Genomic DNA, 50,711 nt, shown 5'->3' with positions numbered 1-50,711 from the left:
TCTTCCTGCGAGTAGCCGAGCTCAATCCGTCTGGCCTTGATTTCCACGGCCATGGCGTCGATTAATTCCGGATTCCTGCTGGGTCGCATTGCGCGACGCAGTTTTCATGGATCGTAAACTGAAGACACGTGTCAACTGACAGCAAAGTGAGCGTTCCTCGCTCGCTGGCGGGACGTGACATCGCGGCCGTTTTCACGGCCGTACGGAGCAAGTGGAGCCCCGGTCCCCGGGGCTGCTCGACAACGTCAATCTCAGGGAAGCCATGTCTCTCGCATCCAGGTCACTCATCTCGATCCTCGCCAGCTTGGCGATGACCTCTCCGGCTCTGGCCGGGCTCACCCCCACCGAAGGCAACGTGGCGCAGAAGAAGTGCGGCGCCAGCCGCGCCGAGTCGTTGACTGCCATGGGCACCCTGGTGCGCGGCAGTACCAGTCTGAACGTCGCCAACAGGCGCCTGTCCATCGGCAAGGTTCTGGCTCCCGGCGAGGTCGTCTTCTACGCCAGCTTGGCTGAAAGCAAGAAGGTCTATCGGGCCAAGAAGCAGATCGAGGTCATCGATTCGAGCCCCATGACACCGGATGTGAAGATCACGCCCGAGATGCCATTACCCGTGCTCGGTACCTTCACGAGCAACAGCGGACGACGTTATGACGTGGTCGGCGTGGGCAGCGGCTATAGCGGTTTCCTGACCTTGGTCGACGACGCAGGGTTCCTCTGCTCGGATCGCCTGGATGACAAGCTGGTGGCCGTTGGCATGCCGACGGTCTACCAGCAGGAGCCCTTGATCAGCCAAACAGCGGATGCTGGTCTGACCAAGCCGCGCACCCAGGCGGTTGCCGTGACCTTCCTGGGCTTGGCCGGTGCCTCGGCTAGCTTCGAAGTTGCAGTAATGGTCAACGGTGCGGTGGAAGCGAAGAAGGTCTCGAGCTTCGACGCGTTCTCGCCAACCGTGCAGCTCGGCGACCTCGCTATGGCCATCAGGGTCGACGGGAGCGGACTGACGGTGACATCCCTGAACGAGCCCACCGACTACGTTCGCTGGCTCGGAGAACTCCGGGCGGGCATGCGTCGCTGATCCCCCGGCCAACTTCGACCATGCGGCTGTTGGTCGTCTGGACCCTCTGCTGCCCGGTGTGCAGGGGGCCAGGCGTTGCGACCTGTTGACGCAACGTCAGAGCCGCCCCGCTGTCACCGAACATGGAAGAAGGCCTAACGCCTCCTTGGGGTCTGGTTAAATGGCGCCGCGTCGCCACGAGCGACGACCATAGATCCAAAAGGAGAGAGTCATGCCGAAGTCCCTGCAACATGTTTTGAGCCAGATCGACAAACTGCAGAAGGAAGCGGACTCGCTTCGAGCCAAGGAGGTGTCGGGAGTCGTGGCGCGCATCCAAGAGGCGATCGCCCACTACAACCTGACGCCCGAGCAGCTGTTCGGGCGCGCTGGGCGCAAGGCGAAGGGTTCTGCTACTTCCTCGAGCACAGTGGCAAAGCGCGGCCGCGGCGTGCCGAAGTACCAGAGCGACGACGGGCGCACGTGGAGCGGTGTCGGCAAGCGTCCGGCCTGGTTCGTCGAGGCGCTGGCGAACGGGCGAGTGGCGGAAGACATGCTGGTCGCCAAGTCTGGCACTCGGACCACCACGACATCTCGCAAGCCTGGCAAGCGGGCGAAGGCAGCTCGCGCCGCCGGTGTCCCGAAGTACGCCAGCGCCGATGGTCGGACATGGACCGGCGTGGGCAAGCGTCCGAAGTGGTTCAACGAAGCGCTCGCGGCCGGCAGGACGCCGGAAGATCTTCTCGTCGCGAGGTCCTGAGGGGATCTCAGCGTTTCCGCATTTCAAGGAAGGCGCGCACCTCCCGGCCGGGCGCGTCATTCAGCCAGCATCAGCGCGGAAGCGACCTATGCCTAGACGGTTTGATATTCACAAGGCCATCAGCCTTGGCTTCTTTAACGGTCGCGAGCAGCACGAACAAATCGTCGAACCCGGGCAGGGCCATCTTGAGTTCGACGGGCACGACATATATTGGGTGTCTGGCGATCGACGGTTGATGTCGGACACGATCAACGAAGCCATCCTGATATGGCTCAGAAGCGGCGACATCGTAGAGCGCGATTGAGGCCCCGGCCGCGGCTCATCGAACAGCGCGCCGCATCCGTCATGAGCTTGATCCAGACGGCCAAGCTTGTCGGGCATGGCGCTTTCGCCTTGCCACCGGACACTAATGGAGCGAGATTTAACGCATGTGCGTCGCTCACTTGATTGGTAGGTTGCCAGCTTCGGTCTCACGCGTCATGTGCTTATTCTTAATGTCGTTCGCTGAACTCTCAATGTTCGGAAAGACTGTACTTTCAGTGATATTTAGAAGCTTCAGGTCTTGCAGGATTTCAGCTTTGTTCTTGACGGTAATCCGATGGACGCGGATGTCGGTCGATCCTTCCTCGTTGAAACTTGCTTCATCCCCAAATAGCAGGAACGCCCCGGACTGCGAGGTGATGCGATCATTACTATGCTTTCCTCTCACGCAGACCACCGAGTGAAGGTCCGCAGGTTTGATCCTCGGGGTGAAATATGGCTTCTCTGCTTTAATGAAATGAAGCAATCTTTCAACTTCCGTTGACCCATTGAAGGTTGTGTCGAACAGCGCGCGCTCGGACGGTGTTTGGAGCGTCTTGTATTGATTCAAGCTCTTGTCGATGTACCTGCGATCAGCGACGTTCAGCAGCGCTAGGTTAGCGATGCAGCTAGCAGTGTCGGAATCAAAGTACTTGATCTTGTCTCGTTGAAGTGTGAACAGGATCACCTCCCCATCCTTTGCGAGCTTGGTAGGACTTTGGTCTTTACTGAAGACGGCGAAGAACAGGGCAATTAATGGATTAGCCGTGATGTCCAGCAAGCGGGTTGGAAGGCCGTAGTGCTGCATGCGCACGAGGCGGTCCAGCGTTGAGCTGTCTCCAGTGAAATCAAAGAAATTTGATACCAATAGCTCCCGGAACATCTCGTGTTCGCGATCCTTATACAGCGGAACACCGTTCTTATTTGTTCGGAAAATGAAAGGCTCAAGTTTGTACGTTCTGTCGGTATGGCCGCGATAGAAGCACTGTTGGCTAGGGCTGATGAGCTCTTTAACCTTGTCAATGTACTGGGTGACGCTGCCCACCGAAGATTGCTGGTCTTCGTCACCTATGCTGAAACCGGGAAGGACGTCAGGAAGAACGGCTGCGAGTGGGAGCAGATTAGACTCTCTGAGCTTTTCAAAGAGGTCGCCGCTTTTAACCGCCCAATGGGTGCGCGAGAATTCCCACTCATGGACCCCAAATCGCTTTCTATGGGCGTTAAACCGTTCAAACGAAATTGGCGGAACGCTCGGATTGAAGGACACCTCAACCCTCATGTTAGACCGTTCCAAATCGATCCGCTCGATCTTGCCAATATGAATATCTTCCTCGCCTTCGTATGCGCAGAGGCAAGGCATAGACTTTAGAAGGTCAATCTTCTTCGGGGTGAGTTGCTCGAACTCCTTGACAATATGGTCGGGGCTGTATTCAAGAAAGCGACTTTTGGGATAGACTTCAACGCCACCGGCCCAAGCTTGGCGATCCGCGGTGACGATGAAGTGGAACATTTTCTCCGACATCTCCTTTTCTCCCTCTGTTCAAATTGTTTATTTAATCGCCAGTACCTGAATCGCGCCGGATTTCCGGGACACTCGTGAGCCGTTGAAGAAGGAGTCGTTCGAACTCCACCGGCGAAGTGTCACCCACCGGGCCGTAACGCCGCTTGGGGTTGTGCACAGTCTCGATGTGGGTGAAGACAGCGATTGGCGTGCCGCAAGCGGCGTTATAAGCGTTGCCCCCGGACACAAGGGCAATCCTTTCGGGTCGTACATTCACATAGCTGCGTTTCAGCCCCGTTAATCAAAGTCGGGCTCGACCCGTCTATCGACAGCCTTGATCGCCCGACCTCATCTCTGTTTTGGCGCCGTCGCGATCGCCTCGAAAGCTGCGTCAGCCAAACGTGCGTACCCTCCACCGTTCGGATGGAATGCGCCGGCCATGCTGTCTTGGACGCGCCGCTCGGTCTGCACGCGGACGCTGTCATTTGGGGTTCGGAACCAACGCACCGTCGCTGGGTTGTAGGCCTCATCGAAGTGGTGGGCTGGTCGCCACTCCTTATCGCTGCCGCTTGCCGCCGATACAGCGGGCAGGCCATAGACTTGAACGTTGGCGATATCGGCCATTTGAGCTTGATGGGCTTCGTCCCTCTCCGCAGCGGCAGCATCCGCACATAACCCGTGCTCGAGGAAGTCCGGCAGATGTTCATCCACCACCGTCCAGTGGCCCTTACTCGCCAGGACGATGTCGTGGAGCGGACGAATCACTTCGGAGCGAATGGCTCGAAATTCCGACTCCGTGCCCCACATGTGCCAATGGTCCCTCAAGGTACTGGACATGAATCGGGCGGCTTCGGTTCCCGAGCGAATCTCGAGGCCGCAAGTGTCACTGTCGGCGGTCTGCAAGAGCCGCCGAGGCCGCTGCAACGGGTCGGGATATTGCATGAAGAACACGGTGCCCGGCCGAACGCGAAGGCGCTCGTCCATCGCTGCGGACAAGAACGGCAGCTTCTCTTTTAGCTGGACCGCCCGCGCTGCAGACTCGCTGTTGTCCACGGTCCCGAGCACCTTCTTGAACGCCGCCAAGGCGACACTGCCAAGGGCGTTGTTCCCCAGCGATGGACCGGGAACGAGGGTATGCATGATGACCTTCGCGAATCCGGCGTCGTTGCCGCCGATAGACAGGAACACGAGGTCGGGCAACCGTTGCCGCCCGTCGCACTTGGCAAACCGTTGCTGCTTTAGGCTGCTTCCGACGACCCAGTCGCCAGAGGTTAGCTCGCATAGATCCTTCGAGGCGGCATGCAGTTGGCTGCGCTGAACGAAAACAGGGGCGCCATCCTGTGCTGGCCGCTTGGCGTGGCCGGGGGGATTTCCCTGCGGTTGCAGCATTCCGTCCCAGACCTCCGCACCCGAGCATGCGTAGGACGCGAAAGTGATAGCAACGAGCGGCTCATCCGGTGTCACCCCTGCCCGGTCCGCATACTGGGATGCCAGACGAAGGGCGGCCAGCGACTGCCAAGAGAGCAGCGAACGGTGGCATTCGTTGTCCCACCACTGAGCCGCGCGCCCGGAATTGACCTCGGGGACCAGGACCTGCACACTCACGCCGCCAAGAATGCTGCTTCGACTGAGTCGCGGGTCGCGGGCCGTTAATTGCGCCGGCTCGTCCGGCGCGCCTTCTCCCGCGGAGTACGAGTCACCCAGTCCGAGAATCAGGACGTCACGAACCTGCAGTTCTCGTTCGGCATGTCGTCCGCCCGCGGATGCCACCTTGATGATGAATGGCTGCCCCAAGCCGTTCGCGTCAGGCCGCTCGTAGGCGACGTCCAGCGTGGTGCCGTCACACGGCCCGACCGCAACGCGTTTCTGGCGCGGCACGGGCGGCAGGATGCTGTCCGGCTGCTTGACGGGCGCGCTGATCTTCGGGTCGATCGACTTTCGTTCAAGCACCCAATTGCAAAGGCTTCCAGGTAGCTCTCCGGGCAGGGAGAACGTGACGCGGTGACTACTTGGGTGCAGATACCCAGGCTGATACTGTCCATCTGCGTTCTGGCCGCCGACAGGATCCCACCAAGTGCGCCTCGTAGGGAGGTAGCCATCGCCGATCGACCCTGCATGTCGCAAGTACCAGGCTTGCGCGGTTTCGCCGGGGCGCATGCGCAGGCGCTCGAAATCCTTGGCGTCCCGGAACAGCCGAAAGGGGTTCTCGAGCTTAAGCTCGATCGAACTGGTCGAAGCTTCGCCAGAGCCAGAGCCAGAGCCAGAGCCAGAGCCAGAGCCAGAGCCAGAGCCACGGGCCAGTTCTGCCCCGCTTGCCGACCAACTCCCGACGAACAGGCTCGCGACCACGATGGTTGAACGGACCATGCTTCCTCCCTACCCTCTATTGTTGGGTCGTACGGTAGGTCCTCTGATCACCGACCACTAGTCGGGCTTCCCAGTAGGTGTTGAGTTCCGAGCGAGCGTTGCTGCGACCAGTACGAGGCTGCAGACCGCGGCATTGATCGCCTACGTATTGAGCGGCGTGGTGCTTCAACAGTCGTTATGGGCGCGTACGAAAGTTGCGGCGCTGACTGAACATCCGAGGTGGTCGAAAGGGAACCCGCATCAAAGTCCTAGGACGACTGCTCCAATCAAACACGCCGGCAGCTGAAGAGGCAGTTGCACGCGCTTGTGAGCAGGCGTTTGCCACCCTGACCAATGGAAACGTGTACGAGGCTCTCGAGTTCAGCCTCGAGGTCTTGCTTACCGTAGGATTTCGGCGCAGCCGTGAGGCAGTGTCCATCGTGGACGCATTCATTCGTTCCGTTGAGACCCGAGCGTTCGTTCACTCGGAGGAGTTCGGGGAACTCGTGGAGGCGTCACTATCGCGGTTCAGGAACGCGCACAGGCTGATGTCCAAAGGCGTGGACGTGCTCAATGCGTTGCGCTATCTGGAGACTCCCGCTGTCGTCGACAGTCTGCTCTGGGCATCAAATCACCAGGAGGAGCCCGTTCGCAAGGCCGCCACATCTGCTCTCAGCGGGCTTGCGAAGTACAACATCTCCGTGTACTTCGGGGATGGAAACCTACTGGCAGAGGGATTGGTGCGATGCCTCAGCTGCAGGTCATAGGAACGCTGGAGAAGAAGGGTGATGACGAGCTGCGGACCCATCTTCGAGGAGTGCTTACGCTGTTGGAGGGACTGCTGTCGACATCCATGGAAGCGGCGCGGTGGTCGTCGTCTGCAGTGACGCTTTCTCGGGCAGTCGCACCGGCCGACGAAGGTGTCATGGTCGTTCGCAAGAGAAGCATTGACTTCGTCAAAAGGCTGTATGCCCTCGCTGAGTCAAAGTCGCAGAAGCTATCCGTCATCAGGGCGATGAACGCGGCTGCGCGCGGGGATGGATGGGGAGCTGTCGACGAGGACTTCGCGGCCATGATCTCCGCGAATGCGCAGGAAGTACTGGCCTTCTTTGCTGGCATTGCCGAAGACGAAGAGGATCTCCAGATAGTCCAGAAGATTGAGCACGACAGCTACCGTGCGGCATCAACGCCAATCTGTTGCGGCGGTCGAGGCCTTCTGACAGAGTGACCGGTCCGCTCATGATTGACGGCCGCTATCCACTTGTCGGGAGGTCGCGGCGCATGCGTGAACGGGAGTTCCCGGTCACAAGGGGTTATCGACGAGCGACCGCTTTGCGGCACCTTAAATGATCGGATGCCATTCGGTGCTGCATTTCGAACCGGCACTGACGTAGGCCCGTCGACTTTGCCCGTCGCGCCTACGTCAATCGCAATTCGAACTTACCCTCGCCGGTAAATGAAGCGGTACCGGCGGCAAGGTGATACGTCACCTCCAGAAGGAAATCTCCTCTAAAGACATCATTGCTGAGATGCCCAGTCGCCGTGGCGCTTACTACCGCACGTACGGGGACCTCTGGCGGCGTGACCTCCAAAGTCGCCAGATCAATGGTTAGCGGCAACAGCTGATCGGCTACGAAGCGAAATGCGGTTGGCCTTTGCGGGTTCACCGACAGTTGCTCGTCTTCTGTGAAGTAGGTTTGCACCTGCAGGCCAAGCGCGTCGATCCTTTCCTGGAACTCTCGAAACGGAGCGCGCGTCACCACGGTCACTTCGATTTTGCCAGTAGTGTCGCGCCGCATCGAGCCATCGACGATTGCGACCTGCATCTGACTCAGTATGGGAAGTCCCGTTGTGGACTTGTGATAAGAGATCATTCCGCTGGCGATGCGCTCGAAAGCTTTCAGATTTGGTCCGAGAGGCTTGCCAGCTGATTGAAGATGGTTTGGGTGCTTCCGGGCGATCTGGGCCGGGCCAAGGAATGCTTCGATTTCGGCGTACCTCTTGCTCAGCTCTTCATACTTGCAAGAAATGATGGGCGCGCTCCCCCAGGCCGACGAGGTCGCGTACAGTTCGAAGAGCCTACCATTGCTGACTGCAAAGTAGCTGGACTGCACCTCCGGATGAATCGCGTAGCTCCAAGCCTGTTGGATGACCTCTTCGTCTAAGGCCTGATCTGGTGCCTTGGCTTCAAGGGTCCACCGCGCGTGCCCCGCAACCTGGAGCGTATAGTCAGCGTTCCCCTGAAGTTTGAGGTCCTTCCCCGGTTTCTTCCGGCCGAGGTAAAGGCCCGTGTATTTCAGCGCGTGTTCCCGGAGTATGGTGGCCGGACCATTCAGTGAATAGCCCAACCGACGCAGCAGCGGATCCAGGACGTGCGCGCGGACGTCGGCTTCCTTCATCCGGTCGAATGGCAAGTCTTCAGTTTCGTAAAGGTGCGCTGTCATGCACGTGATTGTGGGCTTCAAAAAACGAGGCTGCTACGGCCTGCACTTGCCACTAGTTCCAACCACGGAATCGCGCCGAACGCCCGGTTATCCAAGAAGCTGTCTAACCTATTGACTTACAGGGTTCTGAAAGACCTGCCAGATCGACAGGAAGTGACCACCGGTGACTAGCTACCCATGGCGAGCCTGCGATGGACATCTGCTGCCACTAACCTTGGATCCGTCCCCCCGGCTTTGGGCAACAGCTGCATTAGGGCGGGGAAAACAACAAGGCCGCCCTTTGGGGGCGGCCTTCGGTGGGAGGCGGTCCTGACGCGGACCGCCTGGGGGACGTCGGAAATCGTGTGGGATCGGGCGCGTCGGCCCTCAATCGGCGGCCTTCTTGAAGGTCGCCAGCAGCGCGCCGGCACCGACGAACAAGGAGCCGAAGATCCGGTTCATCGCCTTCAGGTGGGACTCCGAACGCAGCGCCCGCAGCACCCGCGCCGCCAGTAGCGTGTAGCCGGCCATCACGACGGCGTCGGTGAAGGCCAGCGTCGCGCCGATCACCGCGTACTGCTGCGTCAGGCTGTGATGCAGGTTCAGGAACTGCGGCACCACGGCCAGCAGGAAGACGGTGCCCTTGGGGTTCACCGCGTTGATGGCCCAGCCGCGCAGCACCAGGTCACGGCGCGAGACCTGCCTGGCCTCGGCCTGCTCCGCCACCAGCGGCCGGGCCGGCGAGCGCCATTGCTGGATGCCGAGGTAGACCAGGTAAGCCACGCCCGCCCACTTCACCACGGCGAAGGCCTGCTCGGAGGCCGCGATCAGCGCGCCCAGGCCGGCGCCCACCACCACGATCTGGGTCAGGATGCCCAGGATCAGCCCGATGGTCATGAAGTAGCCGCGCTGGAAGCCGTGATTCAGTCCGGCACTCATCGCCGCGATGGCGCCTGCGCCCGGGGACAGGCTGATGGCCCAGGAGGCCGCGAAGAACCCCAGCCAGACTGACAACTCCATGATCGACTCCTTCGAAGGACCCGAGGTTGTAGCACGCCGCCCGCCAGCGGACGAAGGTCAGGGTTAACGCCAGGCGCGTCCGGATCGCCCTCTCCGGCCGGTTATGTCCCCCGTCCGATTCGGAATGCGTCCGTGGCGGCGGCGCTCCAATAATCCCGCGCCATGTCCGCCACCGTGCTGCTCGTCGTCATCGCCGCCTACTTCGCGCTGCTGCTGGCCGTGGCGTGGTGGACCTCGCGCCGGGCCGACAACGACAGCTTCTTCATCGGCAACCGCAGCAGCCACTGGGGCCTGGTCGCCTTCGGCATGATCGGCACCTCCCTCTCCGGGGTGACCTTCATCAGCGTGCCGGGCTCGGTCGGCAGCGGCGCGTTCAGCTACTTCCAGATCATGCTGGGCCAGGTCGCCGGCTACGCGGTGGTGGCCTTCGTGCTGCTGCCGCTGTACTACCGGCTCCAGCTGAGCTCGATCTACCGCTACCTCGGTGCCCGGCTGGGCGTGGCGGCGCATCGCACCGGCGCGGGTTTCTTCATCCTGTCGCGCACGCTGGGCGCCACCGCGCGGCTCTACCTGGTCGTGCGCATCCTGCAGGACCTGGTGCTGGCCCAGTTCGGCATGCCGTTCTGGCTCAGCGCGCTGCTGGTGCTCGTGATGATCCTGCTCTACACGCTGGAGGGCGGCGTCAAGACCATCGTCTGGACCGACACGCTGCAGACCACCGGCATGCTCGGCGGCCTGGTGATCTGCGTGGTCTTCCTGCTGCACGCGCTGGACCTGGACCTGGCCGGCGGCTGGCAGGCGATGCGCGCCGCCGGGCTGGCCGAGGTCTTCGTCACCGACCCGATGAGCGCCGCCCACTGGGCCAAGCAGCTGCTGGCCGGCGCCGCGATCGCGGTGGCGATGACCGGCCTGGACCAGGAAATGATGCAGAAGAACATCTCGGTCCGGCGGCTGGCCGACGCCCAGAAGAACATGATGGTGATGGCGGCCATCATGACCGGCGTCGTGCTGCTGTTCCTGTTCCTGGGCGGGCTGCTGAGCCTGTACGCGCGCCAGCAGGGCCTCGCCGCGCAGGGCGACCGGCTGTTCCCCGCCGTGGTGATGGACCACCTGCCGGCGTGGGTGCAGCTGATCTTCGTCGTCGCGCTGATCTCCGCGCTGTTCCCCAGCGCCGACGGCGCCATCACCGCGCTGACCTCCAGCACCTGCATCGACCTGCTCGGCCTGCAGGAGCGGCGCGACTGGGACGAGGCCCGCAAGCGCCGCGTCCGCAAGGCCGTCCACCTCGGGTACGCGGCGGTCTTCCTGCTGCTGACGCTGGGCTTCCGCTGGCTCGACGACCCGAGCATGGTCAACCTGATCCTGAAGCTGGCCGGCTATACCTACGGCCCGCTGCTGGGCCTGTTCGCCTTCGGCATCCTGAGCTCGCGCACCCTGCGTCCCGGGGTCCTCCCCTGGATCGCCCTGGCGGCCCCGGCCCTGTGCTGGATCGTCGACACCCATCAGGCCACCCTCTTCGGGGACTACCGCATGGGGCTGGAATTGCTGCTGGTCAACGCCGCCCTGACCTTCGGGGGGCTGTGGCTCGGCTCGCGCCCCGCTGCTTATCCCCAGCCGAAGGCCGCTTGAGCACAGGCTGGCCCCAGCCTGTCCACAGCTCCTCCCCCGCGGCGACGCCGCTTGCCCACCGCTTGCCCACAGGCGGGGGCCTGGTTGTCCCCCGCTCGCCCACATCCCGCCCACAAGCAGGTCACAGGCGGATCACAGCCGCCGCACAGCGAATTCACAGGCTTCTCAACAGGGTTGTCCACAGCGCGGGCGGCGACAATCGCGCCCCATGGCTGCTCCGAAATCCCATTACGTCTGCTCCGAATGCGGCGCCACCAGCGCCAAGTGGCTGGGCCGCTGCCCGTCCTGCAGCGCCTGGAACACCCTGGTCGAGACCGCCGCCGAGCCCACCGGCGGCAAGAACCGCTACCAGGCGCTGGCCCGCAGCCAGCCCGTGGCCACGCTGTCCGAGATCGAGGCCCGCGACTTCGACCGCACGCCGACCTCGCTCGAGGAGCTGGACCGGGTGCTGGGCGGCGGCATCGTGACCGGCGGCGTCGTGCTGATCGGCGGCGACCCGGGCATCGGCAAATCGACGCTGCTGCTGCAGGCGGTCGAGGCGCTGTCCAAGCAGATGAAGGTGCTGTACGTCACCGGCGAGGAGTCCGGCGCGCAGGTCGCCATGCGCGCGCGCCGGCTGGGGCTGGACGGCTCGCAGGTGCGCGTGCTGGCCGAGATCGGCCTGGAGAAGATCCTCGCCACGCTCGAGGCCGAGCGCCCCGACTTCTGCGTCATCGATTCCATCCAGACGCTTTATTCCGAACAGCTGTCCTCGGCGCCCGGCTCGGTGGCGCAGGTGCGCGAATGCGCCGCGCAGCTGACCCGCACCGCCAAGGCCACCGGCTGCGCGATGGTGCTGGTCGGCCACGTGACCAAGGAAGGCGCGCTGGCCGGGCCGCGGGTGCTGGAGCACATCGTCGACACCGTCCTGTACTTCGAGGGCGACACCCACAGCAGCTACCGCCTGGTGCGCGCGATCAAGAACCGCTTCGGCGCGGTCAACGAGATCGGCGTCTTCGCGATGACCGAGAAGGGCCTGAAGGGCGTGACCAACCCCAGCGCCATCTTCCTGTCCACCCATGGCGATCCGGTGCCGGGCTCCTGCGTGCTGGTCACGCTGGAGGGCACCCGGCCGATGCTGGTCGAGCTGCAGGCGCTGGTGGACGGCGGCGGGCCCAACCCGCGGCGGCTCTCGGTGGGCCTGGAGCGTGACCGGCTGGCGATGCTGCTGGCGGTGCTGCACCGCCATGCCGGCGTGGCCACGATGGACCAGGATGTGTTCGTCAACGCGGTCGGCGGCGTGCGCATCAGCGAACCCGCGGCCGACCTGGCGGTGCTGCTGGCGATCCAGAGCTCGCTGCGCGGCAAGCCGCTGCCCAAGGGCTTCATCGCCTTCGGCGAGGTCGGGCTCGCCGGCGAGGTGCGGCCCGCGCCCCGCGGCCAGGAACGCCTGAAGGAGGCGGCCAAGCTGGGCTTCTCGATCGCGGTCGTGCCGCAGGCCAACGCACCCAAGAAGCCGATCGACGGGCTGACGGTGCACGCGGTCGCGCGCATCGAGGACGCGATCGAGATCCTGCGCGGGATGTGACGCCGCATGGGGCGACGACAATGCGCGCTCCGCCTGACGCCCACCGCCACGGACCTCCCCATGAGCGCCACCGACCTCCTGCCGCCCGCCTCGCCGTCGATCCAGCCGCCGTACTACGCGGTGATCTTCTGCAGCCAGCGCACCGACGCCACGCCCGACGACGGCTACGGCGCGATGGCCGAACGCATGGCGGCGCTGGCCGCAGCGCAACCGGGCTACCTCGGCGTGGAGAGCGCCCGCGACGCGGACGGCCTGGGCATCACCGTCTCCTACTGGCGCAGCCTGGAGGACATCCGGGCCTGGCGCGCGGTCACCGAGCACACCGCCGCCCGCGACCGGGGCCGGCGCGATTGGTATCGCCATTACGAGCGGCGCATCGCCAAGGTCGAGCGCCATTACCACTGGGACGAATCCGCCGGGACCGACGATCCGGTGCCCGTCGCCCAGCGCTGAGGCGACACCGCGCCGCTCCTCCCGCTGCCCCCCCGCTGTTCCCAACTTTCACCCCTTTCTTCCCCCTTCGGAGTTCCCTCGCATGAACCGCCTCGCCGGCATCCTCCTCGCCCTGGCCGCCATCGTCGCGGGCAGCGTCTTCTTCGGCTGGAAGGGCGCGATCCTGGGCCTGTCCTGCGTCGTCTTCTTCCTGCTGCTGCAGTTCTCGCAGCTGATGCGCGTCATGCGCACCGCCCAGAATGCGCCGCTGGGCCATGTCGCCAGCGCGGTGATGCTCCATTCGAAGCTGCATGCCGGCATGAAGCTGCTGGACCTGATCCGCATGTGCGGCTCGCTCGGCGTCAAGGTCGACCCGAACACCTACCGCTGGACCGACGCCGGCGGCGACGCGGTGGACGTGGTGCTGGAGCGGAGCCTGGTCACCCGCTGGACGCTGATCCGCGCGGCGGACGCGCAGGCGCACACGGGCGCCCCTTCCGACACCCCGGCCGCATAAAATCCACGACTTTTGCAGCACCCGGCCGATTCGCGGCCGAAAAGGAAGACCCATGTCTCTGGACGATCGCGACGGCAAGATCTGGATGGACGGCGAGCTGGTGGACTGGCGCGACGCCAAGATCCATGTCCTGACGCACACGCTGCACTACGGCTGCGGCGCCTTCGAGGGCGTGCGGGCTTACCAGACCGACAAGGGCACCGCGATATTCCGGCTGCGCGAGCACACCGAGCGCCTGTTCAACAGCGCCAAGATCCTCCGCATGAAGCTGCCGTTCTCGATCGAGCAGGTCGAGGAAGCGCAGAAGGCGGTCGTCCGCGAAAACAAGCTGGCCAGCTGCTACCTGCGCCCGCTGACCTGGATCGGCAGCGAGAAGCTGGGCGTCAGCCCCAAGGGCAACAAGGTCCACCTGATGGTCGCGGCCTGGGCCTGGGGTGCCTACCTGGGCGAGGAAGGCCTCAAGCGCGGCATCCGCGTCAAGACCTCGAGCTACACCCGCCACCACGTCAACATCACGATGACGCAGGCCAAGACGGTGTCCAACTACACCAACTCGATCCTGGCCAACATGGAAGCGACCGAGGACGGCTACGACGAGGCGCTGCTGCTGGACGCCTCCGGCTTCGTCTCCGAGGGCGCGGGCGAGAACCTCTTCATCATCAAGAACGGCGTCGTCTACACGCCGGACCTGTCGGCGGGCGCGCTCAACGGCATCACCCGCAACACCATCTTCGCGATCTGCCAGGACCTGGGCCTGAAGCTCGTGGAGAAGCGCATCACCCGCGACGAGGTCTACATCAGCGACGAGGCCTTCTTCACCGGCACCGCCGCCGAGGTCACGCCGATCCGCGAACTGGACCGCATCGAGATCGGCATCGGCAGCCGCGGCCCGATCACCGAGAAGATCCAGGCGGCCTTCTTCGATATCGTCAATGGCCGCAATCCCAAGTACGCCCACTGGCTGACGCTGGTCTGATCGGGATCCCCCGTCCGGACGCGCCCGCCCTCGCCAGCCCGCAAGAACAAGATCATGAGCACCACCACCACGCCCAAGGCCACCGTCGAAGTCACCGCGCAGGACCTGCAAGGTCCGGGTGTCGTCTTCTGCCCGAATCCCAAGATGCCGCTGTGGAGCAACCACCCTCGCGTCTACATCGACCTGAGCCACGGCGGCGAAGGCACCTGCGCCTACTGCGGCACGCTCTACAAGCTCAAGGCCGGCGAGCACCTGCCCTCCGGCCACTGATCCCCCGGCCGTCCCCCGACGTGGGGATCCGGTCATTGCCCCGCTCCCTTGAACAAGGAACGAGATCCATGGTGCGCAAGCCTCAGACCGCCCTGCTGCTGGCCTCTCCCGAGGACACCGAAGCGCAGTTCTACGAGGCCTTGCAGGCCGGCGACCTGGAACGCCTGATGGCCGTCTGGGGCGATGAGGACGAGGTCTGCTGCGTGCATCCGGGCGGACCGCGCGTCGTCGGCGCGGCGGCGATCCGGGCGAGCTTCGAGCAGATCTTCGCGCGCGGCGCGATCCCGGTGCATCCCGAGTGCCAGCGCCGGCTGGTCAACGGCGACACGGCGATCCACCAGGTGCTGGAGCGCGTCGAGATCACCGACGAGGACGGCACGCAGAGCGCCTGGGTCGTCGCCACGAATGTCTACCTGAAGACGGCGCTGGGCTGGCGCCTGGTGGCGCACCACGCCAGCCCCGGCACCTCGCAGGACGTGAAGCAGGAACTGTCGATCGTGTCCGTGGGCGCGCCGACCACCCTGCATTGAGAGAGGCCCGCTGATGCAGTACCAGGCGCCTCCCTGGTTGCCCGGAGGCCATGCCCAGACGATCTGGCCCGTGCTGTTCGCGCGGCGCTACGACGGCCCCGCGCCGCGCTTCCGACGCGAGCGGTGGCACACGCCGGATGGCGACTTCATCGACGTCGAGTGGCTGGTCGATCCGGCCGCCCCCACCGATGCCACCCCTTCCGCCGCCACGGCTGCCGCGGGCACGACCACTCCGCATGCCGCGGGACCGGAGCGGCCCTTGCTGGTGCTCTTCCACGGGCTGGAGGGCTCGGTCGACAGCCAGTACGTGCAGGCCTTCGCCGCGGTCGCGCAGCGCCGCGGCTGGGCCTTCGCGATGCCCTACTTCCGAGGGTGCTCGGGGGAACTCAACCTCGCCCCGCGGGCCTACCACTCGGGGGACTACGTCGAGATCGGCTGGATGCTGTCCCAGTTCCGCGCGGCCCACCGCGGGCCGATGATCGCGGCCGGCGTCTCGCTGGGCGGCAATGCGCTGCTGCGCTGGGCGCAGGAGGCCGGCGACACGGCCGCGGACACCGTCAAGGCGGTCAGCTCGATCTGCTCGCCGCTGGACCTGACCGCCGCCGGCCATGCGATCGGCAAGGGCTTCAACAAGCTGGTCTACACCCGCATGTTCCTGCGCACGATGATGCCCAAGGCCATGAGCAAGCTGAAGCAGCATCCGGGGCTGTTCGATGCGGAGCGGATGCGGCGGGTGCGCAACCTCTACGAGTTCGACAACCTCTTCACCGGGCCGCTGCACGGCTTCCGGGATGTCGACGATTACTGGCTGCGCGCCTCCGCCAAGCCGCACCTGGCGCGCATCCGCGTGCCGGCGCTGGTGCTGAACGCGCGCAACGACCCGTTCGTGCCGGCCCACAGCCTGCCGGCGCAGAGCCATGTGGGTGCGCACGTGACGCTGTGGCAACCCCGCGAGGGGGGGCATGTCGGATTCCCGTCAGGCCGCCCGCCGGGCCACGTGCGCACGATGCCCGAACGGGTCACCGACTGGCTGGCGATGCGGCTCTGAGCTGCCCCGTACAAGGACCGAAGGAGCGCCCATGGATGCGATCGTCGAGGCCGCGCTGAAGAAGTGGCCCAACGTGCCGCACTGCTACGGCTGGCTGGCGCTGGATGCGCGCGGCGACTGGTACATGCGCGACGAGCGCATCCAGGCGGCGGGCCCCTTCCCGGCCGTCAAGGGCAGCCGCATCGTGCATGACAAGCTGATCGGCTTCATCGACCGCAACTACGGCGTCGACGACACGGGGGCATGGTTCTTCCAGAACGGACCACAGCGGGTCTACGTGCAGCTGGAGGCGGCGCCCTGGATCTGGCGGCTGCAGCCCGACGGCCGCGTGCTGAGCCACACCGGCCGCGAGGCGCAGGTCACCGGCGCGGTGCTGGACGATGCGGACCGCCTGTTCCTCGAGACCGACCTCGGCCTGGGACTGGTCCACACGCAGGACATGGGGCCGGCGGCGGACGCGATCGAAGCCGGTCGCTGGTCGATGACGAACGCGACGCACGCCGAGCTCGTCGCCCGTCATGGGGTGGTGCTGTCCCCCCTCGACCCGAAGGGGGCCGTCGCCCGGGGGTGAGGCTGGCGCCACGCGTGAAAAAGCCGACCCGCGGGTCGGCTTTCCTGTTGGCGCGCGCAGGGCTTACTGCGAGGCCGCGTTCGCCGGCGCCGAGGCGCCTGCATCGGCGCCGGAAGCGGCCGCGGCGGGCAGCTTGGGGTCGTCGAACTTGGCGCCGCCCTGGTTGGCCATGTAGACCACCGCGCGGGAAATCTCGAAGTCGCTGAAGTCGCCGCCGCCTTGCGGGCCCATGTTGCCCTTGCCCTTCAGGGCGGAGTGCACCAGGGTGTCGAAACCGGTCTTCACGCGCGGGCCCCAGGCGTCATGGTCGCCGAGCTTGGGCGCGCCGGCGGCGCCGGTGGCGTGGCAGGCGGCGCATTGCGCCTGGAAGACCTGCTCGCCGGACTTCATCGCGGCGGGGTTGGCCAGGTCCTTGAGCTCGATCGAGCCGACCGGCTGGATGCGGGCAGCGACGGCCTGCTCCTCGAGTCCGCTGCCGCCGGCGCCGGGCTTGATCTCGCTGGACACGTAGTTCGCGAGCATCACGATGATCACGATCGGGATCACGAACGCGAAGAAGACCGCGACGATCAACTGCTTGGGTGTCTTGATGGGCCCCTCGTGGGCGTCGTGACCGTCGGCGTGCGTGTCCTGGGCGTTGGCGTGGTCCTGGGTTCCGCTCATGAATTCCTCGTGAATCGAATCGACTACGGCAGAAGCGCGTCCGTGTTTCGCAGGGGGTTTCGCGGCTTGATCGGCCCTCGGGAAACCGGACGGGGGAACAGCAAATCGGCGCAGTATAGCCAGCCCCCTGGCGCCCCACCCTGGGGCTTTCGTCAAGGTCGGCACGAGGGCGGGCCAGGTGTTGCGCGAGGGTCGCGCAGCGGGTTCGCCCTGGTGCCGTTTCAACGAGTTGAATCGGCTTGGGTCGAGCAGGGCCAGAACGAGGCTAGAATGCGCGCTTCCCATGGCGACCGTGGTGAAGTGGATATCATTGGGCCCTCCGAAGGCCTAGTCGCAAGTTCGATTCTTGCCGGTCGCACCAGAACACCGAGAAGCCGGTTGTCACACGCGTGGCAACCGGCTTTTTCATTACCGCTCGTCGTTGCGAAGGCGTGCCGCCGGCGGCGGATACTGCGCCCTGTCCCATCGCGACGCGAGCTCCCCATGCGACTGCTCATCCTCGGCGGCACCGTCTTCCTCGGGCGCCACGTCATCGACGCCGCGCTTGCGCGAGGCCATGCGGTCACGATGCTGAACCGCGGCCGCCACGGCCGCGGGCTGTTCCCCGAAGTGGAGCGCCTCGTCGGCGATCGCGACGGCGACATGAGCGCCCTGCGTGGCCGCGCGTTCGACGCCGTCATCGACTGCACCGCCTTCACTCCCGCGCAGGTCGAGCGCAGCCTCGCCGCGCTCGACACCGGCGCACCGCATGTGGTCCTGGTTTCGTCGATCTCGGCCTACGGCGTGTTCCCGCCGCACCGGGTCTTCGACGAATCGGCGCCGCTCGCGCCGGGCCACGAGGGCTACGGCCCGCTCAAGGCCCGCGCGGAAGAGGCGCTCGCGCGCGCCCTGCCCGATCGTCACGCCATCGTCCGTCCCGGGCTGATCGTCGGCCCGCACGACCCGACCGGCCGCTTCACCTACTGGCCGACACGCGTCGCGCGCGGCGGCGAGATCCTCGCGCCCGGTCGGCCGGAACGTCCGGTCCAGGTCATCGATGTCCGCGATCTCGCGGCGTTCTGTCTGGCCCTCGCCGAATCGCGCGTCACCGGCAGCTTCAACGCCGTCGGACCGCGGATGCCGATGCAGGCGCTGCTCGACGCCTGCGTCCAGGCCGCGCCGGAGGCCGGCGCGCGCTTCACCTGGCTGCCGGATGACCTGCTGCTGGTGCTGGGCATGACGCCCTGGACGCAACTCCCGCTCTGGCTGCCGGAGAACGATCCGACCCATGGCGGCATGCTGCTCGGCGACGCCACGCGCGCGGCGGCCGCGGGCCTGACCTGCCGCGCCATCGAGGACACCACCGCCGACACGCTGGCCTGGGCGCTGGCACCGCGCGAGCCGGACTGGGATGCCAGCAAGCTCGTCGCCACGCTGACCCCGGCGCGCGAGGCCGAGTGCCTCGGCGCCCGGCCGGTCACGCCAGCCTGAACACCGCGATCGCGGCCGACAGCCGCTTCGACTGGTCCTTGAGGCTCTCCGCCGCCGAGGCGGCCTGCTCCACCAGCGCCGCGTTCTGCTGCGTCATCTGGTCCAGGTGGCCCACCGCGGCGTTCACCTGGTTGATGCCGTCGCTCTGCTCCTGCGAGGCCGCGCGGATCTCCGCAATGATGTCGGTCACGCGCTGCACGCTGGTCACGATGTCGGTCATCGTCGTGCCCGCGTCGGTCACCAGGCGCGAGCCCGATTCCACGCGGTCCACGCTGGTCGCGATCAGCGACTTGATCTCCTTGGCCGCTTCCGCGCTGCGCTGCGCGAGCGAGCGCACCTCGCCCGCCACCACCGCGAAGCCGCGCCCCTGTTCACCCGCGCGGGCCGCCTCCACTGCCGCGTTCAGCGCCAGGATGTTGGTCTGGAAGGCGATCCCGTCGATCACGCCGATGATGTCGGCGATGCGCCGCGAGCTGTCGCTGATCTCGCCCATCGTCGTGACCACCTGCCCCATCACCGAGCCGCCGCGCTGCGCCGTCTCCGCGGCCGAGCTCGCCAGCTGGTTGGCCGTCAGCGCCGCATCCGCCGTCTGCCGCACCGTGCCCGTCAGCTGCGTCAGCGAGGCCGCCGCCTGCTGCAGGTTGGACGCAGTCTGCTCGGTGCGCGCCGACAGGTCCATGTTGCCGCTGGCGATCTCGGCGCTGGCAGTGCCGATGCTGTCCGTCGAGCCGCGCACCTCGCCGATCAGCCGCAGCAGCGATCCCTGCATCGCGTCCAGCGCGCGCAGCAGCTGCGCGGTCTCGTCGCTACCGCGGGTCTCGATGCGGCCGGTCAGGTCGAAGCGCGCGATCGCGTCGGCCACTTCCGCCGCCTGGCCAAGCGGCCGGGTGATCGAACGCGTCAGCCACACCGCGAGCGCGCCGCCCGCCGCGAGCGCCACCAGCCCGAACACCACCAGCGCGATCCGGGCGCGTTCGTTGGTCGCGGCCAGCGCCTGGATCGCCTGGTCCAGCTGGTCGCGCTGCTGCTGCGCCACGGCGCGGATGCCGTCCAGGTAGGCGCTCGACGCCTTCTGAAACTGCTCGTCGAAGATCTGCTTGGCCTGCGCCATGTCGCCCTGCTTCTTCGCCGCGGTGATGGCGTCCCGCACCGTCAGGTAGGTCTTGCGCAGCTCGGCCACCTTGTCGAAGGTGGCGCGTTCCTCGGGCTTCGTCAGCAGCTTGTCGAGCCGCTGCTGCAGTTCGGTCGAGACCTTGGTCGCCTCCGCGGCGGCCTGGGTGAAGAAGGTCGCCAGGCCCGGGTCCGCGCTGACCGCGATCGCCGTGGTGCGCGTCGTGCCGTTGAACACGTTGCGGTACCAGTCGGACGCGGCGCGCTCGGTGACGATCGCGTCGGTGTACATCGCGGCGGTCTGCTCCGCGACGCGGTTCAAGCCCCAGTACCCCAGCGCCGATCCGATCAGCGCGATCACCAGGACGCCGGTCTGGACCATTCCCAGACGACGACCGATGGACCCCCGGGCGTTCGTGTTGGACAGCATGTGGTTCTCCTCGGACGCGGGCCCGAAGGGAGATCGGACCTCGACGCGGCACGATGTGGCACGCGCAACCGTACTCCGATCTCCGGCCGGCGTTAAGGGGCCGGCCCCCCGCCCCCGGCGAACCGGGGCGGCTGTCACTCAGACGCGTGGCACGAGGCGCACCTGCGGGATCGGCTTGAGCGAGCCGACCTCCAGCGTGCGCGGCTGTCCCGACTGCTTCAGCGGCACGGCCGCGCCCAGGCCCTGCAGCCCGGTGAGGAACCGGGTCGCCTCCGCCCGCATCGCCGACGAGCGCCGATAACGCGGATCGTCCTTGAGCAGCGCCAGCCAGTCCGCCGGCGCGCCGGCCACCACCACCTCGAGCGTGGCCGGCTGCATCACGCCCAGGAAGGTCGTGAGCCGCGCGCGGCGATGGTCGTCCCAGCCCGCGCCGCCTTCCGCGCCCAGCGGATGGAAACGCGCGATCAGGCGCTGCGCCGCCAGGCCGCCCGCATCCGCCAGGGCCGCGATCGTGCCGGAGGCCATGGTCAGGTTGAGCCCGCCCTCGTCGGGCTTCTGGCTGATCTGCACGATGCGGTCGCGGAAGCCGGGCGTCGGGAACAGGATCTCGTCGCGCCAGTTCTGCATCGTCCCGACGATGCTCCAGAGGAAACCCGCCAGCCCCGCCAGCGGCGTCTTCTCGCGCGCGACCGCCTCGCGCTCCTCCCAGTCGGGGACCAGGTCGGGCTCCGGCCAATAGCGCAGCCGGCCGCCGCGATCGTCCTCGGGCAGGTAGACGCGGCCCCCCTCGTTGTCCGCGACAGCGGGCCGGATGCCATGGTCCGGATGCGGCGGCTTCAGGCTGACCGCGAAGGTCGGATGCCGCGGCAGCATCGCGTCGAAGAGGTGCAGCGGCATGTTGCTGCCGATGCCGCCGTCGGAGAACCAGATCCGCGTGGCCCGCAGGCGCAGTTGGCGCCGGGCCTCGGCCGTCTCCGCCGCGCGCACCTCGGCCTGCGCGCGCTGGTTCGCGGTGCGCGACCAGTCCACCGCGTACAGCGGCACTGCCGACAGCAGCAGCGGGAAGCTCAGGCTCATTCGGACCGCGACGACGACCGGCAACTCGCCATGCCGCGGCAGCGGTCTCAACTCGCGCCCCTGCGCGTTCTCGATCACCGGCCCGTCGTTGCCGCCGGCGAAAGGCGCCGCCAGCGCGGCCATCACCGCGGGCGGGAACAGCCTCGACCACTCCTGCGGGTCGTAATAGAACATCGGCGTCCCCGGACGGAACGGGATGCTGTAGACCATCTGCTGGCTCACCGCGCTGGTGATCACCTCCAGATGGATGCCTCGCGTCGTGGGGTCGGGTCCCCACAGATCGCCGAAGCTCAAGGGCGGCCCATCGATGCTCTTGCCCGCCAGCTGGTTGAAGTAGCCGTGCAGCCAGTCGGTGAGCGCGGTCCGGCCGCCCTGGTCCGGCTGCGTCAGGCCGCTGCACAGGCCGTAGCCGTTGTCGCGCAGGCCATGCGCCAGCCCACGGACGAACAGCGCGGCCGTCACCCCGATCGCCGCCGCGCCGGTCAACGCCGCAATGCCCACCACAGCCACCGCGGCCAGCCAGCGCAGGCCCGGCGATGCACCAGTCCCGTCGATGAACAGATGCAGCGCCGGCCAGGCCAGCAGCAGCCCGCCCGCGGCGACCCCCAACGCGGCCCCCGCATGGACGGTGAGCATGCCGCCCACCACCGCGGCGACGGTCTGGCCACGCGACTTGCCCAGCGCGCGCGCCAGCACGTCGAAATGGCGACGCAGCGCGGGCACCGGCTGGAACAGCGTGAACAAGCGGCTGCGGCCGGGCTGGCGCCGATCCCCGGCGACCTCCGCGCCCAGTTCCTCGGGCAGCTTCGCGAGCTGGTCGAAGGCGCCGACATGGCCGCGCTGGCGGCCGAGCTCCGCGGCCGCGCTCGCCCCGGCCGCGATTGCGCCGGCCGAGGTGCCGCCGATGTTCTTGAACCGGTACCGGTCGGCCAGCGCCGCCACCAGTCGCGGATAGATCACGCCACTGGTCACGCCGCCCTTCATGACGAGGTCGCAATGGCTGACGTCGTCCGCCTCCGGCTGCCGCTGGTCGTCGCTGTGCATGACGCCGATTCTCGGCGCCCTGGCGACCATCGGTGTCAGGAGCGCTCCGATCCGTCCCCGGACGTCGCCAGCACCTGGACGACGCCTTCGCGCAGCATCACGCGCCGGTCGCCGAAGCGGGCCACGTCCTCCGGATCGTGCGTGATCATCAGCATCGGCATGCCGATGCGCGCCAGCAGCGTGTCCAGCTCCGCACGCATCCGGCCGCGCAGCTCCGGATCGAGCGCCGAGAACGGCTCGTCCAGCAGCAGCGCGCGCGGCTCGTTGACCAGCGCTCGGGCCAGCGCGGTGCGCTGCCGCTGACCGCCGGACAGCTGGTGCGGCCGCTGCTGCGCGACGCGTTCCAGCTCGAAGGCCTGGATCCAGCGGTCCACCGCCTCGCCGCCCTCACGGCGCGACGGATTCAGCCAGCCCCGCTTGAGCGCGAACGCGATGTTCTGCCGCACGGTCAGCTGCGGGAACAGCGCGTAGTCCTGGAAAAGGAAACCGAGGCGGCGCTCGCGGGCGGGCACGTCGATGCCCGACGCGCTGTCGAAGACCGGTTGGCCGTCGACGCGGATCGACCCCTCGTCCGGCTTGAGCAGCCCGGCGATCGCCAGCAGCGTCAGGCTCTTGCCAGCGCCCGACGGCCCGTGGATCACCGTGCGGCGAGCGTCGGTGGTGAAGGCGACATCGAGCTCGAAGCGGCGGCCGCCGCCCTCCACGCGCTTGCGGATGCGCAGCTCGAAACTCATGCGCCGCTCCTTGGACCCGCCAGCCGGCCCGCCACCAGCAGCACCGCGACGCAGGTCAGCGACACGATCAGCACCAGCAGGTTGGCGGTGTCGTCCTGCCCGGCCTGCACCGCCTCATACACCGCCACGGACAGCGTCTGCGTCTTGCCCGGGATGCTGCCCGCGACCATCAGCGTCGCGCCGAACTCGCCCAGCGCGCGGGCGAAGGCCAGCAGCACGCCGGCGAGCACGCCGCGCCAGGCCATCGGCAGCGTCACGCGGAAGAACAACGCCCACTCGCCCAGGCCGAGCACGCGGGCCGCGCGCTCGAGCTGCGGATCCACGCCCTCGAAGGCCGCGCGGGCCGACTTCATCACCAGCGGGAACGCCACGATCGTCGCCGCGATCACCGCGCCCTGCCAGGTGAAGATCAGGTTGATGCCGAAGCTCTCCCACAGCCAGGCGCCCAGCCAGCCGCGCTTGCCGATGATCACCAACAGGTAGTAGCCCAGCACCGTCGGCGGCAGCACCATCGGCAGCGTCAGCACCGCGTCCAGCAGTTCCCGTCCGGGGAAGCGGAAGCGCGCCAGCGCAAAGCCGGCCGCCACGCCCAGCAGCAGGTTGAGCGCCGTCGCCCAGCCAGCGACCTTCAGCGACAGCGCGAGCGCGATCCAGGCGGGTTCCACGTGCGCTGCGCTCCCTGGCGATCAGGGCTTCCGGAAGCCGTGCCGGGCGAGCACCGCTTGGCCGGCCGCCGAGGTGACGAAGTCCAGGAAGCGCTTGCCGCCTTCGGCATTCGCGCCGCCGGTCGTCACGGCGATGGGGTAGGAGATGGGCGCCGGCGTCGGCACGCTGAACAGGATGCGCACCTTGTCCTTGAACACCAGCGCGTCGGTCATGTAGACGAAGCCGGCCTCGGTTTCGCCGCGCGACACGTAGTCCAGCGCCTGCCGCACGTTCTGCGCGAAGACCGCCTTGGGCTCGATGGCCGACCACAGCCCGGCCTGCTCGAGGGCGGCCTTGGCGTAGCGGCCGGCGGGCACGCCCTCGGGCCGCCCGATCGCGACGCGCTTCACGACGGGCTGCTGCAGGTCGGACAGGGTCTTCAACGTCGCGCCGCCTTCGGCGGGCGTGATCACCACGAGTGCGTTGCTGACGAAGTTGCGCCGCGTGCCTTCGACCAGCAGCTTCTGTTGCTGGGCCTTGTCCATCGTCTCCTGGTCGGCGGAGGCGAAGACGTCGACTGGCGCGCCCTTGGCGATCTGGGCGAGGAGTGCGTCCGATGCGGCGAAGTTGAACTGGAGCTTCGTGCCCGGATGCGCGGCCTCGAAGGCTGGTGCCAGTTCCCTGAACGCGTTGGTCAGGCTGGCGGCTGCGGAGACGGTGATCTCGGCCGCCTGCGCCAGGCCCGCGGCCATCAGCGCGAGGGCCAGCGCGGCGACGCGTCGGGTGATCGAAAGGGAGGTCGAGCGCATGGCGATTCCTCGTAGGAGCCGTCGACGAAACGAAGCCCCGCAATATATCCCAGGATATTGCGCACCCCTTCGCCGACCGCCCCCTCCCCCGCACTGCGCCTCGTTGAAGTACTCCCCCACCGCACTGCGCCTCGCTGAAGTGCTCGGTGTGTCGACGCTGGCGGCGCCGGTGCCCCTCCGAGCGATTGCCGAGCGTGCGGAGGCGCTTGAGCGAGGAGGGGCACCGGCGCTGCCGGCGTCCGCTCGGTCTGAGCCTAGTCGCCTCACGCCGCGCCGTGGCCGTGCCTCAAGTCGCCAGCAGTTTCATCAACTGCCGGATTTCCGGCTTGGCAGCTTGAAGTGCGGTGTCCTCGATCTGTCGATAGAGCGTGATCAGCGCGCGTCCCGAGTCGGTCAGCGCGCTGCCACCGCCTTTGGCGCCACCGGCTGCGGTGGCGACGGCGGGCGTCTTCAGTGCGCGGTTGAGTTCATCGATCAGCAGCCAGGCGCGTCGGTAGGACATGTCCAGCGACTTGGCGGCTGCCGTGATGGAGCCGGTTTCGTCGAGCGCCTGGAGCAAGGCGATTTTTCCGGGCCCGATGGCGATGATGTCGCCGACGGTCACGCGCATGCGGAGTTTGAGGCTTGGCTTGGGCTTCACGGGAGGAGGAGTCGGGCGGGCCACCATGCGGCGCATTAAACCTGATGCCGGCGCGCTCAGTCGGCCAGCCGCCAGCAGCCGCGGCCGGCCGCCTTCGCCGCATAGAGCGCATCGTCGGCGCGGCCGAGCAGCGCCACTTCGCCTTCCTGGCCGCCGTCGTGGCAGGCGATGCCGATGCTGGTGGACAGCTGCAGCTGCTGCCCCTGCAGCGTCAGCGGCGCCTTCACCGCGTCCAGCACCTTGCGCGCGACACCGGTGGCTTCGTCCGGCGCGTTCAGGTTCTCGAGGATCAGCACGAACTCGTCGCCGGCCAGGCGGCAGAGCTGGTCGGTCTCGCGGATCGCGCCGCGCACCCGGTCGGCGAAGGCCCGCAGCACCGCGTCGCCGGCCGCATGCCCCAGCGAATCGTTCACCTGCTTGAAGTGGTCCAGGTCCAGGAACATCAGCGCCAGCGTCCGGCCGCTGCGGCGGTTGCGCGCCAGCGATTCCGACAGGCGGGACTCGAACTGGCGCCGGTTCGGCAGCCCCGTCAGCGGATCGACGCGGCTGAGCTGGTCCAGCTCCCGCTCGACCTGCTTGAACGCGGTGATGTCGGTGGCCAGCGTGTAGACGCCGGCCACGCGGCCATCGGGCTGCACGTCGGGCACGTATTCGGCCAGCAGGTCCCGCACCACGCCGTTGGCTTCGGAGCGCGTCTCGAAGCGCTGCCGCGCACCGGCCAGCGCCGCCTTCAGGAAGGGCAGCCGCTGCTCGTGCAGCACCGGCCCGATGACGTCGGCCAGCGGCCGGTCCAGGGCCTCCTCCGGCGCCATGCCCATCCAGGCGCGGAAGGTCGCGTTGAGGAACCGGATCCGGTGCTCCGCGTCGATGTAGGAGATCAGCACCGGCAGGTTGTCGGCGATGGTGCGCAGCCGGCGCTCGATGGATTCCTGGCGCAGCAGCGCGTCGTGCAGCTCCAGCGTGCGCGCCTGCACCCGCAGCTCCAGCGAGGCGTTCAGCTCGGCCAGCGAGCGGTCCTGGTCGGCCTGGCGGTGCGCCAGGTCGTTCAGCGCCTGCGACAGCACCGCCGCCTCGCGGTAGCCGCCGACGGCGGGCAGATTCTCCTCGCTGAGATGACGGCGCTGCGCGATCGCGGCGGCCAGCTCGCGCAGCGGCCGGCTGATGCGCCGGGCCAGCCACCAGCTCAGCGGCACCGCCAGCGCCAGCATCAGGATCGCGCTCAGCGCGATCTGGCGTCGCAGGCCGTAGTAGTCGGCCAGCGCCACGGCCACCGGCTGGCGCACCAGCACCGTCCAGCCCAGTCCCGGATAAGGCCCGTAGCCCTGGCTGGGCACGCCGACCGCGAAGTATTCGACACCGCCGGCCTCATGGTGGCGCAGCCCCTGTCCGCTCTCCACGCCGATCGGCAGCTTCTTGCCCTCCTGGTCCGAGGGTCCCAGGATCACCACCCCGTCCTTGCCCAGCACCAGCGCGTCGGCCTGGTGGGAGGCCATGGTCGCGTCGATCAGTTCGCTCTTGATCTGGCGCGCCCAGCCCCAGCTCAGGTGGACGCCGAACACGCCCTGCAACTGCCCGCGCCCATCCAGCAGCGGCACCGCGAAGTCGACGAAGCGCCAGGGCTCGTTCTGGCGCGGCAGCAGTTTTTCCAGCAGCAGCGCCGCATGCACGTCGCCGACGAAGGGCTGGCCGCCCCGCGCGCCCTGCCACCACGGTCGCTTGGAGACGTCCACCCCGTCCAGCAGGCCGCCAGCGGCCGCCAGCACCTTGCCCTGCGCGTCGGTCACGCCCAGCCACGCGAAGTGGTCGAAGCCGACCTGGACCTGATCCAGCGCGCGACGCATCCCCTCGGGCTCGTCGAAGCGGCGGAAGGGCTCCAGCTGCGCCAGCACCCGCACTTCCTTGAACTGCTGCGCCATGCCGCGGTCGAGCGCGTCGCGGAAGTCCACGGCCACCTGCCGCAGCGACTCCACCGCGCGCCGCTCGGCGTGGGCGCGGGCGAAGTTCTCGATCAGCAGCGCGGTGATCAGCAGCGCCGTCGCCACCGCGGCCAGCACCATCGCGGTGAGCCAGCGGCCGAGCGAGGCCCGCGAGCCGCGCGGCGGAATGAAACCGTCCTGGCCGCCGGCGGCGGCGGAGCCGCCCGGTCGTCCGGGCGTGGGAGGAGGCGGGAGCGCCTGGGAGTGATCGTGCATCACGGAGTTGTATCGAGAGCGGCGACCGGCCGCAACGCGGGATAGTGCCACTGCACCAGCGGTGGGCGATGACGGAACCTGCCGAGGCACCGTCACGGGGCAGGCTTTGCAGGCGCACCAAAACCGGTCAAGCTCGGGCCCGTGCCGGCCCCACCAGGGCGTCGGGCTGGGCACGGGCCTTGCAACCTGCCCCGCCGGGCCGCCGCCCGGAGGCGGTCCGTCCCTGGAGACCCCATGCATGCGCTGACTTTGCCGGCCGCCGGCCATTACGACGAGATGCTGCTGCAAAGCGGCGCGATCCGGCCCAGCTACCAGGCCTTCGCGGACTGGCTGCACGCACAGACGCCGGAGGCGCTCGCGAAGAAGCGGGCCGAGGCCGATCTGCTGTTCCACAAGGTGGGCATCACCTTCGCCGTCTACGGCGACGAGGCTGGCGCGGAGCGCCTCATCCCCTTCGACACCGTCCCCCGGATCGTCCCGGCCGACGAGTGGCGGATGCTCGAACGCGGCCTGCGCCAGCGCGTCACCGCGCTCAACCGCTTCCTGTGGGACATCTATCACGAGCATGAGATCGTGAAGGCCGGCCTGATCCCGGCCGAGCAGGTCTTCGCGAATGCGCAGTATCAGCCGGCGATGCAGGGGCTGGACCTGCCGCTGGGCGTCTACGCCCACATCACCGGCGTCGACCTGATCCGGCATGCCGACGGCGGTTATTACGTGCTCGAGGACAACCTGCGCGTCCCCTCCGGCGTCAGCTACATGCTGGAGAACCGCAAGATGATGATGCGGCTCTTCCCCGAGCTGTTCGCCAAGTACGCGATCGCGCCGGTCGCGCACTATCCGGCGCTGCTGCTCAACACGCTGCGCCAGGCCAGCCCGGCGGACAACCCGACCGTCGTCGTGCTGACGCCGGGACCGTTCAACTCGGCCTACTTCGAGCATGCCTTCCTCGCGCAGCAGATGGGCGTCGAGCTGGTCGAGGGCCAGGACCTGTTCGTCAAGGACGGCTTCGTGTTCATGCGCACCACCGTCGGCCCCAAGCGTGTGGACGTGATCTATCGCCGCATCGACGACGCGTTCCTCGACCCGCTGGCCTTCCGCGCGGATTCGATGCTGGGCGTGCCGGGGCTGCTGTCGGTCTACAAGCAGGGGCACGTGGTGCTGGCCAATGCGATCGGGACCGGCGTCGCGGACGACAAGTCCATCTACCCCTACGTGCCGGACATGATCCGGTTCTACCTCGGCGAGGAGCCCATCCTGCACAACGTGCCGACCTGGCAATGCCGCAAGCCCGAGGACCTCGACCATGTGCTGAACCACATGGCGGACCTGGTGGTGAAGGAGGTCCACGGCGCCGGCGGCTACGGGATGCTGGTCGGGCCGGCGTCGACGGCGGCCGAGGTCGCCGACTTCAAGGAGCGGGTCAAGGCCAACCCGGCCAACTACATCGCGCAGCCGACGCTGTGCCTGTCGAGCTGCCCGACCTTCGTCGAGCGCGGCATCGCGCCCCGCCACATCGACCTGCGGCCCTTCGTGCTCTCGGGCCGCGAGGTCAACATGGTGGCCGGCGGCCTGACGCGCGTCGCGCTGAAGGCCGGCTCGCTGGTCGTCAATTCGTCGCAGGGCGGCGGGACGAAAGACACCTGGATCCTGGAGAGAACATGATGCGCGCACGCCCACTTCCTTCGCTGGCCGTCGACGCGGCGCCAGCATCCCTGGAGCGCGGCCCGGCGGGAGGCTCGACATGCTGAGCCGCACCGCCGCCCAGCTCTACTGGATGAGCCGCTACCTGGAGCGCGCCGAGAACCTCGTGCGGATGCTCGACGTGACGCATTCGCTGTCGCTGCTGCCGCAGTCGCGCGGCGCCGCGACGGAGCTGGCCGCGCCGCTCGCGGTGACCGGCACGCTCGAGGCCTACCAGGCGCGTCATCCCGGCCTGAGCGCCGAGCAGCTGTTCCGCTTCATGGGGCTGGACCTGGACAACCCGGCCTCGGTGCTGTCCTGCATCCGTCAGGCGCGGGAGAACGCGCATGCGGTGCGCGGCCAGATCACCGCCGAGATGTGGGAAGCCATCAACACCAGTTGGCTGGAGGCGCGAGGACTCGCGCGCAAGGGCTTCGCCGAGCCGTCGTCCTTCTTCGACTGGGTGAAGGAACGCTCTCACCTCTTCCGCGGCGCCACCTACGGCACGCTGCAGCGCAACGACGCCTACTGCTTCATCCGGCTCGGCACCTTCGTCGAGCGCGCCGACAACACCGCGCGCTTGCTGGACGTGAAGTCCCAGCTGATCGCGCCGGCGGTGGACACGCTGGCGCCGGTCGACGCGCCCAGCGAGAGCGCGCCCGACTTCTACGCCTGGAACGCGCTGCTGCGCTCGCTCTCGGCCTTCGAGGCGTATCACGCCGCCTACCGCGACAGCCTCAACGGCCGCCGCGTGACGGAGCTGCTGATCCTGCGCCCGGACGTGCCGCGCTCGCTGCGCGCCTGCTGCGACGAGATCCGGTCCATCCTGCCGCAGATCGAGGCCCGCGGCGGCGCCGAGGACGCCGGCCGCACCGCCAAGCAGAGCGCCAGCCGGCTCGCGCTACGGCTGGAGTACGGTGCGGTGGACGAGATCCTCGAGCAGGGCCTGCATCCGTGGCTGACGGGCTTCCTGGAAGACTCGGCGCGCCTGAGCCTGGACATCCAGCAGGCCTACTTCGAAGCGCAATGACCTCGGCGCCGACCGCGTCGTTCCGACGCGGCGGACGCCACCCGGAGACAAGGCCATGCACCTGCACATCTCGCACGAGACGGTCTACGACTACGACGCGCCGGTGGCGCGCAGCACGCAGTATCTGCGCCTCACGCCGCGCGCGGGCCGTGGCCTGCGCGTGCTGCACTGGCATCTGGAACTGCCGGCACCGGCGAGCGCCTGCAAGGACGCGTTCGGCAACACCATGCATGTGCTGAGCCTGGACGGTCCGCGGCGCGACATCGTCCTGCGCGCGGTCGGCGAGGTCGACACCAGCGATGCGCCCCCCACGCCCGATCCCGAGGATGAACTGCCCGCGCCGCTGTTCCTGCGCGACAGCCCACTGACGCGCGCGGACGAGCCGCTGCGGCAGTTCGCCGCGAGCTTCGCCGACGCCGCGACCGCCGATGCCCACGGCGCGCTGCTGGCGCTGATGGCGGCGCTGGGCGAGCGCATGCCCTACGTGCGGGGCTACACCGACGCGGCCACGCCGGCGGCGCAGGCCTTCGCCACCGGTCACGGCGTCTGCCAGGACCACGCGCAGGTCTTCGTCTGCTGCGCGCGGCTGCTGGGGCTGCCGGCGCGATATGTGTCGGGCTACCTGGCCACCGACTTCGAACATGTGGCCAGCCATGCCTGGGCCGAGGTGCGCCTGCCCGACGCCACGCCGACAGCGACGACGGCGACGGACGGTCGTGACGCATCGCACGGCATGGCGGGCGGCTGGCTGGGTTACGACATCAGCAACCAGTGCCTGGCCGATGGTCGCTACGTGAAGCTGGCGATCGGCGCCGACTATCTGGACGCCTGTCCCGTGCGCGGCGTACGAACAGGCGGCGGGCTCGAAACCATGCGGGCCGAAGTGCTCGTGAAGCCCGGCACGGCCGATCAGCAATGACGAAGGGCGCCTCGCCCACAAGCGCGAATTGATCGGCTACGCTCGCGCCCCATGACTTACTGTGTTGCCATGCGGCTGCGTGCCGGCCTGCTGTTCGCGTCGGATTCCCGCACCAACGCGGGCGTGGATCACATCGCGACCTTCCGCAAGATGAATGTGTTCGAGCAGCCTGGCGAACGCCTGATCACGCTGCTCAACGCCGGCAACCTGGCGACGACGCAGAGCGTGGTGAGTTTGCTGCGCCAGCGCGCGGTCGGCCAGGGCGCGCACCTGATGAACCTGACCTCGATGTACGACGTCGCGGAGCTGGTGGGCAAGACCCTCAAGGAAGTGGTCGCGCGCGACAGCGATGGTCCCGGCCAGCTCAACCAGGGCGTGGACTTCGGCGCCAACTTCATCGTCGGCGGCCAGATCCGGGGCGAGGTGCCGCGGATTTTCCATGTCTATCCGCAGGGCAACTTCATCGAGGCCACGGAAGACACGCCCTACCTGCAGATCGGCGAATCCAAGTACGGCAAGCCCATCATCGACCGCGTGATCGATTTCGACAGCTCGCTGGCCGAGGCCACCAAGTGCGCGCTGATCTCGTTCGACTCGACGATCCGCAGCAACCTGTCGGTGGGCCTGCCCATCGACATGCTGCTCTACAAGACCGACAGCTTCGCGCCGGCGCAGCCCCACCGCATCACGCGGGAGGATCCCTACTTCATGAAGGTGAGCCAGGGCTGGGGCGGCGGCCTCAAGCGCGTCTTCGAGCAGCTGCCGGACGAGGACTGGTTCGCGTGAGCGAGCCCCGCTGACGCTCAGCGCTTGCAGTCGCAGACGTCGCTGCCGTTGTCGAAGACGACGCGCCAGCGGCCATCGGGATCGAGTCGCCAGGTCGACGCGAAGCGCGCGACCAGCTTGCCCTTCGCATGCACCGGTCTGGTCGAATAGGCGAGCTTGCCGTCCGGCAGTGCCTCGACAAGATCGGGCGCCCATGAGAACGGCGCCTCGGCGCCTTCGAAGAAGCGCTTCCATTCCGCGAGCACGGCTGCCCGGCCGCGCAGCGGCTTGCTGCCGTTGATGAAGATCGCGTCCTCCGCGACGAATTCGGCGAATGCCTTGAAGTCGCGTTTGGCCATGGTCGCGGCGAAGGCGATCTCGGCCTCGCGCACCGCGGACGCGCCACTCGGCGCCACCGCCTGCGCCTGCAACGGCGCCATGAACGAAACCGCCAGCATGCCGGCGGTCAATGCCAAGGGGGATCGAAGGATCGAGCGGCGGTCGGGCATGGCGAGGCTCCTGGTGACGATCTGCGATGGTCGACTGGCCAACGAGTCTAGCCAGTGGCGCAAACCTAGAAGGAAGTCAGCCGGCGCGCGGTGCCCGTCTTCCAAGGCACGCGGTAGACGCCGGTGCGAGCCGTCTTCACGTGCTCCAGGATGATCGGCCACCATTCGACCAGGCGTTCCGCGATCGGCCAGAAGCCTTGATGGTTCCACTGCGGATCGAGGACATAGCCGACGAGTTGGTTCTGCCGAAACGCCTCGCGTTCGGCACCTGCACGCTTCTTCAGCTTGTCGTGCGTCACCACGATCCAATGCGACCCGTGTTCCTTGAGACCGTGCAGCCAGACGATGTCGTCGGTGTTCCCGGGGAAGAGGTCCTTGATGTGGAGGACGCGATCCACCGCGCGTTCCTGCCGACAGAGCGCGTTGACCGCGGCCGCCAGATGGATCGACAGGTTGTTGTCGAACATGAACTTCATGCCTGCATCCTCTTCTCGAAGCGGACGGCCGCCATGACCTCTTCCTCGGTCACCTGCCAGATCCCGGCGACGAACTCACGATCGCCTTTCTCCGCGACGAACGAGTCATGCAGGGTCGTCGTCGTCACGTTGGAGGACAGCAGCACGGACTGGCCGAACTGGCGCGCCGGATCGACCACAATCAATCGCTTCTTCGGCACGGGGAACCATCGCACCGAGTGGCCCAGCGCATCGAACTCGACATCGTCAAACAGCGATGGACGAATCACGCTGCCGAACACGAATTGGCGCCCCCGCACGTCCAGCAGCTTGCCGCGCTGGCCGGACCCCTCGACGGCGTCCATGAAGATGCGCCTGCCATCGCTGAGGAAGCGCTTGGACTGCAGCGGATAGGGTCCGATCACCTCCCGGGCGATATCGATCGTCGCCCGGACCGTTTGCAGCGGAACCCCTTGCTCGATGAACCGCGTGACCACGCGCAGCTCCATCAGGTCCTTGAAGCCCAGCAGATAGTCGCTGCCGATCCGCTCGTCGTCCCAGTACTGCAGCTGCCAGAGCGGCGGCGACGTCGTGATGCCGCGCTTCGTCTTGCGCGAGTACCCCTTCAACCAGCGTCGCACGCTGCGCAGGTCGGCGCCCACCAGTTGAGCGGCGCGCTCGATGTCGTAGAGGCCGGTTCCGATCAGGGTGTGACGTTGGCTCATGACGGGGCAGTCTAAGCACGCCCCGACGACACGAAATCAAGCCACCGGCCAGCCGTTGGCGCCGCGACACGCCCCTTTCGACGGCCCCCTCCCGAGCGACTCACTCATCCAGCGACTTCAGGAACTGCCTCAGCTCCGGCGTCCTCGGCGCGCCGAAGATCTCGGCCGGCGGTCCGATCTCGTGCACGCGGCCCTGGTGCATGAAGATCACCCGGTCCGCCACCTTGCGCGCGAAGCTCATCTCGTGCGTGACCATCAGCAGGGTCATGCCCTCCTCGGCCAGCGACTCCACCACCCGCAGCACCTCGCCCACCAGTTCGGGGTCCAGCGCCGAGGTGATCTCATCGCACAGCAGCACCTGCGGCTCCATCGCCAGCGCCCGCGCGATCGCCACGCGCTGCTGCTGACCGCCGGACAGCTGGTCCGGCATCGCGTCGAACTTCTCCGCCAGCCCCACCCGCGCCAGCAGCGTCCGCGCCTGCTCGGCGGCGTCCTGGTCGGAGCGCTTCTTCACCAGCGTCGGCGCCAGCATCACGTTGCGCCCCACGCTCAGGTGTGGGAACAGGTTGAAGCCCTGGAAGATCATGCCCACCTGCTGCCGCAGCGCGCGCATCGCCATCGCGCTGTCGTGCAGCAGCGGCTTGTCGGCCACGCGCAGGGAGCCGTCCTGGAACTGCTCCAGGCCGTTGATGCAACGCAGCAGCGTGCTCTTGCCCGAGCCGCTCTTGCCGATCAGCGCGATCACCTCGCCGCGCATCACGTCCAGGTCGATGCCCTTGAGCACCTCGTTGGTCCCGTAGGACTTGCGCAGCGCGGTGATGCGCACGATGGGCACGCCCGGCACGGGCGCGGAAGCGGCGGTCGCGACGTCGGCGGTATCGGCGCTCACGGTCTCAGGCAGCACGGCCATGTTGCTTCCTCTCCAGATGTTGGGCAGCCAGGCTCACGGGGAAGCACAGCGCGAAATAGAACAGCGCCACGCAGCCGAAGACCAGGAAGGGCTTGAAGCTCGCGTTGGCGATCATCCCGCCCGCCTTGGTCAGCTCGACGAAGCCGATCACCGAGGCCAGCGCGGTTCCCTTGATCACCTGCACCAGGAACCCGACCGTCGGCGCGATTGCCAGGCGCGCGGCCTGCGGCAGGATCACGTGCCGCAGCTGCTCGCCGAAGCTCATGGCCAGGCTGCGCGCGGCCTCCCACTGGCCGCGCGGCACGGCCTCGACGCAGCCGCGCCAGATCTCGACCAGGTAGGCGCTCGTGTAGAGCGTCAGCGCCAGCGACGCCGCCGTCCACGCCGACACCTCGATGCCCAGCAGCGCCAGCCCGAAGTAGGCGAGGAACAGCTGCATCAGCAGCGGCGTGCCCTGGAACAGCGCGACGTAGGCGCCGATCAGGCGCTGCGTCTTGCGGCCCAGGCCGATGCGCAGGCACAGCAGGGTGCCGCCGACCAGGCCACCGCCGATGAAGGCGATCAGCGACAGCGCCACCGTCCAGCGCAGCGCGAGCGCCAGGTTGCGCAGGATGTCCCAGAGGGTGAACTCGATCATGGACGGCTCCCCGTGCCGGTGCCGGCCAGGCGTCGCCACAGCGGCGGGCGTGTCGGTGCCGGCGCGCCGCCGAAGAACCAGCGCGGCCCGGCCCACAGCAGCAGGCGCCGCACCAGCACGGACAGCGCCAGGTAGATCAGCGTCGCGACGATGAAGGCCTCGAACGCGCGGAAGTTGCGGCTCTGGATCAGGTTGGCGGCGTAGCTGAGCTCCTCGGTGGAGATCTGCCCGCACACCGCCGAGCCCAGCATCACGATCACGATCTGGCTCGTCATCGCCGGCCACACCCGCTTGAACGCCGGCGGCAGGATCACGCGCGTGAAGACCTGCGTCGGCCCGAGCGCCAGGCTCTGCGCCGCCTCCCACTGGCCCTTGGGCGCGGCCTGGATGCCGGCGCGCAGGATCTCGGTGCCGTAGGCGCCCAGGTTCAGCGTCATCGCGATCAGCGAGGCGCTGGTCGGCGACAGCTTCACGCCCAGCGACGGCAGGCCGAAAAACACGAAGAACAGCTGCACGATGAACGGCGTGTTCCGCAGCAGCTCGACGTAGACGCCGACCAGGCGCCGCGCCCAGGCCGGCCCGCAGGCGCGCGTCCAGGCGCCCAGCGTCGCGATCGCCAGACCCAGCGGCACCGCGATCACGGTCAGGCCCACGGTCCACGCCAGGCCTCGCAGCAGCAGCGGCCATTCGGCAAGGACGGCGCCGAAGTCGAACTCGATCATGGGCGGCTCCCGCTGGGACCTGCGAAGGGCGCGGTCGGTCTCACGTCAGGCACGGTGGCGATCCGCGTCCGCTCAGAGCGGCAGCTCGCCGGCGCCGCGGCCCAGCCACTTCTTGGACAGCGCCTCGAGCTCGCCCGCCTGCTTGGCCGCCGCGATGATCGCGTTGACCTTGGCCAGCAGCGCGTCCTCGCCCTTGGCGACGCCGATGAAGCACGGGCTGTCCTTGAGCAGCAGCTTGTATTCGACATTCAGGCCGGGCTGGCGCTGCATCAGGTTGCCGGCGACGGCGGCGCTGGTGGCCAGCACCTGCGTCTGGCCGGCGGCGAATGCGGCGATGGTCGCGTTGTTGTCCTCGAAGCGCTTGAACTCCAGCGTCGGCGGCGCGACCTTGGCCAGCTCCTGGTCCTCCATCGCGCCGCGCGTGACCGCGACGCTCTTGCCGGCGAGGTCGGCGAAGCTCTTGATCGCCAGGCTCTTGGGCGCGAAGACCGCCTGATAGAAGGGCGCGTAGGCCGAGCTGAAGGCGATGACCTTCTCGCGCTCCGGGTTCTTGCCGAGCGTGGAGATGACCAGGTCGGCCTTCTTCGTCTGCAGATAGGGAATGCGGTTGGCGCTGGTCACCGGCACCAGCTCGACCTTCACGCCGAGCTTGGCGGCGATCAGCTCGGCCATCGCGACGTCCAGGCCCTGCGGCTTCATGTCGGGACCGACGAAGCCGTAGGGCGGGTAGTCGGTCGGGATGGCGATCTTGATGGTCTTGGCCTTGGTGATCGTGTCCAGCGCGGTCTGCGCCTGGGCGCCCAGCGCGAGCAGGCCCAGGCCCGCGGCCAGCAGCAGGCGGCGCGGCAGCGCGCGGACGGAGGAACGGACGGCGTGGCTCATAACAAGGCTCCTAGGTAGGCGGGGGCGGGATCGGCGGGGTCGGACCCGTCGCGGCGCGCGGCGCGCGGGCGGCGGGAGGTCGAGGGAGCGACGGACGCGGCGGTGGCGGACGGCGACGCGAGCGGCGTCAGCGCCTGCCGCAGCTGGTGCAGCGGGTCGTCGGTCTGCGTGTCGAGTTGAAGGCCCGACTGCACGCTGGCCAGGTGGGCGGCCATCAGCGCTTCGGCGCCCGCGGCGTCGCCGCGCTCGAGCGCCGCGACGATGGCGACATGCTCCTGGCAGGACTGCGCCGCCTCGTGCGACGACTGGTAGAGCATCGCGATCAGCGTGGTGCGCGCGGTGTAGTCGCGCAGCGTGTCGGCGAGCAGGCTGTTGCCCAGGCACTCGGCCAGGCAGACATGGAAGTCGCCGAGCAGGAAGCTGCGCGCGCCGACGTCGTCGCCGCGCAGCGCGGCCTTCTCCTGCGCCAGGTGTTTCTTCAGCCGCGTCAGCGCCGGCTTGTCGAGGGCGCGGCGGCCGCGCAGCAGGCCGAGCTCGATGACCCGGCGCGCCTCGAAGGCTTCACGGGCCTCCTCGCGCGAGGGCGCGATCAGGTACCAGCCGCGCCGCGCGCTGACGGTGACGATGCCCCGCGCGGCCAGGCGCGTCAGCGCCTCGCGGACGATGGTGCGGCTGCAGTCGAAGAGCAGCGCCAGCGGCTGCTCGCCGAGCCGCGTGCCCGGCGCCAGCTTCTGCGCGAGCACGGCGTCGATGATCCGTTGGCTGATGTCGGTGGCGGTGATGCCCATGCCCAGGGCATTGCAGCTTCCGTGCCAGCGCTGGCTGGTGTACGCCTCACTGGCGCATCTGTCTTGTATGCAAGCCAGGACGACACATGTGCACCGCACTTGTGCACAAGCTTGGTGTGCCGGGCACCGCCGCGGTGCGTCGCCTCAGCCGTCGACCCGCATCGAGTAGTCCACCGCCTTGGCGTCCTTGGTGAGGCGCCCGACCGAGATGCGGTCGACGCCGGTGGCCGCGATCCAGCGCAGCTGGTCGATGGCCACGCCGCCCGACACCTCCAGCAGCGCCCGGCCGCCGGCGATGGCCACCGCCTCGCGCATCATCGGCTCGCTGAAGTTGTCCAGCAGCACGCTGACCGCGCCGGCGGCCAGCGCCTCGCGCAGCTGCTCCAGGGTCTCGACCTCGACCTGGATGGACACGCCGGCGTCCAGCGCCTGCGCCTGCCGCAGCGCCTGCGTCACGCCGCCGGCCGCGGCGATGTGGTTTTCCTTGATCAGGATGCCGTCGTACAGCGCCAGGCGCTGGTTCGCGCCACCGCCCACGCGCACCGCGTACTTCTGCGCCAGGCGCAGCCCGGGCAGGGTCTTGCGCGTGTCCAGCACCGCGCAGCCGCGCGGGTTCGGACTGGCGCCCTCGATGGCGCGGGCATGGGCGCGCGTCGCCGTCGCGGTGCCCGACAGCAGCTGCAGGAAGTTCAGCGCCGGCCGCTCGGCCGAGAGCAGCGAGCGGCCCTCGGCCTCGATGCGACAGACGAGGGTGTCGGGCGCCATGTCGGCGCCCTCGTCGTACAGCCACTCGATCCGCGACGAGCCGTCCAGCGCCAGGAACACGCCCTCGAACCAGTCGCGGCCGCACAGCACCGCCGCCTCGCGCACCCGCACATGGGCCTGCACGCGCCGGCCCGCCGGCACCAGCCGCGCGGTCCAGTCGCTGATGCCGATGTCCTCGAACAGCGCGTCGCGGATGTTGCGCGCGCGGGCCTCGTCCAGGGTCTCGTTGTGGTCGAACATCGTCGCGGTCCCGGCTGCCTCTGGATTACTCGGCGTCGCCGATGGTGATCGACAGCTCGCCGAAGCCCTCGATGACGCCGGTGATCACGTCGCCCGGCTTCACCGGGCCGACGCCTTCGGGCGTGCCGGTGTAGATCAGGTCGCCCGGCGCCAGGTGATAGAACTGCGACAGGTTGGCCACCAGCTCCGGAATGCTCCAGATCATGTCGGACAGGTCACCGCGCTGCTTCTCGACGCCGTTCACCGCCAGCGTGATCGCGCCCTGGGACAGCTCGCCCAGCTCCGAACGCGGCACCAGCGGCGTGATGACGGCCGAATGCTCGAAGCCCTTGCCCAGGTCCCAGGGCCGGCCGATGGCCTTGGCCTCGTTCTGCAGGTCGCGGCGCGTCATGTCCAGGCCGGCGGCATAGCCCCAGACCGCGTCGGCGGCCTGCTCGGGCGTGGCCTTGAAGACCGGCTTGCCGATCGCCACGACCAGTTCCATCTCGTAATGCAGGTTCTTCGTGCCGGGCGCGTAGGGGATGGTGCCGCCCGACGGCGCCAGCGCGCTGGCCGGCTTGGTGAAGTAGAACGGCGGCTCGCGGTCCGGATCGCTGCCCATCTCGCGGGCGTGCGCCGCGTAGTTGCGACCGACGCAGAAGATGCGGCTCACGGCATAGCGCGCATCGCTGCCGCGCACGGCCACGGCGGCCTGCGGCGCTGGGGGGAAGACATAAGTGCTCATGGCGTGCGGAGGTAACGATCGCAACGATCGTGCAAGGAAGGAGGGGAGCGCGGAGCATAACCTTGGCAAATCCACGCGGCATTGCTAGGGTTGCGGCCATGTTTGAAGCCCGCCCCGCCGGCCAGCGCCTGGCCGTCCTGACGTGTGCCCTGATCCTGGCCGCCTGCGCCAGCCGCGGTCCCACCCCCAGCCGCCCCGCCCCGGGCGGCCCCAAGTCCTCCTCCTGGCCCGACCGCGACGGCCCCGACGCCGTCGTCCCGCCCGACCTGCAGAAGGTGCCCGACGCGGTGCCGCGGCTGGAATCCATCCGCAAGGGCGGCCCCAACAAGCCCTACGAGGTGCTGGGCGAGCGCTACGAGCCGATCGCCGACGACAAGCCGCTGGTCCAGAAGGGCCTGGCGTCCTGGTACGGCCGCAAGTTCCACGGCCGGCCGACGTCCAGCGGCGAGATCTACAACATGTACGCGATGACCGCCGCCCACGCGACCATCCCGATCCCGAGCTACGCGCGCGTGCGCAATCCCAAGAATGGCCGGGAGGTCATCGTCCGCATCAATGACCGCGGGCCGTTCCACAAGGGCCGGATCATCGACCTGAGCTACACCGCCGCGCTCAAGCTGGGCGTGCTGAACGGCGTGGCGCCGGTCGAGATCGAGCGCATCACCTACGAGGACATCCGCACCGGCGCCTGGACCCGCGACCGCGACACGCTGTCGCCCGATCCCAAGGTCGCGCCCGACACGCCGGTCTATGCCGCCGCGACACCCAGCGGCGCGCCCGATCCGACGACGACCGCGCAGCTGCGTCCGCCCGCCGCGCCGGTGACCGTGCCGGCGCAGGTGCCGCTGCCGGTGCCGGTGGTTCCGGCGGTGGCGCGCGCCGACAAGCCGGGAACGTCGACCGGCGCGGCGACGGGCACGGCAACGGGCACGACGCCGTCCGCCAATCCGGACGCCAGGCCGGATGCCAGCCTGACGCCGATCCCCATCACCGCGCTGCCGCCCGGCAGCGACCTGCCGCCGTCCGGCCAGTCCAAGGCCGAGGCCATGGCGGTCGCCACCGCCGGCGCCATTGCCGCGGCCGATCCGCAGGCGCCGGTGCCCGCGCTCAAGATCGCCGCGGCGGCGCAGGGCTTCTGGCTGCAGTTCGGCGCCTTCTCGCGGCTCGAAGGCGCGGAGCAGCTGCGCGAGCAGTTCACCCGCGGCATGGAGGAGATCGCGCCGATGCTGACGATCTTCAAGGACCGCAACCTGCACCGCCTGCAGGCCGGCCCCTTCGCGAGCCGCGAGGACGCGCGCGCCGCCGCCGACCGGGTGCGCACCGCGATGTCGCTGACGCCGGTGCTGGTCGAGCGCCGCTGAGCGCCACGGAAGGCCGCTGAGCGCCCGTCGGTCAGCCTGATCGGGCGCGGCCCGCACGCCGATTGCCCCGTTCCACGCGGGGCGCCGTGGGGCGCTTCGTCCCTGGGAGAGGAAGCCGGGGCCGGTGACGACGGCGCGATGGTGCGCCGCGCATCGCCCTGCGAAGATGACCCGCATGCCGCCGCTCGACGCCGCCACGCTGCTGATGGTGATCGCCGTCATCGATACCGTCGCGTGCATCGTCTGGCTCGCGCTGGGCGAGGTGCTGCGCATCGCGCCACGCGCGGCGCGTCGGCTCTCCGCCTATCACGGCGTGTGCGCGCTGGCCTGGTGGCCGGCCTTGCCGGCCGCGATGGAGCGCCTGGTCGCGCTGCCGCTGGACGTGATCGCGGCGGGACTGCTCGCCGCCGGCGTGCGCGGGCTGATGCGGGTGCGCTACGGCGCCCCGGACATCCTCGCGATCGTGGCGCTGGGGCTGGTGGCGACCGCCCTCACCGCGGGCGATCCGGACCTGTCCTCGGCGCGGGCCGTCTCCAACATCGCCGGCGGCGTGCTCGCGCTGATGGCCGCCTGGGACGTCGCCCTCGGCGCCGGTTTCCGCGCCGGCTTGACCGCCATCGTCGTGACGCCCTACCTCGTGCTGGCCGGCGGCTGCCTCTGGCGCGCGGGCGGGCTGCTGGGCTGGACGCCGGCGGGACTGGGCGTCGCCGGGCTGGGCGCCAATGCGCCGCTGGCGATGCTGCGGCTGGTCGTCGACCTGACCATCGCCACCGGCCTGATCGCGCTGGTGATGCAGCGCCTGATCGCGCGCGTGCGTCACCTGACGCGGCGCGACGCCTTGACCGGCCTGCTGAACCGGCGCGCGATCGAGGACCATCTCGCGCGCCTGCAGGCGCTGACCGAGCGCGGCTGCGCCAACGCGGTGATGGTGCTGGACGTGGACCACTTCAAGCGCATCAACGACGAACTGGGGCATGCCGGCGGCGACGCCGCGCTGCAGCACCTGGCCGCCGTGCTGGGCGCGACGCTGCGCGACACCGACTGCTTCGGCCGGCTCGGCGGCGAGGAGTTCGCCGTGCTGCTGCCCGACACCGAGCTCGACGGCGCGATGCTGGTCGCGGAGCGCCTGCGCGAGCTGCTGCAGAAACACCCGCTGGCCTGGGGCGACAAGCTCTGGCCGATCAGCGCGAGCTTCGGCGTCGCCACCATGCGCGCCGGCGACACCCATGGCCACGGCGCGCTATCGCGGGCCGACGCGGCGATGTATGCCGCGAAGGCGCGTGGCCGCAACCGCGTCCTGCGCGCCGCCGGCGAAGCGGAGTTCGCGTGAGTCCCCCGACGATGGAGCCCGCCTGATGCTGCCCGCCGCCGATCCGGTCTCGCTGATCGCCGCACTGGTGGTGCTGTTCGGCATCGCCGCGGTGGTCTGGCTGATGATCGCCGCCGGCCTGCGCGAATCGCCCGGCGCCTGTGCCTGCCTGTCGGGCGCCAACGCGGCGCTGGGCGCTTCGTTCCTGCTCCACGAGGCGCTCGGGCTGGTGTCGCCGCAGCATTACTGGTGGTCGGACCTGCTGTCGCTGATCGCCTTCGCGCTGATCCGGCTGGCGGTGCCGGTGGTGGGCGAGCGGCCCGCGCCCTGGCGCACCGTCGGCGGTGCGACGCTCGCCGTGGGCATCGTCGCCGCGCGCTTCACCGGCGGGCCGGACACGCTCGGGCACAAGCTGCTGATCTACGGCGCGATGGCGGCGCTGGCGATGCTGGCGGCGGTCGATGCCTGGCGCCTGCTGCGCGCGCGCGGCCTGGCCCCGCGCGCGGCGCTGGCGCTGGCCGCGCCGCTGATGGCGGTCGGCCTGCTGCTGCTGGCGCGGCCGGTGGAGGCGCTGCTCGCGCCGGGCCGCACCGCGGACATCGACGTGGCTTCCGACTTCAACATCGCCTGGTTGTGGGCGTCGCTGGTGCTGGCGCTGCTGATCAACGGCTGGATCGCCTTCCTGCTGCTGATGAAGCTGGTGCTGGAGATCCGCCGCCTCACCGAGCGCGACCCGCTGACCGATGCGCTGAACCGGCGCGCGCTGTCCGAGGCGGTCGATGCCGAGCACTCGCGCCAGATGCGCGGCCACGGCTACGCGCTGGTGCTGCTGGACATGGACCGCTTCAAGCAGCTCAACGACACGCTGGGGCATGCGGCCGGCGACGCCGCCTTGAAGGCGCTGGTGCGGGTGCTGCGGCCCTGCCTGCGCGAGGTCGACCGCCTCGCGCGTCTGGGCGGCGAAGAGTTCTGCGTGCTGCTGCCCCACACCGGCATCGCGGGCGCCGCGCTGGTGGCGGAGCGCATGCGCGCGCTGCTGGCCGGCCACGCCTTCGCCTGGGAAGGGCGGGCCTGGACGCTGACGGCCAGCTTCGGCATCGCGGAGTCCTCGGCCGCCGACGTCAGCGCCGCCGAGGTCCTGCGGCGCGCCGACCAGGCGCTCTACCGCGCCAAGGCGCAGGGCCGCAACGTCGTGCAGGCGGTGGAGTTGGAACCGGCGCGCTGAGCGGACCGCGCGGACCGCCGGGTCGGCGCGGCCGCGACCCGCGTCAGAAGCGGCCGCGCACGCTCAGCATCACGCTGCGCGGATCGCCGTAGTTGGGATAGTCCAGGTTGGTCCAGTAGGTCTTGTCGAGCGCATTGCGGATCGACAGGCCCAGGCTGAAGCGCTCGTTGAGCTGGTAGTTCGCATGCAGGTTCAGCAGCGCATAGGCGCCCTGGGTGACGGTGGTCGTTCCCAGGGTCGGATGCGCGATGCCGTAGCCGGTGACGGTGCTCTGGTAGTTCACGCCGCCGCCGACGCTCAGCCGCTCCCAGGCGCCGCCGAAGCGGTAGCTGGTGCTCAGCTGCAGCGTGTGGCGCGGCAGGTTCGCGTAGATCAGGTCCAGCGCGTGGCGGGTGATGCGCGTGTTGGCGTAACCGGCGCTCAGCGTCCAGCCCGGCGCGATCTGGCCGGCGACGTCGACTTCGAAGCCCCGCGTGCGGGTGCCGTTCACGCCGACGTAGGCGGAGCTGCCGTCCGGCAGCGAGCCCTCCGGCACCGCGACGTCGCGCACCGCGTAGTTGTCCTGCTTGGCCTCGAAGACCGCGGCCGACATCGCCAGGCGCTTGTCGAGGAACTCGCCCTTGATGCCGAACTCGGTGTTGCTGCCGCGGATCGGCGAGAGCAGGTTGTCGTTGCGGTCCTTGTAGTTCTGCGGCTTGAACAGATCGGTGTAGCTCGCATAGAGCGAGAGCGCATCGCTCAGGTCGTAGACGATGCCCACATACGGCGAGACCTCGTTGCTGACCTTGTAGGCGCCGGTCGTCCCGGTGTAGGTGCCCGCCGTGTTGAAGGCGTCGGTGGCGGTCTTCCAGTAACTCAGCCGCGCGCCGGTCACCAGCGAGAGCGGCTCCAGCAGCTTCCATCGGCCCATCGCGAAGAGGCCGCTCTGCTCGGTCTCGGCGACGCGCTTGGCGCCGGTGGCGCTGAAGGTCGGCGCCGGCGCGCTGCCGTCCCAGTTGCGGATGTCGGGGATGGCGTAGCTCCAGGCTGCCACCGAGGTGAGCGTGGGCGTGACGGTCGTGGTCTTCACGCCGTTGGCGCCGATCACCAGGTCATGCTTGCGGCCGAACAGCGACAGCGTGCCCGAGGCGTAGACGTCCAGGCTGTCGCGGCGCTCCCAGCTCTTGCCGACGGCCGCCAGCAGCTTCAGGCCGGCGCCGGTGACCGGGTCCGGATAACCGCTGGCGTAGGTGGCCAGCCGGAAGGTGTCGCCTTCGCTGTGGTTGGCGATGGCCTTGAGCGTCCAGTCGTCGCCGAGCTTCTGCTCCAGCTGCGCGTAGAAGGTGCCGTTCTGGCGCGACCAGCGGGTCCAGGACGGCGAGAAGCTGGTCTCGCGCGGCAGGCCGGCGAGCGAGCCGTCCGAGGCAAAGCGCGGGATCGTGCCCCAGATCGGGCCCTGCGGCACGTTGTTCTGGTCCTGGTAGCCCAGCGTGACGGTGGTGCTGGCGCCCAGGTCGGCCTCGACGGTGGCCATGAAGGCCGTCTTGGTCTCGCTGTGGCGCCGGCGGAAGCCGTCGCGCTCCTGCGCCGCCGCGATGAAGCGCGCGCGCACGCGGCCGTCCTCGGTCAGCGGCGTGTTGACGTCGGCCTCGATGCGATGGAAGTCGTCGGTGCCCATCACCAGGCCGCCGTAGGCGGAGAAGGCCTTCTCGGGCCGCTTGCGGATCATGTTGACCGTCGCGGACGGGACGCCCGCGCCGGTGGTCAGCCCGTTGGCGCCGCGCACGACATCGATGCGCGAGTAGAAGACGGTGTCGAACTCCTGCTGCGTGTTGCCGCTGTAGGTGGGGATGCCGTCGATCTGGAAATCGGTGATCTGGAATCCGCGCGCGAAGTACAGCGGGCGCTGCGTGTCGTAGAAGGACACGTTCACGCCGGTGATGTTCTGCATCACGTCGTTGATGCTGATCAGCGTCTCGTTCTCGAGCCGGCTCGCGTCGATGCTGCTCATCGACTGCGGCGTCTCGCGCGCGCTCAGCGGCAGGCGCGTGCTGGCGCCCTCGAGCTTCTTGCGCGCGGCGCTGATGGTCACGCGGTCCAGCGCGTTGCGGCGACCGGCGCGCGGGCCGTCTTCGGCCGCGGATGAGGACGACGGCTCCGCCGCGTCGGGGGCGACCGCGACGGCGGCGTCCGCGGAGACGGTGGACCCGGCGGGTTCAGTCGCCGGCGCGTCGGCGGCGCGGACGGCCAGGGGGTGGGACTCGGCCAGTGCCAGGCCGGTGGATATCAGCAGCGCGACGGCGGCCGCGATGGGGGACAGGGAAGAACGCGACATGAGAAAGAGCAGCAGCAGGCGGGCGCAAGCCCGCACACCGGCGCGCACGGGCGCACCGGCCCCGAAGGGAGGTGGAGGGGATGGGCTTGCGGGTCCGGCTCCGGCGTCGCGCGGTGCGCGCGACCAAGGTCGCGGGGCGCGGTGGAGCGTGGGAATCAGGCTGGCGCGAGGCTCAACCGCGCCGGTTTACCGGCCAGATGAGAACTCTTCTCATTGTAGAAACAGGCGCGGAGGCGCCACAGGCAAAACCTGTCCCCGTGTGCGGTCTTCAGGCCAGCGCGACGCGGTTGCGCCCCAGGTGCTTGGCCCGCTCGACCGCGGCGTTGGCGCGCGCGATCAGCAGGTCGGTCGCATAGGGTGGCGCGTTCGCCAGGCCCATGCTGAGCGTCACGTCCAGGCCCGCCGCCAGCTGGTGCCAGGGATGCACCGACACGCTGGCGCGGATGCGCTCGCAGACCTCGAAGGCGCGGTCCGCCACGGTGTCGGGGAAGACGACCAGGAACTCCTCGCCGCTCCAGCGCAGCAGCAGGTCGGAGCCGCGCGTGTTCTCGCGCAGCAGCTGCGCCAGTTCCTGCAGCACGCGGTCGCCGGTCTCGTGGCCATGCCGCTCGTTGATGTTGCGCAGGCCGTCGGCATCGATCAGCGCGACCGTCAGCGGCCGCGCTTCCTGCTCCGCCGCGCGTAGCAGCGGCGGCATGCGGGCCTCCAGGCAGCGGCGGTTGCCCAGCCCGGTGAGCGGATCCTTGAACTCGGCCGTGTCGCGCGTGTCGCCGCTCGTCGCGCCGCTGGCGAATTCCGCTTCCATCCGCGAGACGAAGTACTGCGACTGCGCCATCAGCTGCCCGACCGCGCGGCGGCGCTCCAGCGTGCGCGCCTGCTCCAGGTGGAACAGCGACGGCCCCAGCAGCGCCAGCGCCCGGGCCGCGCGGTAGCTGGCGTGATGCAGACGCAGGCTCAGGAACAGCGGCACCTGCGCAGGCGTGGCGGGCGTCGCCGTGGCGTCCACATCGACACCGGCGTTCGCGCCGAAGGCCACCGTCTCCTCATGCAGCGCCTGGAGCTGCTGCCACGCGGCGCTGGACTGGCCGCGCGCCAGTTGCAGCTCGGCCAGCATGCAGCGCAGGCGCCAGTCGAGCAGGCGGAAGCCGGCGCGCTGGCTGTCGTCGCGGGCCTCGGTCAGCAGCGGCTCGGCTTCGTCGAGGCGGCCCATCAGCAGCAGCACCTCGCCGAAGTTGGAGGCGGTCAGCGCGATGCCGTAGCGGTCGCCGAGTTGCAGCGAATGCGGACGCGCCTCGCGAGCGAGTTCCAGCGCGCGCTCGAGCGTGCGGGGCGCCTGCTCGGGCGCGGCGCCGTCGCGCTGCAGGTGGTACGCGCCGAGCGCGACGGTGCACAGGTTGGTCAGCGTGACCACCCGCTCGTAGGGCGTGGGGTTGGTGCGCAGCAGGCCGGCCGCCTCGCTCATCAGGCGCTCGGCCTGCCACGGGTCGCCCATGCGCTCGAAGCAGGCGCCCAGGCCGTTCAGCGCGACGGCGTGCAGCCGCAAGTCGCCCAGCTCGCCGGCGAGCTTGAGCGCCTCATGCGCGCAGGCCAGGCCTTGCTCGTAGGCGCCGAGCTCGCAGGCGGCCAGGCTCATCCAGCGCAGCAGTTCGCAGGCGGCGGGACTGGCGCCGAGCGGCCGCATCAGTCGCAACGCGCGCTCGCCGACGTCCAGCATGCCCGGCAGGTCGCCCATGCGCAGGCGGAAGAAGCCGCGCAGCCTGCCGGCTTCGGCCTGCTCGTTGATGAAGCCTTCGGCATCGGCGCGATGCCAGACGGCATCGGCCAGCGCGAGGCCGTCGTCCAGTCGCGCCTGCTGCTGCGCCAGACGGGCGCGCGCCAGCAGCTCGCTCAACGGCACGCCGTCGAGGGCTGCCGGGGACATCGGATCGGAGGAGGGATCGCCACTCGGAAACATCCGGCAAGCGTAGCCGATCGGGCGGCGCGCTCGCCACCGGCCCAGCGGCGATGGCAGTCCCGACCCGTCTACTTGCTGGTGGGCATCACGAACTCGGCGCCCTTGGCGATGCTCGCCGGCCAGCGCTGCATGACGCTCTTCTGCTTCGTATAGAAGCGCACGCCCTCCTCGCCATAGGCATGCATGTCGCCGAAGAGGCTCTTCTTCCAGCCGCCGAAGCCATGCCACGCCATCGGCACCGGGATCGGCACATTGATGCCGACCATCCCGACCTGCACGCGACGCGCGAACTCGCGCGCCACGTTGCCATCGCTGGTGAAGCACGCCACGCCATTGCCGAATTCATGCCCGTTGACCAGCTCCAGCGCCTCGCCGAAGTCCTTCACCCGCACGCAGGCCAGCACCGGGCCGAAGATCTCTTCCTTGTAGAGGCGCATCGACGGCCGCACGTGGTCGAACAGCGTGCCGCCGGTGAAGAAGCCGTCCGGCAGGCCCTCCACCTGATGGCCGCGGCCGTCGACGACCAGCGTCGCGCCTTCCTCGACCCCGTGGGCGATCGCCCCCTCGATGCGGTCGCGCGCCTCGCGCGTGACGATCGGTCCCATCTCGGCGTCCAGCGACATGCCGTTCTTGATCTTGAGCGCCTTCGCCCGCTCGGCCAGCTTGGGCACGATGCGGTCCGCGACATCGCCGACCAGCACCGCCACCGAGATCGCCATGCAGCGCTCGCCTGCCGAGCCGTAGGCGGCGCCGATCAGCGCGTCGACGGCCTGGTCGATGTCCGCGTCGGGCATGACGACCATGTGGTTCTTCGCGCCGCCCAGCGCCTGCACGCGCTTGCCGTGGCGGGCGCCGGTCTCGTAGATGTACTGCGCGATCGGCGTGGAGCCGACGAAGCTGAGCGCGCGCACGTCGGGGTGGTGCAGCAGCGCGTCGACGACCTGCTTGTCGCCCTGCACGACCTGGAAGATGCCGTCCGGCAGGCCGGCCTGCTGGAACAGCTCGGCGATGGCCAGGCTGGGCGACGGGTCGCGCTCGCTGGGCTTGAGGATGAAGGCGTTGCCGGTGGCGATGGCGATCGGCGCCATCCACATAGGGACCATGAAGGGGAAGTTGAAGGGCGTGATGCCCGCGACCACGCCCAGCGGCTGGCGGGTGGTCCAGTTGTCGATGCCGGTGGAGACCTGCTCGGTGAAGTCGCCCTTGAGCAGCTGCGGCACGCCACAAGCGAACTCGACGACGTCGATGCCGCGCGAGACCTCGCCCTGGGCGTCGGTGAAGACCTTGCCGTGCTCGGCGGTGATCATCGCGGCGAGGCGGTCGCGGTGCTGGTTCAGCAGCTCGAGGAACTTGAACATCACCCGCGCGCGGCGCAGCGGCGGCGCGTCGGCCCAGGCCGGGAAGGCGGCCTGCGCGGCGGCGACGGCGGCATCGACGTCCGCCGCGCTGCCCAGCTGCAGTTGCCGCGCCACCTGGCCGGTCGCCGGGTTGAAGACCGCCTGGCTGCGTCCCGAGCTCGCCGGGCGGCGCTCGCCGGCGATGAAGTGGGTGATGTCGGCGTTGTCGGTGAAAGCGACGGGGGCGACGGGGGCGCTCTGGCTCATGGCGGTCTCCTGCTTCTTGGGGGGATCGCCGTGAGTCTAGGCAGCGCGCCCTGCCCCGCCTAGGCCAGATCGCCGATCACATTGTTCGATAGACTGAACAAATGGCCCCGCGCTCCCCCGCCCCCTCCCCCGTCCGTGCCGAAGTCCGGGACGAACTGCTGTGGTCACAGCTGCAGGCGTTGATCGCGGTCGCACGGCTGGGCAGCTTCACGAAGGCGGCGCAGCGGCTCAACCTGTCCAAGGCGGCGGTGAGCCAGCGGATCGCCGACCTGGAACGCCACCTGGACCAGCAGCTGGTGCAGCGCACGACGCGCTCGGTGCGGCTGAGCGAAGCGGGCTCGCGCCTGGTCGAGCAGGCCGAGCCCGGCCTGGCCCTGCTCAGCCGCAGCCTGGGCGAGGCCCGCGAGTCCGCTGGCGCGCCGCGCGGCCTGCTGCGCGTAACCGCGCCGGTGGCGCTCGGGCGGCAGCATGTGGCGCCCGCGCTGCCGGCCTTCTTCGAGCGGTATCCGGAACTGCGCATCGAGCTCGACCTGTCCGACCGCCTGGTGCCGCTGGCGCAGGAGGGCTTCGACCTGGCGATCCGGCACACCAGCGCGCCGCCGGACACCCATGTCGCCTTCAAGCTCTGCCCGTCGCGGGCGCTGCTGACGGCCAGCCCGGCCTACCTCGCGCGCGCGGGTCGGCCGCAGCATCCGGCGGAACTGGCGCAGCATCACTGCCTGCCCTACCTGCGCCCGGGTCCGGCGCAATGGTTCTTCGAGCGCGCCGCCAGCGCGCCGGCGCCCGAGCGCCTGCGCGTGCCGGTGCAGGGCCTCTTCCGCGCGAGCAACAGCGAGGTGCTGCGCGACGCGGCGCTGTCGGGGCTGGGCATCGCGCTGCTGCCGGACTTCAGCGCCCGCGACGCGATGCGCGACGGCCGTCTGGTCGAGGTGCTGCCGGACTGGCGCGCCGTCGGCTTCTTCGGCGACGCGATCTACGCCATCCACCCGTGGAGCAGCCACACGCCGCAGGGCGTGCGGCTGCTGGTGGACCACCTCAAGGGCGTGATGGGCGGCGGCTACTGAGGGCTCAGCGCGTGACCTTCACCGCGCTCAAGGGCACCAGCGCGAGCAGCGCGGCCAGCAGCCAGAACGCGGTCGACAGTCCGACGCCCGCCGCGAGGAAGCCGATCAACGCCGGCCCGAGCAGCACGCCCGCATAACCCGCCGTCGTCACCGCCGAGACGGCGAACGCGGCGGGCATCACCGTCTGCTGGCCGGCGCGCCGGAACAGCACCGGCACGAGGTTGGACGCGCCCAGCCCGATCAACACGAAGCCCGCGAAGGCCACCGCGCGGACCGGCGCGAGCAGCAAGGCCGCCACGCCCAGCACCGCGACCACGCCGCCCACCACCAGCGTCCGGCGATCGCCCAGGCGCGCGACCACCGCGTCGCCG

At 68.8% G+C, this 50,711-nt stretch carries 48 protein-coding genes and 1 tRNA gene (1 of these 49 running past the window's edge); 23 read left to right on the top strand and 26 right to left on the bottom strand.

Translation table 11 applies throughout. The features are described 5' to 3' along the window. The first annotated feature begins 262 nt into the window (after positions 1-262). From ACTJKJ_RS23555 to ACTJKJ_RS23545, 3 genes are all read left to right on the top strand, one after another. Positions 263-1,075: a hypothetical protein gene (locus ACTJKJ_RS23555; protein ID WP_440820176.1), complete on the top strand. Its 813-nt coding sequence runs from the start codon at positions 263-265 to the stop codon at positions 1,073-1,075. Positions 1,076-1,286: 211 nt separating this feature from the next. Continuing rightward, the gene (locus ACTJKJ_RS23550) at positions 1,287-1,811 is read left to right on the top strand and encodes an H-NS family nucleoid-associated regulatory protein (RefSeq protein ID WP_440822436.1); all 525 of its coding nucleotides are present in this window, start codon (positions 1,287-1,289) and stop codon (positions 1,809-1,811) included. An 88-nt stretch (positions 1,812-1,899) separates the two neighbouring features. Next, positions 1,900-2,115 (top strand): hypothetical protein, encoded by a 216-nt coding sequence (locus ACTJKJ_RS23545; protein ID WP_440822434.1) that lies wholly within the window; start codon positions 1,900-1,902, stop codon positions 2,113-2,115. Between the two features lie 135 nt (positions 2,116-2,250). Here the strand turns inward: ACTJKJ_RS23545 and ACTJKJ_RS23540 are convergent, their stop codons facing one another. Both ACTJKJ_RS23540 and ACTJKJ_RS23535 read right to left on the bottom strand, forming a co-directional pair. Further along, positions 2,251-3,621, bottom strand: coding sequence for an FRG domain-containing protein (locus ACTJKJ_RS23540; protein WP_440822432.1), 1,371 nt, complete (start codon positions 3,619-3,621; stop codon positions 2,251-2,253). A 339-nt stretch (positions 3,622-3,960) separates the two neighbouring features. Beyond that, positions 3,961-5,979 carry a hypothetical protein gene (locus tag ACTJKJ_RS23535; RefSeq protein WP_440822430.1) on the bottom strand — a complete coding sequence of 673 codons (2,019 nt, stop codon included), beginning with the start codon at positions 5,977-5,979 and terminating at the stop codon, positions 3,961-3,963. A 724-nt stretch (positions 5,980-6,703) separates the two neighbouring features. On the opposite strand from ACTJKJ_RS23535, the gene ACTJKJ_RS23530 reads away from it, so the two are divergent. Then, a complete protein-coding gene (locus ACTJKJ_RS23530; RefSeq protein ID WP_440822428.1) occupies positions 6,704-7,186 on the top strand; it encodes a hypothetical protein in 483 nt (160 codons plus the stop codon). 190 nt (positions 7,187-7,376) lie between these two features. Here ACTJKJ_RS23530 and ACTJKJ_RS23525 read toward each other — a convergent pair whose 3' ends face one another. After that, entirely contained in the window at positions 7,377-8,402 is a 1,026-nt protein-coding gene (locus tag ACTJKJ_RS23525) for a hypothetical protein (RefSeq protein ID WP_440822426.1), read from the bottom strand. A 366-nt stretch (positions 8,403-8,768) separates the two neighbouring features. Continuing rightward, positions 8,769-9,401: a LysE family transporter gene (locus ACTJKJ_RS23520; RefSeq protein WP_147240585.1), complete on the bottom strand. Its 633-nt coding sequence runs from the start codon at positions 9,399-9,401 to the stop codon at positions 8,769-8,771. Between the two features lie 162 nt (positions 9,402-9,563). Here ACTJKJ_RS23520 and ACTJKJ_RS23515 point away from each other — a divergent pair, with 162 nt between their 5' ends. The 9 genes from ACTJKJ_RS23515 to ACTJKJ_RS23475 all read left to right on the top strand — a co-directional run bounded on the left by ACTJKJ_RS23515 (position 9,564) and on the right by ACTJKJ_RS23475 (position 16,941). Then, a complete protein-coding gene (locus ACTJKJ_RS23515) occupies positions 9,564-11,030 on the top strand; it encodes a sodium:solute symporter (protein WP_440822424.1) in 1,467 nt (488 codons plus the stop codon). Between the two features lie 208 nt (positions 11,031-11,238). Continuing rightward, complete coding sequence (gene radA / locus ACTJKJ_RS23510; protein ID WP_183483432.1) at positions 11,239-12,597, top strand: DNA repair protein RadA; 1,359 nt, start codon at positions 11,239-11,241, stop codon at positions 12,595-12,597. Between the two features lie 60 nt (positions 12,598-12,657). After that, positions 12,658-13,050 (top strand): antibiotic biosynthesis monooxygenase family protein, encoded by a 393-nt coding sequence (locus ACTJKJ_RS23505; RefSeq protein WP_440822421.1) that lies wholly within the window; start codon positions 12,658-12,660, stop codon positions 13,048-13,050. A gap of 82 nt (positions 13,051-13,132) precedes the next feature. Further along, positions 13,133-13,546: a hypothetical protein gene (locus ACTJKJ_RS23500; protein WP_091729130.1), complete on the top strand. Its 414-nt coding sequence runs from the start codon at positions 13,133-13,135 to the stop codon at positions 13,544-13,546. A gap of 52 nt (positions 13,547-13,598) precedes the next feature. After that, positions 13,599-14,522, top strand: a complete 924-nt coding sequence (locus ACTJKJ_RS23495; RefSeq protein WP_091729133.1) for a branched-chain amino acid transaminase — start codon at positions 13,599-13,601, stop codon at positions 14,520-14,522. A 54-nt stretch (positions 14,523-14,576) separates the two neighbouring features. Beyond that, positions 14,577-14,792 (top strand): zinc-finger domain-containing protein, encoded by a 216-nt coding sequence (locus tag ACTJKJ_RS23490; RefSeq protein ID WP_099862169.1) that lies wholly within the window; start codon positions 14,577-14,579, stop codon positions 14,790-14,792. Between the two features lie 68 nt (positions 14,793-14,860). Continuing rightward, positions 14,861-15,322, top strand: a complete 462-nt coding sequence (locus tag ACTJKJ_RS23485) for a YybH family protein (RefSeq protein WP_091729141.1) — start codon at positions 14,861-14,863, stop codon at positions 15,320-15,322. Positions 15,323-15,335: 13 nt separating this feature from the next. Next, positions 15,336-16,370: a YheT family hydrolase gene (locus ACTJKJ_RS23480; RefSeq protein WP_297379868.1), complete on the top strand. Its 1,035-nt coding sequence runs from the start codon at positions 15,336-15,338 to the stop codon at positions 16,368-16,370. Between the two features lie 31 nt (positions 16,371-16,401). Further along, positions 16,402-16,941 (top strand): DUF2946 family protein, encoded by a 540-nt coding sequence (locus ACTJKJ_RS23475; protein WP_440822418.1) that lies wholly within the window; start codon positions 16,402-16,404, stop codon positions 16,939-16,941. A gap of 63 nt (positions 16,942-17,004) precedes the next feature. On the opposite strand, the gene ACTJKJ_RS23470 is transcribed toward ACTJKJ_RS23475, so the two are convergent. Next, positions 17,005-17,604 carry a c-type cytochrome gene (locus ACTJKJ_RS23470; protein WP_147240591.1) on the bottom strand — a complete coding sequence of 200 codons (600 nt, stop codon included), beginning with the start codon at positions 17,602-17,604 and terminating at the stop codon, positions 17,005-17,007. Positions 17,605-17,890: 286 nt separating this feature from the next. On the opposite strand from ACTJKJ_RS23470, the gene ACTJKJ_RS23465 reads away from it, so the two are divergent. Together ACTJKJ_RS23465 and ACTJKJ_RS23460 are read left to right on the top strand one after the other, a co-directional pair. Next, a tRNA-Arg gene (locus ACTJKJ_RS23465) sits at positions 17,891-17,965 on the top strand. Positions 17,966-18,087: 122 nt separating this feature from the next. After that, entirely contained in the window at positions 18,088-19,074 is a 987-nt protein-coding gene (locus ACTJKJ_RS23460; RefSeq protein WP_440822415.1) for an NAD-dependent epimerase/dehydratase family protein, read from the top strand. Here the strand turns inward: ACTJKJ_RS23460 and ACTJKJ_RS23455 are convergent. From ACTJKJ_RS23455 to ACTJKJ_RS23425, 7 genes are all read right to left on the bottom strand, one after another. Continuing rightward, positions 19,061-20,614, bottom strand: coding sequence for a methyl-accepting chemotaxis protein (locus ACTJKJ_RS23455; protein ID WP_440822413.1), 1,554 nt, complete (start codon positions 20,612-20,614; stop codon positions 19,061-19,063). The two genes, ACTJKJ_RS23460 and ACTJKJ_RS23455, sit on opposite strands and share 14 nt — an antisense overlap. Positions 20,615-20,752: 138 nt before the next feature. Beyond that, the gene (locus ACTJKJ_RS23450) at positions 20,753-22,735 is read right to left on the bottom strand and encodes a hypothetical protein (protein WP_440822411.1); all 1,983 of its coding nucleotides are present in this window, start codon (positions 22,733-22,735) and stop codon (positions 20,753-20,755) included. A gap of 35 nt (positions 22,736-22,770) precedes the next feature. Then, positions 22,771-23,469, bottom strand: coding sequence for a sulfate/molybdate ABC transporter ATP-binding protein (locus ACTJKJ_RS23445; protein ID WP_440822409.1), 699 nt, complete (start codon positions 23,467-23,469; stop codon positions 22,771-22,773). Then, positions 23,466-24,134: a molybdate ABC transporter permease subunit gene (gene modB, locus ACTJKJ_RS23440; protein WP_440822407.1), complete on the bottom strand. Its 669-nt coding sequence runs from the start codon at positions 24,132-24,134 to the stop codon at positions 23,466-23,468. Before modB ends, ACTJKJ_RS23445 begins: the two co-directional genes overlap by 4 nt. A gap of 21 nt (positions 24,135-24,155) precedes the next feature. Then, the gene (gene modA / locus ACTJKJ_RS23435; RefSeq protein WP_440822405.1) at positions 24,156-24,923 is read right to left on the bottom strand and encodes a molybdate ABC transporter substrate-binding protein; all 768 of its coding nucleotides are present in this window, start codon (positions 24,921-24,923) and stop codon (positions 24,156-24,158) included. A 286-nt stretch (positions 24,924-25,209) separates the two neighbouring features. Next, a complete protein-coding gene (locus ACTJKJ_RS23430; protein ID WP_091729174.1) occupies positions 25,210-25,533 on the bottom strand; it encodes a winged helix-turn-helix domain-containing protein in 324 nt (107 codons plus the stop codon). 86 nt (positions 25,534-25,619) lie between these two features. Further along, entirely contained in the window at positions 25,620-27,755 is a 2,136-nt protein-coding gene (locus tag ACTJKJ_RS23425) for a diguanylate cyclase domain-containing protein (protein ID WP_440822403.1), read from the bottom strand. Between the two features lie 276 nt (positions 27,756-28,031). Between ACTJKJ_RS23425 and ACTJKJ_RS23420 the strand changes: the two genes are divergently transcribed. The 4 genes from ACTJKJ_RS23420 (at position 28,032) to ACTJKJ_RS23405 (ending at position 32,173) form a co-directional block, all read left to right on the top strand. Beyond that, positions 28,032-29,420, top strand: coding sequence for a circularly permuted type 2 ATP-grasp protein (locus ACTJKJ_RS23420; protein ID WP_440822440.1), 1,389 nt, complete (start codon positions 28,032-28,034; stop codon positions 29,418-29,420). Positions 29,421-29,499: 79 nt separating this feature from the next. Next, complete coding sequence (locus ACTJKJ_RS23415) at positions 29,500-30,468, top strand: alpha-E domain-containing protein (RefSeq protein ID WP_183493209.1); 969 nt, start codon at positions 29,500-29,502, stop codon at positions 30,466-30,468. A gap of 55 nt (positions 30,469-30,523) precedes the next feature. After that, positions 30,524-31,387, top strand: coding sequence for a transglutaminase family protein (locus tag ACTJKJ_RS23410; protein WP_440822400.1), 864 nt, complete (start codon positions 30,524-30,526; stop codon positions 31,385-31,387). A 51-nt stretch (positions 31,388-31,438) separates the two neighbouring features. Continuing rightward, the gene (locus ACTJKJ_RS23405; protein WP_297379691.1) at positions 31,439-32,173 is read left to right on the top strand and encodes a proteasome-type protease; all 735 of its coding nucleotides are present in this window, start codon (positions 31,439-31,441) and stop codon (positions 32,171-32,173) included. A 17-nt stretch (positions 32,174-32,190) separates the two neighbouring features. Here ACTJKJ_RS23405 and ACTJKJ_RS23400 read toward each other — a convergent pair whose 3' ends face one another. From ACTJKJ_RS23400 to ACTJKJ_RS23355, 10 genes are all read right to left on the bottom strand, one after another. Next, entirely contained in the window at positions 32,191-32,661 is a 471-nt protein-coding gene (locus ACTJKJ_RS23400) for a YybH family protein (protein ID WP_440822398.1), read from the bottom strand. A 65-nt stretch (positions 32,662-32,726) separates the two neighbouring features. Then, positions 32,727-33,137 (bottom strand): hypothetical protein, encoded by a 411-nt coding sequence (locus tag ACTJKJ_RS23395; RefSeq protein WP_297379685.1) that lies wholly within the window; start codon positions 33,135-33,137, stop codon positions 32,727-32,729. After that, a complete protein-coding gene (locus ACTJKJ_RS23390) occupies positions 33,134-33,841 on the bottom strand; it encodes a DUF433 domain-containing protein (RefSeq protein WP_297379682.1) in 708 nt (235 codons plus the stop codon). Before ACTJKJ_RS23390 ends, ACTJKJ_RS23395 begins: the two co-directional genes overlap by 4 nt. Before the next feature lie 100 nt (positions 33,842-33,941). Beyond that, complete coding sequence (locus tag ACTJKJ_RS23385) at positions 33,942-34,751, bottom strand: amino acid ABC transporter ATP-binding protein (protein WP_440822395.1); 810 nt, start codon at positions 34,749-34,751, stop codon at positions 33,942-33,944. Further along, positions 34,735-35,388: an amino acid ABC transporter permease gene (locus tag ACTJKJ_RS23380; RefSeq protein ID WP_091729197.1), complete on the bottom strand. Its 654-nt coding sequence runs from the start codon at positions 35,386-35,388 to the stop codon at positions 34,735-34,737. The genes ACTJKJ_RS23385 and ACTJKJ_RS23380 overlap by 17 nt, the downstream gene beginning before the upstream one ends. Beyond that, positions 35,385-36,110 (bottom strand): amino acid ABC transporter permease, encoded by a 726-nt coding sequence (locus ACTJKJ_RS23375; protein ID WP_183483477.1) that lies wholly within the window; start codon positions 36,108-36,110, stop codon positions 35,385-35,387. Before ACTJKJ_RS23375 ends, ACTJKJ_RS23380 begins: the two co-directional genes overlap by 4 nt. A 72-nt stretch (positions 36,111-36,182) precedes the next feature. After that, entirely contained in the window at positions 36,183-36,992 is an 810-nt protein-coding gene (locus tag ACTJKJ_RS23370) for a transporter substrate-binding domain-containing protein (RefSeq protein WP_440822393.1), read from the bottom strand. Further along, positions 36,989-37,780: a GntR family transcriptional regulator gene (locus ACTJKJ_RS23365; RefSeq protein WP_440822391.1), complete on the bottom strand. Its 792-nt coding sequence runs from the start codon at positions 37,778-37,780 to the stop codon at positions 36,989-36,991. Before ACTJKJ_RS23365 ends, ACTJKJ_RS23370 begins: the two co-directional genes overlap by 4 nt. A gap of 144 nt (positions 37,781-37,924) precedes the next feature. Beyond that, entirely contained in the window at positions 37,925-38,785 is an 861-nt protein-coding gene (gene nadC / locus ACTJKJ_RS23360) for a carboxylating nicotinate-nucleotide diphosphorylase (protein ID WP_440822389.1), read from the bottom strand. A gap of 25 nt (positions 38,786-38,810) precedes the next feature. Beyond that, entirely contained in the window at positions 38,811-39,509 is a 699-nt protein-coding gene (locus ACTJKJ_RS23355) for a fumarylacetoacetate hydrolase family protein (protein ID WP_091729217.1), read from the bottom strand. Between the two features lie 98 nt (positions 39,510-39,607). Here ACTJKJ_RS23355 and ACTJKJ_RS23350 point away from each other — a divergent pair, with 98 nt between their 5' ends. The 3 genes from ACTJKJ_RS23350 (at position 39,608) to ACTJKJ_RS23340 (ending at position 43,404) form a co-directional block, all read left to right on the top strand. Next, entirely contained in the window at positions 39,608-40,870 is a 1,263-nt protein-coding gene (locus ACTJKJ_RS23350; RefSeq protein WP_440822387.1) for a septal ring lytic transglycosylase RlpA family protein, read from the top strand. A gap of 175 nt (positions 40,871-41,045) precedes the next feature. Beyond that, a complete protein-coding gene (locus tag ACTJKJ_RS23345) occupies positions 41,046-42,200 on the top strand; it encodes a GGDEF domain-containing protein (RefSeq protein WP_091729223.1) in 1,155 nt (384 codons plus the stop codon). Between the two features lie 25 nt (positions 42,201-42,225). After that, positions 42,226-43,404 carry a diguanylate cyclase domain-containing protein gene (locus ACTJKJ_RS23340; protein WP_440822384.1) on the top strand — a complete coding sequence of 393 codons (1,179 nt, stop codon included), beginning with the start codon at positions 42,226-42,228 and terminating at the stop codon, positions 43,402-43,404. 43 nt (positions 43,405-43,447) lie between these two features. Here the strand turns inward: ACTJKJ_RS23340 and ACTJKJ_RS23335 are convergent, their stop codons facing one another. The 3 genes from ACTJKJ_RS23335 to ACTJKJ_RS23325 all read right to left on the bottom strand — a co-directional run bounded on the left by ACTJKJ_RS23335 (position 43,448) and on the right by ACTJKJ_RS23325 (position 49,276). Next, complete coding sequence (locus ACTJKJ_RS23335) at positions 43,448-45,718, bottom strand: TonB-dependent siderophore receptor (RefSeq protein ID WP_297379647.1); 2,271 nt, start codon at positions 45,716-45,718, stop codon at positions 43,448-43,450. A gap of 268 nt (positions 45,719-45,986) precedes the next feature. Continuing rightward, positions 45,987-47,639 carry a diguanylate cyclase domain-containing protein gene (locus ACTJKJ_RS23330; RefSeq protein WP_440822382.1) on the bottom strand — a complete coding sequence of 551 codons (1,653 nt, stop codon included), beginning with the start codon at positions 47,637-47,639 and terminating at the stop codon, positions 45,987-45,989. 101 nt (positions 47,640-47,740) lie between these two features. Further along, positions 47,741-49,276 (bottom strand): CoA-acylating methylmalonate-semialdehyde dehydrogenase, encoded by a 1,536-nt coding sequence (locus ACTJKJ_RS23325; protein WP_091729235.1) that lies wholly within the window; start codon positions 49,274-49,276, stop codon positions 47,741-47,743. Positions 49,277-49,377: 101 nt separating this feature from the next. Between ACTJKJ_RS23325 and ACTJKJ_RS23320 the strand changes: the two genes are divergently transcribed. Then, positions 49,378-50,340 (top strand): LysR family transcriptional regulator, encoded by a 963-nt coding sequence (locus ACTJKJ_RS23320; RefSeq protein ID WP_183483492.1) that lies wholly within the window; start codon positions 49,378-49,380, stop codon positions 50,338-50,340. Between the two features lie 4 nt (positions 50,341-50,344). Here the strand turns inward: ACTJKJ_RS23320 and ACTJKJ_RS23315 are convergent, their stop codons facing one another. Continuing rightward, positions 50,345-50,711: the 3' end of an MFS transporter gene (locus ACTJKJ_RS23315; RefSeq protein ID WP_297379640.1), read on the bottom strand. The gene runs 797 nt beyond the window's last position; 367 of the gene's 1,164 nt are visible here — the last part of the coding sequence; its start codon lies off the right edge, out of view; its stop codon occupies positions 50,345-50,347.

It is taken from the genome of Roseateles sp. 22389, from assembly GCF_052044995.1.
Classification (GTDB): domain Bacteria; phylum Pseudomonadota; class Gammaproteobacteria; order Burkholderiales; family Burkholderiaceae_C; genus Roseateles.
Note: the sequence above shows the minus strand (reverse complement) of the source record. Positions and strands in the feature narration are given on the sequence as shown.

Bases quoted from the DNA above. Each gene is read 5' to 3' on its own strand.
- ACTJKJ_RS23400 (WP_440822398.1), bottom strand. From the start codon at position 32,661: ATGCCCGACCGCCGCTCGATCCTTCGATCCCCCTTGGCATTGACCGCC.
- ACTJKJ_RS23490 (WP_099862169.1), top strand. From the start codon at position 14,577: ATGAGCACCACCACCACGCCCAAGGCCACCGTCGAAGTCACCGCGCAG.
- ACTJKJ_RS23410 (WP_440822400.1), top strand. From the start codon at position 30,524: ATGCACCTGCACATCTCGCACGAGACGGTCTACGACTACGACGCGCCG.
- ACTJKJ_RS23515 (WP_440822424.1), top strand. From the start codon at position 9,564: ATGTCCGCCACCGTGCTGCTCGTCGTCATCGCCGCCTACTTCGCGCTG.
- ACTJKJ_RS23325 (WP_091729235.1), bottom strand. From the start codon at position 49,276: ATGAGCCAGAGCGCCCCCGTCGCCCCCGTCGCTTTCACCGACAACGCC.
- ACTJKJ_RS23415 (WP_183493209.1), top strand. From the start codon at position 29,500: ATGCTGAGCCGCACCGCCGCCCAGCTCTACTGGATGAGCCGCTACCTG.
- ACTJKJ_RS23340 (WP_440822384.1), top strand. From the start codon at position 42,226: ATGCTGCCCGCCGCCGATCCGGTCTCGCTGATCGCCGCACTGGTGGTG.
- ACTJKJ_RS23555 (WP_440820176.1), top strand. From the start codon at position 263: ATGTCTCTCGCATCCAGGTCACTCATCTCGATCCTCGCCAGCTTGGCG.
- ACTJKJ_RS23385 (WP_440822395.1), bottom strand. From the start codon at position 34,751: ATGGCCGTGCTGCCTGAGACCGTGAGCGCCGATACCGCCGACGTCGCG.
- ACTJKJ_RS23535 (WP_440822430.1), bottom strand. From the start codon at position 5,979: ATGGTCCGTTCAACCATCGTGGTCGCGAGCCTGTTCGTCGGGAGTTGG.
- ACTJKJ_RS23500 (WP_091729130.1), top strand. From the start codon at position 13,133: ATGAACCGCCTCGCCGGCATCCTCCTCGCCCTGGCCGCCATCGTCGCG.
- ACTJKJ_RS23430 (WP_091729174.1), bottom strand. From the start codon at position 25,533: ATGCGCGTGACCGTCGGCGACATCATCGCCATCGGGCCCGGAAAAATC.
- ACTJKJ_RS23495 (WP_091729133.1), top strand. From the start codon at position 13,599: ATGTCTCTGGACGATCGCGACGGCAAGATCTGGATGGACGGCGAGCTG.
- ACTJKJ_RS23355 (WP_091729217.1), bottom strand. From the start codon at position 39,509: ATGAGCACTTATGTCTTCCCCCCAGCGCCGCAGGCCGCCGTGGCCGTG.
- ACTJKJ_RS23545 (WP_440822434.1), top strand. From the start codon at position 1,900: ATGCCTAGACGGTTTGATATTCACAAGGCCATCAGCCTTGGCTTCTTT.
- ACTJKJ_RS23320 (WP_183483492.1), top strand. From the start codon at position 49,378: ATGGCCCCGCGCTCCCCCGCCCCCTCCCCCGTCCGTGCCGAAGTCCGG.
- ACTJKJ_RS23335 (WP_297379647.1), bottom strand. From the start codon at position 45,718: ATGTCGCGTTCTTCCCTGTCCCCCATCGCGGCCGCCGTCGCGCTGCTG.
- ACTJKJ_RS23540 (WP_440822432.1), bottom strand. From the start codon at position 3,621: ATGTTCCACTTCATCGTCACCGCGGATCGCCAAGCTTGGGCCGGTGGC.
- ACTJKJ_RS23405 (WP_297379691.1), top strand. From the start codon at position 31,439: ATGACTTACTGTGTTGCCATGCGGCTGCGTGCCGGCCTGCTGTTCGCG.
- ACTJKJ_RS23425 (WP_440822403.1), bottom strand. From the start codon at position 27,755: ATGCACGATCACTCCCAGGCGCTCCCGCCTCCTCCCACGCCCGGACGA.
- modA (WP_440822405.1), bottom strand. From the start codon at position 24,923: ATGCGCTCGACCTCCCTTTCGATCACCCGACGCGTCGCCGCGCTGGCC.
- ACTJKJ_RS23530 (WP_440822428.1), top strand. From the start codon at position 6,704: ATGCCTCAGCTGCAGGTCATAGGAACGCTGGAGAAGAAGGGTGATGAC.
- ACTJKJ_RS23485 (WP_091729141.1), top strand. From the start codon at position 14,861: ATGGTGCGCAAGCCTCAGACCGCCCTGCTGCTGGCCTCTCCCGAGGAC.
- ACTJKJ_RS23455 (WP_440822413.1), bottom strand. From the start codon at position 20,614: ATGCTGTCCAACACGAACGCCCGGGGGTCCATCGGTCGTCGTCTGGGA.
- ACTJKJ_RS23370 (WP_440822393.1), bottom strand. From the start codon at position 36,992: ATGAGCCACGCCGTCCGTTCCTCCGTCCGCGCGCTGCCGCGCCGCCTG.
- ACTJKJ_RS23475 (WP_440822418.1), top strand. From the start codon at position 16,402: ATGGATGCGATCGTCGAGGCCGCGCTGAAGAAGTGGCCCAACGTGCCG.
- ACTJKJ_RS23550 (WP_440822436.1), top strand. From the start codon at position 1,287: ATGCCGAAGTCCCTGCAACATGTTTTGAGCCAGATCGACAAACTGCAG.
- ACTJKJ_RS23390 (WP_297379682.1), bottom strand. From the start codon at position 33,841: ATGAGCCAACGTCACACCCTGATCGGAACCGGCCTCTACGACATCGAG.
- nadC (WP_440822389.1), bottom strand. From the start codon at position 38,785: ATGTTCGACCACAACGAGACCCTGGACGAGGCCCGCGCGCGCAACATC.
- ACTJKJ_RS23380 (WP_091729197.1), bottom strand. From the start codon at position 35,388: ATGATCGAGTTCACCCTCTGGGACATCCTGCGCAACCTGGCGCTCGCG.
- ACTJKJ_RS23365 (WP_440822391.1), bottom strand. From the start codon at position 37,780: ATGGGCATCACCGCCACCGACATCAGCCAACGGATCATCGACGCCGTG.
- ACTJKJ_RS23395 (WP_297379685.1), bottom strand. From the start codon at position 33,137: ATGAAGTTCATGTTCGACAACAACCTGTCGATCCATCTGGCGGCCGCG.
- ACTJKJ_RS23330 (WP_440822382.1), bottom strand. From the start codon at position 47,639: ATGTCCCCGGCAGCCCTCGACGGCGTGCCGTTGAGCGAGCTGCTGGCG.
- ACTJKJ_RS23525 (WP_440822426.1), bottom strand. From the start codon at position 8,402: ATGACAGCGCACCTTTACGAAACTGAAGACTTGCCATTCGACCGGATG.
- ACTJKJ_RS23520 (WP_147240585.1), bottom strand. From the start codon at position 9,401: ATGGAGTTGTCAGTCTGGCTGGGGTTCTTCGCGGCCTCCTGGGCCATC.
- ACTJKJ_RS23450 (WP_440822411.1), bottom strand. From the start codon at position 22,735: ATGCACAGCGACGACCAGCGGCAGCCGGAGGCGGACGACGTCAGCCAT.
- ACTJKJ_RS23420 (WP_440822440.1), top strand. From the start codon at position 28,032: ATGCTGCTGCAAAGCGGCGCGATCCGGCCCAGCTACCAGGCCTTCGCG.
- ACTJKJ_RS23445 (WP_440822409.1), bottom strand. From the start codon at position 23,469: ATGAGTTTCGAGCTGCGCATCCGCAAGCGCGTGGAGGGCGGCGGCCGC.
- ACTJKJ_RS23470 (WP_147240591.1), bottom strand. From the start codon at position 17,604: ATGAGCGGAACCCAGGACCACGCCAACGCCCAGGACACGCACGCCGAC.
- ACTJKJ_RS23505 (WP_440822421.1), top strand. From the start codon at position 12,658: ATGAGCGCCACCGACCTCCTGCCGCCCGCCTCGCCGTCGATCCAGCCG.
- ACTJKJ_RS23350 (WP_440822387.1), top strand. From the start codon at position 39,608: ATGTTTGAAGCCCGCCCCGCCGGCCAGCGCCTGGCCGTCCTGACGTGT.
- ACTJKJ_RS23375 (WP_183483477.1), bottom strand. From the start codon at position 36,110: ATGATCGAGTTCGACTTCGGCGCCGTCCTTGCCGAATGGCCGCTGCTG.
- ACTJKJ_RS23460 (WP_440822415.1), top strand. From the start codon at position 18,088: ATGCGACTGCTCATCCTCGGCGGCACCGTCTTCCTCGGGCGCCACGTC.
- ACTJKJ_RS23345 (WP_091729223.1), top strand. From the start codon at position 41,046: ATGCCGCCGCTCGACGCCGCCACGCTGCTGATGGTGATCGCCGTCATC.
- ACTJKJ_RS23480 (WP_297379868.1), top strand. From the start codon at position 15,336: ATGCAGTACCAGGCGCCTCCCTGGTTGCCCGGAGGCCATGCCCAGACG.
- radA (WP_183483432.1), top strand. From the start codon at position 11,239: ATGGCTGCTCCGAAATCCCATTACGTCTGCTCCGAATGCGGCGCCACC.